At 41.3% G+C, this 57,671-nt stretch carries 52 protein-coding genes and 1 pseudogene (2 of these 53 cut by a window edge); 31 read left to right on the top strand and 22 right to left on the bottom strand.

The window, feature by feature from the left end; all coding sequences use genetic code 11:
* The 11 genes from tssK to LG003_RS02110 all read left to right on the top strand — a co-directional run.
* Positions 1 to 1,029 carry the 3' portion of a type VI secretion system baseplate subunit TssK gene (gene tssK, locus LG003_RS02060; protein ID WP_112875925.1) on the top strand. Its footprint begins 369 nt before the window's first position, so 1,029 of the gene's 1,398 nt are visible here — the last part of the coding sequence; its start codon lies beyond the left edge, outside the window; the stop codon is at positions 1,027 to 1,029.
* Positions 1,026 to 1,649 carry a DotU family type IV/VI secretion system protein gene (locus LG003_RS02065; RefSeq protein WP_240000667.1) on the top strand — a complete coding sequence of 208 codons (624 nt, stop codon included), beginning with the start codon at positions 1,026 to 1,028 and terminating at the stop codon, positions 1,647 to 1,649. Before tssK ends, LG003_RS02065 begins: the two co-directional genes overlap by 4 nt.
* A gap of 15 nt (positions 1,650 to 1,664) precedes the next feature.
* Positions 1,665 to 5,159: a type VI secretion protein IcmF/TssM N-terminal domain-containing protein gene (locus LG003_RS02070; RefSeq protein WP_262980057.1), complete on the top strand. Its 3,495-nt coding sequence runs from the start codon at positions 1,665 to 1,667 to the stop codon at positions 5,157 to 5,159.
* A complete protein-coding gene (tssH, locus tag LG003_RS02075; protein ID WP_262980058.1) occupies positions 5,152 to 7,713 on the top strand; it encodes a type VI secretion system ATPase TssH in 2,562 nt (853 codons plus the stop codon). The genes LG003_RS02070 and tssH overlap by 8 nt, the downstream gene beginning before the upstream one ends.
* A gap of 91 nt (positions 7,714 to 7,804) precedes the next feature.
* Complete coding sequence (locus tag LG003_RS02080) at positions 7,805 to 9,043, top strand: hypothetical protein (protein WP_240000668.1); 1,239 nt, start codon at positions 7,805 to 7,807, stop codon at positions 9,041 to 9,043.
* 30 nt (positions 9,044 to 9,073) lie between these two features.
* The gene (locus tag LG003_RS02085; protein WP_112875929.1) at positions 9,074 to 9,700 is read left to right on the top strand and encodes a response regulator transcription factor; all 627 of its coding nucleotides are present in this window, start codon (positions 9,074 to 9,076) and stop codon (positions 9,698 to 9,700) included.
* A 3-nt stretch (positions 9,701 to 9,703) separates the two neighbouring features.
* Entirely contained in the window at positions 9,704 to 13,318 is a 3,615-nt protein-coding gene (locus tag LG003_RS02090; RefSeq protein ID WP_262980059.1) for a transporter substrate-binding domain-containing protein, read from the top strand.
* Positions 13,319 to 13,449: 131 nt separating this feature from the next.
* Positions 13,450 to 13,650, top strand: coding sequence for a type II toxin-antitoxin system TacA family antitoxin (locus tag LG003_RS02095; protein WP_112875931.1), 201 nt, complete (start codon positions 13,450 to 13,452; stop codon positions 13,648 to 13,650).
* Between the two features lie 50 nt (positions 13,651 to 13,700).
* Positions 13,701 to 14,114 carry an Exc2 family lipoprotein gene (locus tag LG003_RS02100; RefSeq protein ID WP_112875932.1) on the top strand — a complete coding sequence of 138 codons (414 nt, stop codon included), beginning with the start codon at positions 13,701 to 13,703 and terminating at the stop codon, positions 14,112 to 14,114.
* 360 nt (positions 14,115 to 14,474) lie between these two features.
* On the top strand, positions 14,475 to 15,305 hold the full coding sequence (locus LG003_RS02105; RefSeq protein WP_262980060.1) for a KilA-N domain-containing protein: 831 nt from the start codon (positions 14,475 to 14,477) through the stop codon (positions 15,303 to 15,305).
* A 7-nt stretch (positions 15,306 to 15,312) separates the two neighbouring features.
* The gene (locus LG003_RS02110; RefSeq protein ID WP_152962125.1) at positions 15,313 to 15,924 is read left to right on the top strand and encodes a recombinase family protein; all 612 of its coding nucleotides are present in this window, start codon (positions 15,313 to 15,315) and stop codon (positions 15,922 to 15,924) included.
* A 135-nt stretch (positions 15,925 to 16,059) separates the two neighbouring features.
* Here the strand turns inward: LG003_RS02110 and LG003_RS02115 are convergent, their stop codons facing one another.
* Together LG003_RS02115 and xylA are read right to left on the bottom strand one after the other, a co-directional pair.
* Positions 16,060 to 16,629: a hypothetical protein gene (locus tag LG003_RS02115; protein ID WP_262980061.1), complete on the bottom strand. Its 570-nt coding sequence runs from the start codon at positions 16,627 to 16,629 to the stop codon at positions 16,060 to 16,062.
* A gap of 155 nt (positions 16,630 to 16,784) precedes the next feature.
* Positions 16,785 to 18,104, bottom strand: coding sequence for a xylose isomerase (gene xylA / locus LG003_RS02120; RefSeq protein WP_262980062.1), 1,320 nt, complete (start codon positions 18,102 to 18,104; stop codon positions 16,785 to 16,787).
* Between the two features lie 194 nt (positions 18,105 to 18,298).
* Here xylA and LG003_RS02125 point away from each other — a divergent pair, with 194 nt between their 5' ends.
* On the top strand, positions 18,299 to 19,483 hold the full coding sequence (locus tag LG003_RS02125) for a XylR family transcriptional regulator (protein WP_112875936.1): 1,185 nt from the start codon (positions 18,299 to 18,301) through the stop codon (positions 19,481 to 19,483).
* Between the two features lie 39 nt (positions 19,484 to 19,522).
* Here the strand turns inward: LG003_RS02125 and LG003_RS02130 are convergent, their stop codons facing one another.
* Together LG003_RS02130 and LG003_RS02135 are read right to left on the bottom strand one after the other, a co-directional pair.
* Positions 19,523 to 20,965 carry a 6-phospho-beta-glucosidase gene (locus LG003_RS02130; protein ID WP_262980063.1) on the bottom strand — a complete coding sequence of 481 codons (1,443 nt, stop codon included), beginning with the start codon at positions 20,963 to 20,965 and terminating at the stop codon, positions 19,523 to 19,525.
* A gap of 41 nt (positions 20,966 to 21,006) precedes the next feature.
* Complete coding sequence (locus LG003_RS02135; RefSeq protein ID WP_262980064.1) at positions 21,007 to 22,320, bottom strand: glycoside hydrolase family 30 protein; 1,314 nt, start codon at positions 22,318 to 22,320, stop codon at positions 21,007 to 21,009.
* A gap of 346 nt (positions 22,321 to 22,666) precedes the next feature.
* On the opposite strand from LG003_RS02135, the gene LG003_RS02140 reads away from it, so the two are divergent.
* Positions 22,667 to 23,545: a PhzF family phenazine biosynthesis protein gene (locus LG003_RS02140; RefSeq protein ID WP_262980065.1), complete on the top strand. Its 879-nt coding sequence runs from the start codon at positions 22,667 to 22,669 to the stop codon at positions 23,543 to 23,545.
* Between the two features lie 66 nt (positions 23,546 to 23,611).
* On the opposite strand, the gene LG003_RS02145 is transcribed toward LG003_RS02140, so the two are convergent.
* On the bottom strand, positions 23,612 to 23,929 hold the full coding sequence (locus LG003_RS02145) for a helix-turn-helix domain-containing protein (RefSeq protein WP_262980066.1): 318 nt from the start codon (positions 23,927 to 23,929) through the stop codon (positions 23,612 to 23,614).
* A gap of 116 nt (positions 23,930 to 24,045) precedes the next feature.
* Between LG003_RS02145 and LG003_RS02150 the strand changes: the two genes are divergently transcribed.
* A complete protein-coding gene (locus tag LG003_RS02150) occupies positions 24,046 to 24,954 on the top strand; it encodes a LysR family transcriptional regulator (protein WP_262980067.1) in 909 nt (302 codons plus the stop codon).
* A gap of 57 nt (positions 24,955 to 25,011) precedes the next feature.
* Here LG003_RS02150 and nemA read toward each other — a convergent pair whose 3' ends face one another.
* The gene (nemA, locus tag LG003_RS02155; RefSeq protein ID WP_262980068.1) at positions 25,012 to 26,124 is read right to left on the bottom strand and encodes an alkene reductase; all 1,113 of its coding nucleotides are present in this window, start codon (positions 26,122 to 26,124) and stop codon (positions 25,012 to 25,014) included.
* A 356-nt stretch (positions 26,125 to 26,480) separates the two neighbouring features.
* Between nemA and LG003_RS02160 the strand changes: the two are divergent.
* The 3 genes and pseudogenes from LG003_RS02160 to LG003_RS02170 form a co-directional block, all read left to right on the top strand.
* Positions 26,481 to 26,618 (top strand): annotated as a pseudogene (locus LG003_RS02160) (type II toxin-antitoxin system RelE family toxin); the annotation flags it as partial.
* 270 nt (positions 26,619 to 26,888) lie between these two features.
* Positions 26,889 to 28,220: an aspartate aminotransferase family protein gene (locus LG003_RS02165; protein WP_262980069.1), complete on the top strand. Its 1,332-nt coding sequence runs from the start codon at positions 26,889 to 26,891 to the stop codon at positions 28,218 to 28,220.
* A 432-nt stretch (positions 28,221 to 28,652) separates the two neighbouring features.
* On the top strand, positions 28,653 to 29,834 hold the full coding sequence (locus LG003_RS02170; RefSeq protein ID WP_112875944.1) for a DmpA family aminopeptidase: 1,182 nt from the start codon (positions 28,653 to 28,655) through the stop codon (positions 29,832 to 29,834).
* Positions 29,835 to 30,085: 251 nt separating this feature from the next.
* On the opposite strand, the gene LG003_RS02175 is transcribed toward LG003_RS02170, so the two are convergent.
* The 6 genes from LG003_RS02175 to LG003_RS02200 form a co-directional block, all read right to left on the bottom strand.
* Complete coding sequence (locus LG003_RS02175; RefSeq protein WP_262980070.1) at positions 30,086 to 30,367, bottom strand: hypothetical protein; 282 nt, start codon at positions 30,365 to 30,367, stop codon at positions 30,086 to 30,088.
* Between the two features lie 664 nt (positions 30,368 to 31,031).
* Complete coding sequence (locus tag LG003_RS02180) at positions 31,032 to 31,298, bottom strand: LCI fold-containing protein (RefSeq protein ID WP_112875945.1); 267 nt, start codon at positions 31,296 to 31,298, stop codon at positions 31,032 to 31,034.
* Between the two features lie 507 nt (positions 31,299 to 31,805).
* A complete protein-coding gene (locus LG003_RS02185) occupies positions 31,806 to 32,195 on the bottom strand; it encodes a type II toxin-antitoxin system death-on-curing family toxin (RefSeq protein ID WP_112875946.1) in 390 nt (129 codons plus the stop codon).
* Positions 32,192 to 32,413 (bottom strand): type II toxin-antitoxin system Phd/YefM family antitoxin, encoded by a 222-nt coding sequence (locus tag LG003_RS02190; protein WP_112875947.1) that lies wholly within the window; start codon positions 32,411 to 32,413, stop codon positions 32,192 to 32,194. The genes LG003_RS02185 and LG003_RS02190 overlap by 4 nt, the downstream gene beginning before the upstream one ends.
* A 274-nt stretch (positions 32,414 to 32,687) precedes the next feature.
* Positions 32,688 to 32,981, bottom strand: coding sequence for a type II toxin-antitoxin system RelE/ParE family toxin (locus tag LG003_RS02195; protein WP_162119924.1), 294 nt, complete (start codon positions 32,979 to 32,981; stop codon positions 32,688 to 32,690).
* A complete protein-coding gene (locus LG003_RS02200; protein ID WP_262980071.1) occupies positions 32,974 to 33,216 on the bottom strand; it encodes a type II toxin-antitoxin system ParD family antitoxin in 243 nt (80 codons plus the stop codon). Before LG003_RS02200 ends, LG003_RS02195 begins: the two co-directional genes overlap by 8 nt.
* A gap of 99 nt (positions 33,217 to 33,315) precedes the next feature.
* Here LG003_RS02200 and LG003_RS02205 point away from each other — a divergent pair, with 99 nt between their 5' ends.
* Positions 33,316 to 33,480, top strand: coding sequence for a hypothetical protein (locus tag LG003_RS02205; RefSeq protein WP_262980072.1), 165 nt, complete (start codon positions 33,316 to 33,318; stop codon positions 33,478 to 33,480).
* Between the two features lie 3 nt (positions 33,481 to 33,483).
* On the opposite strand, the gene LG003_RS02210 is transcribed toward LG003_RS02205, so the two are convergent.
* Positions 33,484 to 33,924 carry a cupin domain-containing protein gene (locus LG003_RS02210; protein WP_262980073.1) on the bottom strand — a complete coding sequence of 147 codons (441 nt, stop codon included), beginning with the start codon at positions 33,922 to 33,924 and terminating at the stop codon, positions 33,484 to 33,486.
* 212 nt (positions 33,925 to 34,136) lie between these two features.
* On the opposite strand from LG003_RS02210, the gene LG003_RS02215 reads away from it, so the two are divergent.
* Positions 34,137 to 34,718, top strand: a complete 582-nt coding sequence (locus tag LG003_RS02215) for a beta-class carbonic anhydrase (protein WP_112875951.1) — start codon at positions 34,137 to 34,139, stop codon at positions 34,716 to 34,718.
* A gap of 151 nt (positions 34,719 to 34,869) precedes the next feature.
* Here the strand turns inward: LG003_RS02215 and LG003_RS02220 are convergent, their stop codons facing one another.
* The 5 genes from LG003_RS02220 to LG003_RS02240 all read right to left on the bottom strand — a co-directional run bounded on the left by LG003_RS02220 (position 34,870) and on the right by LG003_RS02240 (position 41,591).
* Positions 34,870 to 36,471: an APC family permease gene (locus tag LG003_RS02220; RefSeq protein WP_262980074.1), complete on the bottom strand. Its 1,602-nt coding sequence runs from the start codon at positions 36,469 to 36,471 to the stop codon at positions 34,870 to 34,872.
* Positions 36,472 to 36,531: 60 nt separating this feature from the next.
* Positions 36,532 to 38,112, bottom strand: a complete 1,581-nt coding sequence (locus tag LG003_RS02225; RefSeq protein ID WP_112875953.1) for an aldehyde dehydrogenase (NADP(+)) — start codon at positions 38,110 to 38,112, stop codon at positions 36,532 to 36,534.
* Positions 38,113 to 38,154: 42 nt separating this feature from the next.
* The gene (locus LG003_RS02230) at positions 38,155 to 39,075 is read right to left on the bottom strand and encodes a dihydrodipicolinate synthase family protein (protein ID WP_112875954.1); all 921 of its coding nucleotides are present in this window, start codon (positions 39,073 to 39,075) and stop codon (positions 38,155 to 38,157) included.
* Positions 39,076 to 39,491: 416 nt separating this feature from the next.
* On the bottom strand, positions 39,492 to 40,382 hold the full coding sequence (locus tag LG003_RS02235) for a tail fiber protein (RefSeq protein ID WP_262980075.1): 891 nt from the start codon (positions 40,380 to 40,382) through the stop codon (positions 39,492 to 39,494).
* 357 nt (positions 40,383 to 40,739) lie between these two features.
* Positions 40,740 to 41,591, bottom strand: a complete 852-nt coding sequence (locus tag LG003_RS02240) for an AraC family transcriptional regulator (RefSeq protein ID WP_262980076.1) — start codon at positions 41,589 to 41,591, stop codon at positions 40,740 to 40,742.
* A gap of 169 nt (positions 41,592 to 41,760) precedes the next feature.
* Between LG003_RS02240 and LG003_RS02245 the strand changes: the two genes are divergently transcribed.
* The 6 genes from LG003_RS02245 to attM all read left to right on the top strand — a co-directional run bounded on the left by LG003_RS02245 (position 41,761) and on the right by attM (position 47,308).
* The gene (locus LG003_RS02245) at positions 41,761 to 42,723 is read left to right on the top strand and encodes a 4-hydroxyproline epimerase (protein ID WP_262980077.1); all 963 of its coding nucleotides are present in this window, start codon (positions 41,761 to 41,763) and stop codon (positions 42,721 to 42,723) included.
* Complete coding sequence (locus LG003_RS02250; RefSeq protein WP_262980078.1) at positions 42,720 to 43,847, top strand: NAD(P)/FAD-dependent oxidoreductase; 1,128 nt, start codon at positions 42,720 to 42,722, stop codon at positions 43,845 to 43,847. Before LG003_RS02245 ends, LG003_RS02250 begins: the two co-directional genes overlap by 4 nt.
* On the top strand, positions 43,844 to 44,098 hold the full coding sequence (locus tag LG003_RS02255; protein ID WP_262980079.1) for a (2Fe-2S)-binding protein: 255 nt from the start codon (positions 43,844 to 43,846) through the stop codon (positions 44,096 to 44,098). The genes LG003_RS02250 and LG003_RS02255 overlap by 4 nt, the downstream gene beginning before the upstream one ends.
* Positions 44,099 to 44,100: 2 nt before the next feature.
* Positions 44,101 to 45,384, top strand: a complete 1,284-nt coding sequence (locus LG003_RS02260; protein ID WP_262980080.1) for an FAD-dependent oxidoreductase — start codon at positions 44,101 to 44,103, stop codon at positions 45,382 to 45,384.
* A gap of 80 nt (positions 45,385 to 45,464) precedes the next feature.
* Positions 45,465 to 46,442, top strand: a complete 978-nt coding sequence (locus LG003_RS02265) for a P1 family peptidase (RefSeq protein WP_112875960.1) — start codon at positions 45,465 to 45,467, stop codon at positions 46,440 to 46,442.
* Positions 46,443 to 46,516: 74 nt separating this feature from the next.
* The gene (gene attM / locus LG003_RS02270) at positions 46,517 to 47,308 is read left to right on the top strand and encodes an AttM family quorum-quenching N-acyl homoserine lactonase (RefSeq protein WP_262980081.1); all 792 of its coding nucleotides are present in this window, start codon (positions 46,517 to 46,519) and stop codon (positions 47,306 to 47,308) included.
* A gap of 102 nt (positions 47,309 to 47,410) precedes the next feature.
* Here attM and LG003_RS02275 read toward each other — a convergent pair whose 3' ends face one another.
* Both LG003_RS02275 and LG003_RS02280 read right to left on the bottom strand, forming a co-directional pair.
* Positions 47,411 to 48,394, bottom strand: a complete 984-nt coding sequence (locus LG003_RS02275) for a class I SAM-dependent methyltransferase (RefSeq protein ID WP_262980082.1) — start codon at positions 48,392 to 48,394, stop codon at positions 47,411 to 47,413.
* A gap of 503 nt (positions 48,395 to 48,897) precedes the next feature.
* Positions 48,898 to 50,592, bottom strand: coding sequence for a glycosyl hydrolase family 18 protein (locus LG003_RS02280; RefSeq protein WP_262980083.1), 1,695 nt, complete (start codon positions 50,590 to 50,592; stop codon positions 48,898 to 48,900).
* A 400-nt stretch (positions 50,593 to 50,992) separates the two neighbouring features.
* On the opposite strand from LG003_RS02280, the gene stlA reads away from it, so the two are divergent.
* The 6 genes from stlA to LG003_RS02310 all read left to right on the top strand — a co-directional run bounded on the left by stlA (position 50,993) and on the right by LG003_RS02310 (position 56,073).
* Positions 50,993 to 52,591, top strand: a complete 1,599-nt coding sequence (gene stlA, locus LG003_RS02285; RefSeq protein WP_112875963.1) for a phenylalanine ammonia-lyase StlA — start codon at positions 50,993 to 50,995, stop codon at positions 52,589 to 52,591.
* A gap of 99 nt (positions 52,592 to 52,690) precedes the next feature.
* The gene (ydfG, locus tag LG003_RS02290) at positions 52,691 to 53,440 is read left to right on the top strand and encodes a bifunctional NADP-dependent 3-hydroxy acid dehydrogenase/3-hydroxypropionate dehydrogenase YdfG (protein ID WP_112875964.1); all 750 of its coding nucleotides are present in this window, start codon (positions 52,691 to 52,693) and stop codon (positions 53,438 to 53,440) included.
* 131 nt (positions 53,441 to 53,571) lie between these two features.
* Entirely contained in the window at positions 53,572 to 53,934 is a 363-nt protein-coding gene (locus LG003_RS02295) for a DUF1283 family protein (RefSeq protein ID WP_112875965.1), read from the top strand.
* A 21-nt stretch (positions 53,935 to 53,955) separates the two neighbouring features.
* On the top strand, positions 53,956 to 54,228 hold the full coding sequence (locus LG003_RS02300; protein ID WP_162119937.1) for a DUF1161 domain-containing protein: 273 nt from the start codon (positions 53,956 to 53,958) through the stop codon (positions 54,226 to 54,228).
* Positions 54,229 to 54,310: 82 nt separating this feature from the next.
* Positions 54,311 to 54,466 (top strand): hypothetical protein, encoded by a 156-nt coding sequence (locus tag LG003_RS02305; protein ID WP_262980084.1) that lies wholly within the window; start codon positions 54,311 to 54,313, stop codon positions 54,464 to 54,466.
* Between the two features lie 209 nt (positions 54,467 to 54,675).
* Entirely contained in the window at positions 54,676 to 56,073 is a 1,398-nt protein-coding gene (locus LG003_RS02310; protein WP_262980085.1) for a metallophosphoesterase, read from the top strand.
* 69 nt (positions 56,074 to 56,142) lie between these two features.
* On the opposite strand, the gene bioD is transcribed toward LG003_RS02310, so the two are convergent.
* Both bioD and mlc read right to left on the bottom strand, forming a co-directional pair.
* Entirely contained in the window at positions 56,143 to 56,820 is a 678-nt protein-coding gene (gene bioD, locus LG003_RS02315) for a dethiobiotin synthase (RefSeq protein ID WP_112875968.1), read from the bottom strand.
* Between the two features lie 424 nt (positions 56,821 to 57,244).
* Positions 57,245 to 57,671, bottom strand: partial view of a sugar metabolism global transcriptional regulator Mlc gene (gene mlc / locus LG003_RS02320; protein ID WP_262980086.1) — the final stretch only. The gene runs 785 nt beyond the window's last position; the window shows 427 of its 1,212 coding nt (coding positions 786-1,212); its start codon lies beyond the right edge, outside the window; it ends in the stop codon at positions 57,245 to 57,247.

The raw sequence follows: 57,671 nt of genomic DNA on the forward strand, positions 1-57,671 counted from the left end.
GTCGGTAATATCACCAGCCGTTGGGTAACATGGCCGCAAGAACAGCGTATGCGGGATGCTTTTGGCGAGGGGCCGGAAGCAGAAGTGCAACAACTGACCTATAACTTACGTTTTTTCCTACACGATGAGATTGCTCAGGCAACAGGTTATACATTATTACCGGTTGGCCAACTGCATTGCACCAGTGATGGTATTGCGCTGGATAATCGCTATCTACCGCCATGTTTGACGCTCTATGCTGTGCCACCACTGGGCCAGCGCATTGATCAACTGTGTCAGGAGTTAACCGGGCGCGTCCATCAATTGGAAGAGTTGAAACGCCCGCAAACACTGGAAGGGGAAATTTATACCCAAGAAAAAAGCACATTATTGCTGACATTACGAACTCTGGCACGCTATGTCGTACAGTTGCACCATTTTCAGGAAGCGAAAGATGTTCATCCCTTACAGATTTTTGGGCTATTGCGCCAACTGATCAGCGAGCTTTCCTGTTTTACCGATCGTTGCTCCTTTTTAGGTCAATGGAACGGGCAGGAAGAAGTACTGGAGAAATATCAACATCTGGATCTGGCGCTAACTCTTGATAGTTGTGAACGGACAATTGCCGATTTGCTTAATGCACTGGTGCTGGAACCCAATACCGTGATCCCTCTGCAACAGGAAAGCCGTGGTTATTATCATGCAACATTCAATACAACGGGGAGCAACGAACAGCAACGGCTCTATTTGGTGCTGCGTTCTGACAGCTTTACCCATCGCGAGCGTGAAATTCCTGATGATCGCTTAATTAAACTGGCGGCGGCAGAACAGATCGACAACATTATTAACCGCGCTTTGCCCGGTGTACGTCTGTACTACCAGGAAATAGCGCCACATGGTTTACCTAACCGAGCAAATACCTGCTATTTCCGGGTAGAAAACCGCGGTGCATTGTGGCGGCAGGTAGAAGAGAGCAAACGTGTGGCAGTGCACTGGGCAGATGCGCCAGACGATTTACAAACAGAAATCGTTATAGTGAGAGCATCATGATGCAGTTATTGGATTGTTATATTCCAGTATTCACTTGCGTATTGCGCATGATCCAGCAGCAGGTGAATCAAGCGGAAACACTGCGGCAAACCGTATTAGCTGAATTGACACAAGCGCAGAATAGGGCGCGTTTGCAGGGTTATGGGGCGCAAGATATCGAAGAAGCAAATTTCGCCGTGGTGGTTTGGGCAGACGAAGCCATTCTGTGCGCAGGTCAGAAAGAATTGAGTGTTTGGCGCCAATCATCATTGCAGGCTGAGCTTTATGATGCCGAACTGGGCGGAAATACGTTTTTTGATCGTCTTGCTGCATTAGTACCGGATAATTATCCGGTTCGATTGGTCTATGTTTTTTGCCTGCTTGCCGGATTTTATGGTCGTTATGGCAAACGCGATAATTTGGAATTACACAATATTATCCAGCAAGAATTAGATAATCTTCCTGATACGTTGCGTGGTTATCTCTCTTTAGAAAATCACCGATTAATGAATAGATACGATAATAAGTTGAAAAATAAGCGTTCCAATAATAAATGGCGCAGAAAATTAATATTATTCATATCATCTATTATATTAATTTATATTTTCATCACTGTCTATTTATTAAGTATTGGCCGATAAACTCGGAAATTAAACATGAAAAAATTACTTTATGCCATTGGCTGGCTTAGCGTGATGGTTATCCTTTTATTACTCAGTTTAACTATTGCGGTGGCATTCTCATGGCCGACAATAGGTGGCTTGTTATTATTTATTTGCCTACTCCTGCTGTTATTATTGCTGCGTGGGGCAATTACATTCATGCCGCAAATAATGAATAAACTGCTCTGGATAAATAAATTCTGGCGGAAAGGAAATAACCGTCTGGAATATTTACTCTATCAGCACTGGTGGCAGGGAGGATATTTACAAAGTTGGCGTCGATTCCGTTCATTATTACACCGTAACGGCCCTGTTCCACCGTGGTTTCTGGTGGTAGGCGAACGGGGCAATGGTAAACAGAAGTTGTTAACACGCTGCAATGTGGCGCCCATGACGGGGAAAAATCTACCGTCTCTGACAGAAAACACCTTTACCTGTCGCTGGTGGTTCTTCCGCCGGGCAATGTACATGGTCGTTTCCGGCCGTTATACCGAAGGTCAATCCCTGTACCGGCAAGCCTGGTTGTGTCTAATAAGCTGGATCGCCCAGGTCCGAAAACCTGCTGGCGTACTCGTTTGCTTGTCAGTGGAACAGTTGCTCAACAGCGACAATCGAGCGCTCTATATCGCTGCACGTCAGGTACGTGCGCAGTTGGAACCATTACAGATACGTCTGGAACGCCGTTTGCCAATCTGGTTGATCCTTACTCATAGTGAAACATTGCCGGGGTTTGACCATTGGTGCGCCCAACTGTCAGTAGAACAACGTACTGAATTGCTTGGCGATTTTATCGAGCATCATACAGTGGGTAATGTTACCAACGTGCTGGATAAGAGTATGAGCACCATTGTCAACACGTTGAAAATGATGCGCTTTAAGTTGCTCAATCAACAACGGCAGCAACCCAATGCGGAAATCTTAGCGTTACCAGAAACGGTAGCTCAACTGCAACCTGCACTGGATTGTTACTTGAATGCACTGTTTGACCGAGACCATTATCTGGAGCATGGTCTGTTGCGTGGCATGTTTTTTACTGCCGAGCATCAAACCGCTGGCGTTTTCAGCCACCGTTTGCTGGGAGAATCTCTGCCTGATCAAGTTAAACGTAATAATAGCGTACTGCTGACCGGCTGGCGGACATTAACCAAACGCGTATTGGTTAGCCTATTGATTTTGATGCTGGTGTGTGGCGCAGGCAACGCATTGATGACGACCTGGCGTGGTGTTAAGCAACTTGAAAATATCCATGAAGTAGACCCCCTTGAACGGAGTTACTTGCGCTATCAACAAGTTGAGTATTGGTCACAGGAAACTCTGTCACCTCTGCTTTTTTATCCAGTCAGCCATACGCTGGAACAACGGATGGCGCGGCAGTACCAACAACAAGCACCTGTTGACGCATTCAACCCGGAATCGGTAGCGACACACTTGCTAGCACGCTTCCGTAACGCGGGAGCACCACAAAAACAACAGTTGGCTTTACACTGGGCACGCTTTATTAACACTGAACAGGCAATGGTGCATGGCGCTACGCTGGAAACGTTACAGCATATGCCTGCTTATTCAGCCTCACTATTAAGTGGTGGAAATGATCCTTTATCAGCAGAACAACGCGTCGCACTCCGTCTGGCGCAATATCGTCAAGGCAACGCACAGCAAGAATTTGATCAGTGGCGAAATGTCTTGCAGACACTACTGCAAGATAACAATAACTGGCAATGGCTGTTAGCTGACGAACAACCGGCAGGAACACGTTCGCTGACACTGGCTGATTTCTGGCCGCTCGCCAACGATGATACGGCCACAATTAACGCACGTATCCGTGGTGTTTATACCCAAACCGGCGAGCAAGATATTCAGGCAACTTTGGGGGAACTAGCACAAGCTCTTAACAACTCGGAATTTTTTGCTCCTTTACAGCGCTCATTCTATCAACAGTATCAAAATCAGCGCCAATCAGAGTGGTTAGCATTTGCTCAGGCTATGCCTCAAGGAGAAACATTAGTACGAGGCAAGAAAAACTGGCAAGCGTTGGTATTAGCAGCAGGTCAATATGGCAGTCCCTATATCGCCTTTCTGACCCAGTTAGAACATGATTTATCCACGGTAGAAAAGGCGGATCAGCAGTCCTGGTTGCAGGCACAGCAGCGCTTATGGCAACTGCATGGTTATGTGCAAAAAAGTAGTGTGATGCAACGAGTTTCGCTAGGTAACCTCTCTTTACGCCAGCGCATCATGTCATGGCTTGGTATTTCACCGCAGATCTCGGTACGACTGGATGACACTGCGCTGACGCGCTATCGCGCCTACCGGCAAGCAGTGCAGTTAAATAGCCAACGCGAGTTGCTTAGTGATATGGAAACCGAGGTATTGGTTAAAAATGCGCTAAGTAATGAGAAAGGAGAGTTGAATGATAACGGTTTACGCGCATTGTTTAACCGTTTCACCTTGTGGCGCCATGAGACCGAAAGCAAGCAAGACGCAGGAGTAAATGAAACCTTATGGCGGCTCTATCAGGGCGATGCTCATCTGGTACTACGTTACGCCTTCTTAAGTGCCGCCAGCCGCTTGCAAACCCAGTGGGAAAGCAAAGTGATTTGGCCGATGGAAAAATTGAGCAGACAAGAACTGTTTGATGGTCGGGAATTGAACGCGCGTTTGTATGAATACAGTAACGCATTTGTACGGGATACCGCAGAGTATGCGCTGGATATTCGTCCCGAAGGGATTAAGCGTCAGGAAATGGAAGATGTGCTCTTTCCGTTTAGCGATGATTTCATTTTCTATATTAATAACCTTATTCAACCGAATGACCTACTTTCAGCGACATCGGATATTCGCCGTCGCCTGCAAGAGAAACTCGCCTTACTGGAAAGCGGGCAACAACTGGCGACGGCACAACAGGAACCGGAACAAGAACAGAAACCATCGGCGGAAGTGACGATTGTCAGTCAACCGGCGACTGCTAACCAAGGGGCAAAGGTATTGCCAATAGGAAGTTCAGTGACGTTGAGTTGTGATGATGGCGTACAGCAGCTTAAAAGTATGAATTTCAATGACAGCATGACGCTGCATTGGAGCCCAGGAACATGCGGTAAAGTCCAAATTGATGTCTATTTTCCTCGCTTTACATTAAGCAAAAGTTACGTTGGCCCCGATGGTTTGCTGCAATTTATGCACGTTTTTTCCCGCGGTGAACTGACACTGGCAGCACAAGCGTTCCAACAGCGACGCGATGAATTAAGCGCTCTGGGTATCAATAACATCACTGTGCGCTATCAAGTCAGCGGAAGCAAAGCTGTTTCAACACTGTATCAGCAATGGCAGCAACATCAGCAACAACAAACGGCGTTGTTGGAACAACGCAACCGACTGGATAGCCAGTTGTTAAATTTAAGTGAACCAACAGTGGCAAAAGGGACCCTTTCTACTTTGCCATCACAGATCACCACCCATTGGAACGAATTAAGGAAACCTAAAAGTGAGTAATTATCTTAAACAGATCGTGAGTAAATTAACGATAGAAGCGCGTCAGTGCCTTGATGAGGCCGCTAATCTGGCAGTACGGCGCACCCATCATGAAGTGGAAATTGAACACCTGCTATTGGCTTTGTTTGAAAAACAGCTTCCGACGATGGAACAAGTGTGTCGCCACGGCGGGATTGATGCCATGACGTTGCTGAATGCCTGCCAGAGATCACTGACACTATTGCGCAGTGGTAATCATCGCTCGCCAGTACTGGCGACCAGCCTAACTGAATGGATGGAACAGACTTGGATGTACGCCAGTACTCATTGGGGCGCATCACAGATTACCGCTCAGGCGTTGATTGTGGCACTGATCATGAATCCGTCACTGCACCATTCGCTGACCTCAGAACTACAACAAGCGTTACAGGGTAACACTGATGGGATAGAACAATGGTTGCGTACACAAGCACATCCGAAACCGCAACAAACTACAACGCCTGTCGGAGATAATACTCAATCTGCGCTGGCACAATACACGCATCACCTGACACAGGCAGCACGTGATAACAAACTCGATCCGGTTTTAGGGCGTGAGCGGGAGATTCGCCAGTTGATTGACGTGCTGTTACGCCGTCGCCAAAACAACCCGTTGTTAACCGGTGAAGCGGGTGTCGGCAAAACCGCGCTGATCGAGGGGCTTGCTCAGCGGATTGTTGATGGCCGTGTACCGAAAGTTTTGGCACAGGCTGAACTATTTACGCTGGATATGGGGTTGCTACAAGCGAGTGCTAGCGTAAAAGGTGAGTTTGAAAGCCGTCTGCAAAAATTATTGGATGAAGTGAAAGGATATCCTACACCCGTGATTCTGTTTATCGATGAAGCGCATACGCTGATTGGCGCAGGCGGCCAAGCCGGGCAAAATGATGCAGCTAATCTGTTGAAGCCCGCGCTGTCACGGGGTGAGTTACGGGCGATTGCGGCAACTACCTGGTCTGAATATAAGAAGTACTTTGAAAAAGACGCAGCGTTAGCACGTCGTTTCCAGTTGATCAAAGTCGAAGAACCTTCGCTAGAACTGGCAATCGCCATGTTGCGCGCCATGACACCTGCAATGGAAAAACATCATGGCGTCAAAGTACTTGCAGAGGCGGTCACGGCAGCCGTTACGTTAGCCAACCGTTATATCACTGGACGTCAGTTGCCGGATAAATCGGTTAGCCTGTTAGATAGCGCCTGTGCCCGCGTTGCCGTTTCACAGACTGACGAACCAGCGCCGATTGAAGATCTGCGTGCCATGCTGACAAACATTGCTAGCGAACAGGAAGCATTGTTACGTGAAGGCGGCCATGAAACTCAGCTACAGAAATTGGCGCAGCGTCAGGCTGAATTGCAGGCATCACTAGAAGCAATTTTGCCGGAATATCATGCTCAACGTCAGTTGGTTAATGACATCCTCGCCTGTAAAGAACACGACGCGCGGCTACCTGTGTTACGTGCAGAACTGCATCAGCGCCATCATCAGCACGCTTATGTCTTTGATTGTGTTGATGCCGCCTGTGTAGCGGACATTGTTTCCGGTTGGACAGGGATACCCCTTGGTCGAATGGTCGAAAATGAGCGTGATGTGTTGCGTCAGTTAGAAACCCGCCTCGGCCAACGGGTTATCGGGCAAGATCATGCGCTCAGCCAGATAACCCGTCAAATTCGGATTGCTAAAGCACAACTGGCCGATCCGGTCAAACCTACCGGAGTATTTATGCTCGCAGGCCCCTCCGGTGTAGGGAAAACCGAGACCGCCTTAGCGCTAGCTCATGAGTTGTATGGCGGTGAGCATCATCTGATCACGATTAACATGTCGGAATATCAGGAAGCCCATTCGGTTTCTGGCCTGAAAGGTTCTCCTCCAGGCTACGTCGGTTATGGACAAGGGGGTGTATTGACCGAAGCGGTTCGGCGTCAACCTTACAGCGTGGTGCTACTTGATGAAGTGGAGAAAGCTCACCCCGATGTACTGGAGCTGTTCTTTCAAGTGTTCGATAAAGGCATGATGGAAGATGCCGAAGGACAACAGATTAACTTTCGCAATACGTTGATTATACTGACCACGAATGCGGCATCAGATTTGGTAATGCGGGCCGCAATGCACGGAGTAAAAGAGCAGGGGGAAAACCGCACGGCCACCCTGGAAGATATTCAGGAGATTATCCGGCCAGAGCTGCAACGCATATTTACGCCAGCATTTTTAGGCCGTTTGCAGGTTATTCCTTATCTGCCGGTACATGGCGAAGTTCTGCACGCCATTGTCCGCCATAAGCTGAATAAAATTGTCACACGCTATCGTCAATCAACCCAATGTGAATTGCACTATAGCGACACGCTGGTGGATTTTATCGCTGAAGGGTGTCGAATCGCGGAAAGTGGGGCACGTGAAATTGACAACCTGTTAACACAGTTTGTCCTGCCGTTGTTATCAGATCAATTGCTATTAGGTGATGTGCCAGTCAATCAGGATGTCTGGATAGATGTTATAGACGGCCAAATACAGTTACGATCAGACCAAAAGAAATTATAACTATATAATATTATCAACTAAGGGTAGTAAACGCTTATCTCTGCTATTATTATCTTACAATGTAACATCAGTGTTACGAAATGAGATCCCGATGAAAATGAAAAAGATAGTGATCTTCTGGTTTATCTTTACATTGGTCAATTTCGCGCTGGCACTGTTAAACCTACAGGTACGGGATGTGTGGAGTCTGTCATCACTAGTGTGGTTTCCGGCAGGCTTGTTACAAGGCATTTTTTGCGCCAGGGCGCCACGGTACTGGCCTGTCTGGTTAATCACGGGTACCTTGATTTCGCTGACTGCCAGTCAGTGGTATGGAAGGCCAGTAAATGTATCGCTGACCTTTTCCAGCATCAATATGATGATGCTGGTAACAACAGCGCTGATCTGGCAGTTTTTTTACGGTGTCATGTGGGCGCCGAAACGGACAAGGGACATCATTAACCTGACCGTACTCTGTTCGTTAAGTGGAATCATTGAGCGATTTATCGCGAAATGGATACTTCATCTATTTGGTTATCCTACCGACATATCAGTTTCATTACCGATTGTCGTAGGCTCAGTGTTGAGTTATCTACCACTGACATTGTTTGTTATCTACTACATCACCCACGAGAAAAATGGGGTTGGGAACTGGAAAATCCATGGCTTATGGCTGGTGGCCCTATTTGCCATGACAGCATTGTTCATCAGTCCACCACCGGAAGCCGGGAAAATACACTGGCAAGGTATCGCACTGCTGTTTTCCTTTAGTTTGCCGATGCTGCTGGCACTCAGCGGTAATCTGCTGGTATTAAGCAGCTTTTTATCCCTATGTACGGTGGGGATCGTGAGTGCCACCATTTTTGGTCTTGGCCCATTCTCATCCCCGTTAACCAATCTCCAACAAAATGTGCAGATAGCGGCTTGGTACAGTACAGCGTTCACTTTACCCGCGTTGTTATGCTGTAGCTATTTATCTAACATAATCAATGCATTACATCGGCATAAAGCGCGTTTTCTGTTAATGAGAGCCATGCTGGATCAAGAACAGATTAATTGCTTTCGGTTAAGTGCCAACGGACATTTGTACTGGCATCATAATGGTGCTGCCTGGATGCGGTGCGGAAAAGCGCCCGTCTCTTGGTCGCAGTTGATGGCTTGGGTACATCAGGAAGATCGGCATAAAATCGAACAGCTTAAAAATTCAGTCTCGCAAATACCACAGACATTAAAAGTTCGGATTGCCGATGGTAAAGGCGAATTTAACCCCGTCCTTATCGCCTTAATCATCCATGTAGGAGAAGATGCCGGTTTTATTGAAGGAACGATACGTGAAATAAATAGTAAATAAAAAATAGTCAATAATCTGGAGAAATAACCTATGCCCAGACGAGTCATTATTGCCGACGATCATCCGGTATTTTTATTAGGACTACGTACGATACTGGCAACATTGCCGGAGAATTACCAGATTGTGGGGGAAGCCCATGATGTTACTTCACTTTTTTCTCTGCTGGAGGAAAAAGAAGCGGATATGCTGATTACGGATTTCATTATGCCGGGTAATAACCAGATCGACGGTCTGAGGATGATTAGCCGAATACGGGAACAGTATCCGAATTTGCCGATTGTGGTGATTACGATGATCAGCGACCGAAAAATAATAGCTTCATTGATTGACTACAAAGTGAAAGCGATTTTGAACAAAAACAGTTTATCCCATGAACTGGTAAAAGGGTTGTACAGTACAACCGGACGTTATGAACCCTATCTAAGTGAGCAATTTCTCGAATCACCGGACGAAGAAGTTGTAAAAACGCTAACCAGCAAAGAGTTGGAAGTGATTAAACTGTTGGGACAAGGGTTGAGTGTGAATGATATTGCTGCGCGTTTATACCGTACTAAGCAGACGATCAGCGCCCAAAAAATTAGCGCAATGAAAAAGCTCGGGTTAGATAGCGAAGCCGCGCTTTATAATTATTTGCATCAGATTGGATTGGGGCTGTAAACCATGAAGTGCCGGTGCAAAACATGGCGATGGTTTGCCATATTGGTATTGCTGTTACCGCTATCTGGCTGGAGCCTCAACCTGTTTGAATACCGCAATGCGCAAAAGCTACCTGCAAATGGGCTACCGGTGGAGTTTTATTCAAACATCACTCAAGAATCACAAGAATTTCTGCCTTTTCCCGTTAAAGAATACGGGGGGGGGCTTCCCCCGCGTTTTCCGGCATTAAAAGTTGGTATTCTCTGCTGTATCGGCGCGCCATTGGTGATCCATCGTTGGGACGGCAAGTTGGAAGGGATTTATGCTGATTATCTGCGCTTGATCGAAACTGTGCTGAAAAGACCGGTAGAGGTACGGCTGTTTGGCAACTGGGAATCAGCTTATAAAGCTCTGCAACATGGAGATATCCAACTGTTATCAAATTCCGCTTCATCACAATCAGGAAATGAAGCAAATGACACTTACCCGATTCTGGTACAACCCCTCGCACTAATTATGCGCAAAGAACAAGTGAATATGCCATTTGCCAAAATGAATATTATGGCAGCACCAAGCAGTGATCCAAATGTCATTAAGCAATTACGTAAACATTACCATAGCATTTTGGTGGCGAAGGATCAGCAGGAGGGGATACAGGCAGTCGTGGATGGCGAAATGGATGCCTATCTGGACGGGCAAAGTCAGATTGCCTATTTGCTGGCTTTTCGTCCATTTACCGGGTTGACCTACCGCCGGGATATCTCGTTGGGGGAACGGTATGACTTTCTCGGTCACAACGGTGATGGCATGGTTGAAGCAGTAAATCTGATTCTGACATCCATTCCTCATGCTATCAGAAATAAAGTTTACGAACGTTGGATTTCTGGGCTGGCATTGGGCAGTAATAATGACGCTACAATCTTTTCAGCTCAGGAAAAAGCTTGGATTAAAAAAAATCCTGTCGTCAATGTGGCACTGACTCGTACTGCGCCACCTTATTCCTTTCTGGATAAAAACGGTCAAATCACTGGGCTGGATGTGGACATTTTGCGTCTACTGGGAGAAAAAAGTGGCATCACCTTTAATTTTATGCCAACAGATGGCGCAATCGGCATTAAAAAGTTGTTAGAAAATGGCGAAGCGCAAATGACCTCTATGATCAACACACCCGAACGTAGCCGTTGGCTCTCTTTCAGCCATCCCTATGGTACCGTGGAATGGGTGATGATCACCCGCAATGAGCGCAATACCCCCAATGAGTTTGAACAACTTAAACACCATCGGGTGGCGATTCAGCGTGGTCATGCACTTTCGTCGCTATTGAAGCAGTATCCAGATATTTTCGTCGTGGAAGTTGACAGCGTGACACAAGGTATCGATATGGTGCTGGCCGGGGCGGCAGATGCCACTTTTGATAGCCTGATCAGTGCGGATTATCTACAAGCAAGCCGTTATGGCGCCAATATTTCTATTCAGTCCTTTAAGGGCTCATTGCAACCAGAACAATACGCCATCATACCGGCCTATCCTCAACTGGTGGACATATTAAATAAAAGCATTGATGCACTGCCACCAAATGAACTGCGGGTATTACGGTTGAAGTGGTTATCGATGGGGAATGTCGCTTCCTATGACGATAATAACATTTCGCCTTGGGTAAAGTTGTGGGGAGGGGCGTTATTTGTGATTGCGCTAAGTTCAATTTTTTGGGGCAGTTATCTTGCTCATCAGATCAAACGACGTAAAACCGCGGAAAGCAACTTACAGAATTTGTTAGCGTACTGGGAAACACTCTTTAATAACATGCCTACGCCCATGTTTGTCTGCGATCCCACCATGTGTATCACGGCGGCTAACCTCTATTTCCAGCATGAAATGGGTTCTGTTGGATCTGAGGTGATTGGCCGTAGTCTTTTTTCCCTATGCTTTTTAAAACCGGTCGATGAGCAAGAGATCAGTCTAATTTTTCTACGCTGTTTGGAAGGTGCTCCTGTCCATTTTTCTGATCGCAACATTGTTATTCAAGGACAGGATAAAGACGTTTATTTGTGGCTCGAAAGTTATAGCAATACTGAAGGCGTTGTTCAGGGAATCATTGGTGGCTGGTTTGATGTGACCGAACGTAAATTGTTGGCGCAAGAACTACGCCAGGAACGTGATAAGGCGGAACTCGCCAGCCTGGAGAAATCAGATTTTCTGGCCCACATGAGCCATGAGATCCGCACTCCGCTACAAGCCATTATCGGTATTCTTGATCTGGAGGTAAAAAAGCAAACTCATCCATCCACGCCATTACATATCGCCTGGCAGGCAGCCATATCTTTGCAAGGAATCATCGGTGATGTGCTGGATTTCTCCAAAATAGAATCTGGGCGGATGGTGCTGAATCTCAAACCGGAATCATTGCAGGCGATTCTGGAAAGTTGTGTGGCGACTTTTAGCCATCGAGCAAAGGAAAAAGAATTACTTTTCACCTATCAATTTGATTTACCGTCTGAATATTATCATCTACTGGACGCGACACGCGTAACCCAAGTCATCAATAACTTGTTGGGTAATGCCATTAAATTTACCGAACAGGGTAGTGTACAGATCAGCGCCAGTTATCAGCCTATTCCAGAAAGCCAACAAGATGAAATTACGCTGGTGGTTGCTGATACTGGTTGTGGCATCCCGGAAACTATGTATGAAGCAGTTTTGCTGCCCTATGTACAGGTAACGCAAAATAATGGCGGTAAAACCGGTACGGGATTGGGATTACCTATTTCTGTACAGTTAGTTGAATTAATGGGCGGCAGCTTGAAAGTCACGGGTGCGCCCAGTGGCGGCGCACAGGTTACCGTGGTGTTACCGCTTACGCGTACTGTTATTGAAAAGCAGGCGATAAGTGAAAAAACCGAAAGCATTGAGACGCAAATTCATGAATCATTGAATATCTTAGTGGTTGATGATCTACCTGCCAATTTACAGGTATTGTCATTACAATTAGCGCCATCGGGCCATCGTATTGAGCTAGCTGAAAGCGGCGAACAGGCCATGAATCTGGTGGAAGAGGGCTATTTCGATATCGTGCTGACAGATTGCCAGATGCCGATAATGAACGGTTACGAACTGGCTCAGTTGCTGAGAAAATATGAGCGATTACGGCAACTACCGCCATTTATTATTCTGGGATGTACCGCGAACGCATTTTCTACCGAACAAACTCGTTGTTTGGAAGCCGGAATGAATGGTGTATTAACCAAACCACTGGTGCAAAGCAAATTGCTGACAGCAATTACCCGTTACTACCGGCAAGTCAATGACAAAACAACGTTAAAATTCGATGAGATTCAAGCGCTGGCACAACAAGATGTAGCGGTAGAACGCCAATTACTCAGCGCAATACAGCAAGGGATGTCGGAAGATATTGCAGAATTGCAACAGCAGGAAAACCAGCAACACCATGAAAAAGTTGTACATCACGCTCACCGTATGAAAGGCGCTTTTGCGCTGATGCAATATCAGCAAGGAATACGTGTCTGCCTGCGGATTGAAAAAAGCGAACATTGTGATGTGAAAATAATAGCCGTCTTATTAACTCGTGCGGAATATTTTCAACAGCAGATTGAGCAGAAATTGGGGGAATTGCAGGGTTAGAAATCAGATGAAACGACACAAGAAAACCTTGGCTTGAAAAGATAAATGCAATTTTTGTCATCTTAAAAATTGGAAAATACACCATTTTGACGTACATTGCTCTCACATTACACCTAAGGAAGGTATTTTCTATGAATACAGCTACAGTTAGTAACTTTATCCTGACCAGTACATTAACACATGCTGAAAAAACCATTCATGAATACGAAGTTATGAGTTTGAATAACCGAGACTCAGAAGTTTTCTTCAATGCATTGGCCAAACCGGTTCGCTTCAATAAAAAGCTGGCAGATGCCTTCGAAGAACATAATCAACGCATGATCAATAAATGACCGATAATTATTTAAATCTATTATTAGGACAAAATCACTGAGGATTTTGTATGCGCACTTTATATTTTTTCTCTATTTTCTTATTTTTATCTTCTTGTTCAATAAATCTCCCACCTTATGAACGGGAAGCCCGACATTATGTTTATCGCTCTAATGATGATTTTGACCCTAATTTTGGAACACATGTAAATAATTCTATTAAGCTTATGACGCCATTCTTTGAACAATTTTATCGAGAAGGAGTTAAGGATAGAATGAATAACATCAGTTCACATGAATTTGAGCAAAAAATTAATTATTTTAAGAGTGATAATTTAATTCAAGAAATCGGCATGTCTGAAATATTCATTTCACCAAAAGTACACACAAAAGAAATCAACAATAGTCAGATTTCAAATAAGAAGAAAAAAGCATTAATTAACGGAATCATCAATTCTTACGAGGCGGGTTACTATGGCAAGTAAGAAAATTAACTCATGTAGGACTTCACAATCGAAGTCCTTTAGTTGCTATTTAAAGATATGGGTAAGCAAAATTTCTAGTATTGCGATAAACAACATACTGCATCTCAGAACACCCTATGCTATTCTTTCATGTGAAATCATAACGTCCCCAAAATGACACATTAAAACTATTATTAGCTATAATGGATAATTATTAGAACATTATCAACTGAGTTGATATGAATTGCGTTGCTAATTCACTTAATAGACATAGATTTATATACAGTTTATATTATATCTTTCCATCCGTATTTAGGCTAAAACAAGACTGTCATTTAAACCTTCGTTTAACTGACACATCAAAAGTGAGAAAAAAGGTTTATGGCGCAAAAAATTGATGTCCGGGGTATAAAAGTCTCTGTCTTTTCCGACAAACAAGATGACTATATATCGCTATCTGACATCGCTAAGTACAAAGATGGCGACCGCAGTGATTACATTCTGCAAAACTGGATGAGAAACCGCAGTACCATTGAGTTTATCGGTTTGTGGGAACAGCTCCATAATCCCGATTTTAATTCCATCGAATTCGATGGATTTAAACATGAAGCGGGCGCAAACAGTTTCTCTCTCACGCCAAAACGCTGGATCACAACCACCAATGCAATCGGGATCATATCGAAAGCGGGCAGATATGGCGGAACCTATGCGCATCGGGATATTGCTTTTGAGTTTGCTTCCTGGATCAGCGCGGAGTTTAAGCTCTATCTATTAAAAGAATTCCAGCGGCTCAAACAAGCAGAAAATGAACAGAAAAATCTGGAATGGAATGTTTCGCGCACTCTGGCCAAAGTCAACTATCATATTCATACAGAGTCAATAAAAACGAACATTATTCCCGCCCTGGAGCTTAACCCAAAAGCAAGAAACTTTGCTTACGCTAATGAGGCCGATATATTGAATCTGGCTTTGTTTGGCAAGACAGCCAGTGACTGGCGTAAAGAGAACCCGGAACTAAAAGGCAATATACGGGATTATGCCACACTGGAACAGCTTGTCGTGTTATCTAATTTAGAAAGCTTCAATGCTGAACTTATCGAGCAAGGCCTCTCTGCAAACGACAGGTTCCAAAAGCTGAATCGCGTTGCGGTCAGTCAAATGAAGATACTGATAGAAAACAAATCCATTGAAAAACTTAAACAATTAAAATAGGTCGTTCATGCGAATTGGGTATACCCGTGTCTCCAAATCTGATGGAAGTCAGGTGCAGGATCTCCAACTGGATGCTTTACTTGCTGCCGGTGTTAATAAAGAAAACATCTATCAGGATGAAATATCCGGGAAGTCAGACAAACGTCCTGGATTGGATGCCTGTTTGAAAGCCCTCAGGCCTGGCGATGTGTTAATGGTATGGAAGCTTGACAGACTTGGCCGAAGCTTAAAACACCTGGTGAATACTATCCATGATCTTGCGGATCGAAAAATAGGATTTAAGGTACTGACCGGGCAAGGTGCGGAAATTGATACGACGACGGCCAGTGGCAAATTGGTCTTTGGGATTTTTGCCGCGCTGGCCGAATTTGAACGGGAGTTGATCAGTGAACGAACAAAAGCAGGGCTGGCAGCGGCCAGAGCAAGAGGACGTGAAGGTGGACGTTCTTTTAAACTCACAAAATCTCAGGTTCGCCTGGCACAAGCTTCCATGAAAAGTAGGGATTGTAGCGTATCTGAATTATGTGAAGAGCTTGGGATTAGCAGGCAGGCTATCTATAAGTATGTAGGGCCAGATGGGGAACTCAGAGAACACGGCAAAAGAGTATTAAAATCTTAGCGCTAACTGAGTACCCATTTTTTTCCTCATCAGCTTTGAACCCTATCGGGGGATGGGCAAAAATAGCCCATATCAAAACGGGTAACTCTCAACCTTTCAAGGTGTTTTGTCAAATTTGGTTGTGACTAATACAAGTCAATTACCAAAAAGATCTTCCATCCTATGTTTGGTATGTTCAATCAATCCTTCAATTTCTGGGGGAGGTGTTGAACCACAATGAATATCACAGAACAATATCGGATCTGAGCCTCTTGACAAATAAAAACCTTGAGGATCTTTTAATTTTGATTCCCTGGCTGCACATAAAGCTCGTAAAATTCTTTTTAACCTTTCTTTATCACTCTCCATATTAATAAAGTTCCTAAGATTCGCCTCCCCACCATGAGAAATTTGAAAGAAACGATTATTACTATTACTCGTATCAATTCGTTTCATCTTAATAAAAGTGGCTTCCTCACTACGAGTCATACCATTGGCAGCTTGAAATGAAAATGTAGCATTAAAAACATCTAAGTATACGTTTGGCAATCCATAATTAATATCAGCATTTCTAAAACAATGTTCAACAGAACTGCCTAGATTCATTGGTTTATAAACTATATTATTAAGCATATACAAATATCCGCCCTTCGCCTCACGAGAATTTACTTTCTCTGCTTCATCAAGAGCAATAATTTTACCATTCTTTAATTTTATTTCAGCCATCTTATAATACCTATTTAATTGTTGGGAAATATGTATTCATATATCAACAATAAAACAGATTGTTATTTATACAGAGATAAAATATTAATTTTCTGACAAATCATAAAATGTAAAGATTTACAAAAAGTGGTCTAGAGAATTAGCCAATAATTAATTTAATCATAAATATAGCGATTAATAAGATTTTCGAGTAATTCCTGTTGTCCACTTCGATGTTTAGGTTCCTGAACTAATGTTTCTGCATAATGAGCCACTTCATCAAGTGTCATTTTTCCTTCAAGAATATTTCTACCTAGTTCACTATTCCAACCAGAATAACGCTGAGCGACATACTCATCTAATTTACCGTCTACTAATATTTTCACCGCACTCTTTAATGATAAAGCCATAGTATCGATGGCGCCGATATGCCCATAAAACAGATCATCAATATCAATACTTTGACGGCGAACTTTTGCATCGAAATTTAAACCACCTGTCGTAAAACCACCGGCTTTTAAGATTTCATACATTACCAGAGAATTCTCCTCGACACTATTCGGAAATTGATCGGTATCCCAGCCAAGTTGAGCATCCCCGCGATTGGCATCAATAGAACCAAATATTCCCAATGCAATCGCTGTGGCGACTTCATGCTGAAAGGAGTGTCCAGCTAATGTGGCGTGGTTAGCTTCAATATTCACCTTAATTTCATTTTCTAAGCCAAACTGTTTTAGGAAACCATAAACGGTAGCCACATCATAATCATATTGGTGTTTAGTCGGCTCCTGAGGTTTAGGTTCAACTAATAATGTTCCCTGAAAACCAATTTTATATTTGTAATCCACAACCATTTGCATAAAACGGCCGATTTGTTCTCTTTCTTGACGTAAATCTGTATTGAGCAAACTTTCATAACCTTCACGTCCGCCCCACAGTACATAATTTTCACCACCCAGTTTTTTAGTCATTTGCATAACTTGACAGACTTGTGCTGATGCATAAGCGAAAATATTAAGATCTGGATTAGTTGCCGCACCGGCAGCATAACGAGGATGTGTAAAACAGTTTGCCGTTCCCCATAACAATTTAACGCCAGTCTCTGCTTGTTTATCTGCAAGAATATCGGACATGACGTCCAAATTATAAATATATTCTTTTAAACAACAACCTTCAGGGGCAACATCAATATCATGGAAACAATAAAAAGGAATATTGAGCTTGTAGAAAAATTCAAAAGCGACATCAGCTTTAAGCTTAGCCAGTTCTAAAGCGTCACCTCCTGTTTGCCAAAAACGCTCAAATGCCCCAGAACCAAACATATCCGTACCATTCCAACAGAAACTGTGCCAATAGCAGACGGCAAAACGCAGATGATCTTTCATCTTTTTGCCTAAAATAATCTCTTCTGGGTTGTAATGACGAAAAGCTAATGGATTATTACTTTGCCTACCTTCGTAACTAATTCTATTTATTCCCTCAAAATACGGCTGCATATCTGCCTCTATCTAATAGGTATATGTGTGTATAAAATTTTGTTCATCAATGTCGCTATTTTCAATTGCGTTATTTTATTTCTTCATTAAGATTATTGTTAATTGTGTGATTTATCTCATAATTTATCATTAATTTAACCCTGAAAATAGAAAAATAATTATGATTAAGATTGTATAAATCAATAAGGAAATAAATGATGAATAGACGATACCATATAACACTATTATTTAACGCCAATAAAGCTTATGATCGTCAAGTGATAGAAGGGATAGGTGAATATTTACAGGCATTTCAATGTAATTGGGATATCTTCATTGAAGAAGATTTCACCACGAAATTAAATAGTTTGAAAACTTTGCAGAGTGATGGAATTATTGCTGATTTTGATGATATAGAAATCCAGCGTACTTTCAGTCAGTTAGACATTCCTGTTATTGGTGTCGGCGGCTCTTATCACCAAGAAAATCACTATCCTGCGGCTCATTATATTGCGACAAATAACTTCGCTTTAATAGAAAGTGCATTTAATCATTTAAAAGATAAAGGTATTAAACGTTTTGCATTTTATGGTTTACCTCAGACAAGTGGTAAACGATGGGCAATAGAGCGTGAATACGCTTTCCGACAATTAGTCGAAAAAGAAAAATATCAAGGTGTGGTGTATCAAGGAATGGAGACGACACCAGAAAATTGGTTTTACGCACAAAATAGATTAAAAAATTGGATTCAAACTTTACCCCCAAATACAGGCGTTATCGCAGTAACGGATGCCAGAGCTAGACATATTTTAGCCGCATGTGAACATTTAAATATTCCTATTCCTGATAAACTCTGTGTTATAGGCATAGATAATGAAGAAATAGCCCGTTTTCTTTCACGTACTGAGCTCTCTTCCGTTGTGCAAGGTACACAACAAATGGGTTACCAAGCAGCAAAATTGCTTCATCAGCTTTTTAAAGGTTACATTCCTAAAAAATATCATCGCCAATTAATTCCACCTTTAAAGGTTATTGCAAGGCAATCGACAGATTTTCGGGCATTAAATGATCCCGCAGTTATTCAAGCAATGCATTATATTCGTCATAACGCGTGTAAAGGGATAAGAGTTGAACAAGTTATTGATGCTATTGGTATGTCTCGTTCTAATCTTGAAAACCGTTTTAAAAGTGAATTTGGTCAAACAATTCATACTATCATTCATAATGAGAAATTAGGTAAAGTAAAAAATCTTTTAATCCACACCTCTATTTCAATCAGTGAAATTGTTACCGTTTGCGGCTACTCTTCTTTACATTATTTTTACTCCATGTTCAAACGAAATTATAATATGACACCTAAAGAGTATCGAGATAAATATAAAATTACCAAAAAGAATTAAATAAGCCATCCTCAAAAAATAGGATAGCTTTTAATTTAATTAGATATCTTCGCCGTTCATTGCTATGACTTTTTTATACCAATAAAAACTCTTTTTCTTATAACGTACAAAATCCCCATTTCCATTATCATCAACATTGACATAAATAAATCCATATCGTTTACGATATTCACCGGTCGAAAAAGAGACACAATCGATACATCCCCATGCAGTATAACCGAGGATATCAACACCATCGAATAAAATAGATTTTTTAATTTCAGATAGGTGTGATGCTAAATATTCAATACGATAATCATCATTGATAACACTATCTTGAGGTAATTTATCAACGGAACCCAACCCATTTTCAACGATAAAAATAGGTTTCTGATAACGTTCATATAATTCAGATAAACTGTATCGAATACCTATAGGATCAATTTGCCACTCCCATTCAGAGGATTTTAAATAGGGATTGAGTTTTCCTTTTTCAAAGAAGGATAGGGATTGGCTATTTTTTTCTAACATCTCTGTAGATGAAGCGACGATATTACTCATATAATAGCTTATCGCTAAATAATCAGCGCAACCTCCCCGTAACCAATTTAAATCGCCATCTTCAATATGAAGTTCTATCTTTTTTCTTTCCCATTCTTTAATAAGATAAGATGGATAATATCCACGAAGTTGAACATCACTAAAAAGATATTTCTGACGCATAGCTTGTTGTGCATATAAAACATCTTCTGGCTTACAGCTCGCTGGATATAATGGCGACATATGGATCATGCAGCCAATTTTAAAATTAGGATTTATTTCATGGCCTAATTTGACAACTTTTGCACTAGCAACAAATTGATGATGAATAGTCTGATACATAACCTGTTCTGGATTGTCGTAATCCTGATAAATCACACCTGAATTACAATAACCAAATAGTGGATATTGCCAATTTATTTGGTTATTAATTTCATTAAATGTAATCCAATATTTGACTTTATTTTTATATCTTTCCATAACCACCAGGCTAAAATTCATGAAAAAGTCTATTAATTTTCGGTTATACCAACCACCATATTCCTTAACCAAATAATAAGGCATTTCAAAGTGAGATAAGGTAATAATGGGTTCAATATTATATTTCAATAATTCATCAATAAGGCCATCGTAAAACTTTAAGCCGGCTTCGTTAGGTTGTAATTCATCACCATGAGGAAAAATTCTTGACCAAGCAATTGATGTCCTAAAACATTTGAATCCCATTTCTGCAAATAGTGCAATATCATCTTTATAATGGGAATAAAATTTCACACCTTGATGATTAGGATAGATTTTATTTTCCTCAATACCATTAGTTATGACACGATCAACACCGTGCTCTCCTTTTGTCATAACATCAGCAATGCTCATTCCTTTACCATCCTGATTCCAATGACCTTCAACTTGGTTAGCGGCAACCGCGCCGCCCCATAAAAAACCGGTAGGGAATTTATTCTTCATAGGTAACTCCTGATTATTATCTTCATCAAAAATCTATTTTCTTAATTAAATATAATAGAATTAATTGAGTTATTCTCCAAATAAACAGACCAAATATCATTATTATAACTAATATTTATTTTTTTCTTTTCTTTATAAGAGTTATTTATATTCACCACTAGGGAACCCGATTTGTTCTCGAAAGCAACGGCATTTCCTGACATATTACCTTCTAACTCAACATGTTGCGCATCAGGTAAAATTAAACCCGAAAAATGGCGCATGACATAATACTCTGGATTATATATCACTTTATTTATTCCTTTTGGAATACTTATCATACTATTCTGTTTCCAACCCCAACTACTTTCTTCCCCTGAATGTAGCACCATATTCCAGTAAAAATAACCATTAGCACCATTAGTTAAATAATGTCTGAAAAGTGTAAATACATAATGAGCATATTCCCAACTATTATGACCATCACCACATTCATTTTCAGTTTGATAATATCTTAATTCCGGGTAGCTTTGTACCGTTCTTTGGATAGCATTTTTTCCTTGCCATTGATAACCAACGCCTTTTATATATTTATAGGCGTCTATGTCACGCAATACACAATTTGCATAATCATCATAATCCTGTCCAATTTCTTTAGAGAACTCAGGGGCATTAATAGTACCTAGCCAAATCTCAGTTTTTACATTATTTTGTTCGAATTTCGGTCCGAGATGGTTTTTTATAAAATCTCTTAATTGCTCACCGTTCCATACACAAGAAGGGAACTTTTGATCCGCAGCAACCTCATTCTGAATATGAATTTGATCAATTGAAATGCCTTCTTTCTGATACTCTTCAACAAATTTTACAAAATATAAAGCATATGCATCCTGACTTTGAGCATCACTCTTTAATCTACCAAAATTATAAACTTGATGGGTTTTAAGCCATACCGGAGGGCTCCACGGTGAAGCAGATATTTTTAAATTTGGTTGCCTTTCTAAAGCCTCTTTTATATAGGGAACAAGTAAACGTTTATCTCTTTTAATGGAGAAATTATCCATACTATAATCATCTTCAATATCGTTTAAACTATACCAAGAAACTGCATAATCACTGGCACCAATAGGCATCCTGGCTAATGTTAATTTACACTCTCCATCCGGTGAAAATAATTTATCTAGCACTACTTTTCTATTTTCTTTATCCAGACTTAATAAAGCTTTCATCCCAAGCTCATTGAAACAACCACCAAAGCCATCTAGTTTTCGACCTCGTTTATTAGTAATAACTAAATTGGCTTTTTCATCTGTTTTTATGATCGATAATCCTTCTTTCCATTGTTCTTTATCATTTGTATAGATAAGTCTAATCATGATTTATTATTTCCCATAAAAGTATCAATTCATTACAATAAATTAAACACAATTATTTTAACATTAGTATTATGTTATTTCACAAAGGGTTTAATTTAATTGTTTTATTTGAGTTTCATCACATATACTCTACCGAAATTATTTTTTTATTATAAACCACCCTGTTAATAATATATACCCTATGGATTTCAAGATGCATCGCGACGGCAAGGGGGGTATAGATGCTTAAATTAAAGGGTAGGATATAAACTACTTTTGAGAAAATAAGAGTAACGTTATGATAGTCTTGATATATTTTCACTGATATATTGCTAAACCACCTTCAACATCATAAAAAGGAAATTTTATGTCTCTCGTACCATTTAAGCAGGTTGATGTATTCACTCACCGGCCTTTTAAAGGAAATCCCGTTGCCGTTGTCATGGATGCCAAGGGACTCACACCAATACAGATGCAGGCCATTGCTAACTGGACCAATCTTTCCGAGACTACTTTTGTTCTTCCCGTAGAAAACCCTCTAGCAGATTACCGTGTACGGATTTTCACTCCCGGCAGTGAACTTCCTTTTGCCGGTCATCCTACGATCGGTACCGCACATGCTCTGCTTGAAGCCGGTTTAATTCAGGCGAGAGAAGGGCGTATTGTGCAGGAATGTGGGGCGGGGCTGATTACATTGAACATTACTGAAATGGAAAGTGGTCATAAATCAATCACCTTCGAACTGCCGGAACCCGCCATCACATTGCTTAGTGCCGAACAGATAGATCGCCTCGAAAGTATTCTGGGTTGCCCGTTAGATCGCGCGTTAACACCGGCACTTATTGATGTCGGAGCTCGCTGGATTGTCGCTCATACTACGGGAGCAGAAGCCGTGCTAGCAGCAGAACCTGATTATGCCAAATTGTGCGAGCATGACACGCAAATGAACATCACCGGGGTTTGTCTGTATGGTGCCTACCGTGAGGGGACAGAAACTGATATTGAAGTACGATCTTTCGCCCCATCATGCGGTGTCAATGAAGACCCTGTTTGCGGTAGTGGAAATGGTAGTGTTGCCGCATTTATGCGCCACCACAAGGTAGCAATGATTGACGATAAAATCGTTCATTCATCACAAGGCAAAAAACTTGGCCGTCAGGGAAGCATATGGCTCAGCCATTCTGACGGTAAGATTTTTGTCGGCGGTGGTGCTGTGACTTGTATCAATGGCACCATTACGATATAAATTCCGAAAGAGCACTTGCAACGTCGGAAAACATCTGTTTTCCGACAGGGTACGGGGAATGAATCATTAGTAGATCCCTAATTCTTGAGCCTGATTAGCTAGTTCCCTCATAGCCTCCATACTTTCAGCGTTACGCTGCTTTTTATATTCCATCAGATCAGCAAAACGAATACGCCGGTGTCGACCTGTTTTATGGAAAGGAAGACAACCATCTTCCAGAAGTTTAACCATATGAGGTCGCGATACATTCAATATGTTTGCAGCTTCTTGAGTTGTTTCAAGTTTTGTTGAAAGGAACGCAGCAAATTCACGCAACCCCTTTTCGGCTATTTCACTTTCGTGTTTAGCTGGAAGATTTACATCAGAGAAAGTAGAAGTAATCATGTTTAGCACCTGTTAGTCATTTCACTTTAAAAAACTAAACGAAAAACACAACAAACGAAATAAACGCAACGTGACTGTTTTAAGCAGCCTATCCTCAGAATATTTTAGGAGCATAAATGGAATTAAATCGAATCGGTGATATTGCAGCCTTCGTTGCTGCGGTACGGGCCGGAAGTTATACGCAAGCTGCGGGTTCTATGGGACTTACCCGCTCCGCTATTGGTAAGAGCATTGTGCGCCTGGAGACCCGCTTAGGCGTAAGATTGCTAAACCGAACAACGCGGCGGCTTAGCCTGACAGATGAAGGACGCATTATGTTCGAACGCTGTCGTCAAATTCTTGAAGACCTCGAAGAGGTAGATAACACGATGGCGATGCGCAGGGTAAACCCGACCGGGACGCTGAAATTAACCGCACCGATCTCCTTAGGGAAGCGCCATATTCTTTCCTTGCTAGAAACTTTCCTGAAACGCTGGCCTGAACTACAGGCGGATATTGCCTTTACTGATCGTTATATTGACTTGATCGAGGAAGGATTCGATATTGCCATCCGCATTGGTGAACCGAAAGATGATTCTCGTATCCTTACACGTACCATCGCTACTCAGCGGATGATTACCTGTGCGTCACCGGATTATTTGGCCCGGCGAGGTGTACCTCAAACGCCACAAGCGCTGCATGAGCATGACACCATTTTCTTCCAGAGTGCGGATAGACGCCGCACCTGGCGTTTTGGGACTGCGGAAGAAACCTACGTTTTCGACGGGCCGGGACGTCTAAACATAGATAGCGCGGAAACCATGCTCGAATCAGCGCTGGCAGGGTTCGGTATCATTCATCTACCTAGCTATGTTGTTGGTCGGGATCTTAGTAACGGTAAGCTTATCCCCGTATTGGAAAATTATCATGTTGAACCTGAACCTATCCGAATCATTTATCCAAGTAAAAAGCATCTTTCCCCTCGCATTCGAGGATTTATTGACCTATTGGTAGAGAGCTGGGAAGACGGAGTGCCTTGGGAGTAGCAGGTGAAAGCGCTTTAATGGCAGTGATTATCACCGCCATTAAAGCGCACTGTATGATTACGCGCTTAACTGCTCTAAGGTAGGATAATCGATGTACCCTTCCGGGCCATTAGCATAGAAGAATTCTGGACGCGGCTCATTCAGGGGCGCATCAATTCTCAGGCGCTCAACTAAGTCAGGATTAGCGATAAAGTTTCGTCCGAATGCCACAGCATCAATTAATCCTTTTTCAATCAGTCTCTCCGCTTTCTCGGCAGTATAGGCGCCTGCCGCAACAATCACACCAGGATAAACCTCGCGAATAGTTTGACGAAATGCTTCACTGAAAGGTTCTCCTCCAGTCCAATCAAGCTCGGAAATGTGTAGATAAGCCAGATTACGTTTTGCTAACTCGCGGATCAGGTAAAGTGCTGCTTTCTCCTTATCTTCATAATGACTTAGACCATCATATGGCCCTAACGGATAGATACGGATGCCAATCCGATCAGAACTCCAACTTTCAATAGCAGCATCCACCACTTCCAAAGCGAATCGCGCACGGTTCTCAATACTGCCACCATATTCATCATCACGCTGATTAGCAGAAGGAGATAAGAACTGATGAATAAGGTAACCATGTGCAGCATGGATTTCCATCATGTCAAAGTTAGCTTCTTGTGCATTGATGGCTGCCTGACGGAAGTCATTGACAATCTGATGAATTTCATCTCTCTCCAGAGCACGTGGCTTAGAGGTGTTGATTCGAATCACATTGCCTTTAGCGTCTCGCACCGAAGTCCGCGCGTTAGCCGATATCGCAGAAGGTGCCACAGGGGCTAGTTGCTCCGGCTGGAGAGAAGAGTGAGACATTCGCCCCGTATGCCATAGTTGCACGTTGCTAAGACCGCCAGCCTGATGAATTCCTTCATTAATTTTTTTCCAGGCACTTATCTGTTCAGGAGTATGCAGCCCCGGTGCGCCTGAATAACCTTTTGCCTGAAATGAAACCTGCGTCGCCTCAGTGATGATCAACCCAGCACTGGCACGTTGACGATAATATTCAGCCATCATTGGCGTGGGAATATCGCCGGGTTCAGTATTTCGTAAGCGAGTGAGCGGCGCCATAAAAATACGATTGGGCGTAGTAATAGCACCTACTTTTAATGGATTAAACAGATGGGGAAACTTCATAAATCCTCCTTTATATGAGACTGCGAAATATCCAGACAAGAAAACGTAATTGCATTATTTTTTGGTGAGAAGAAGGGTAATTGGTAGGAAAGTTAGGTTCAATAGTTTTAATTTGACGCACAAATCCAGGTTATTCATAATGCATTGTTTTAATTGACTTTAATTTCAATTAGGGAGAGTGCGTACCTTAATATGGGAGCGATATTCCCCAAGTTACTAATAATCAAACCTCAGCATTGACTCAATGGCATTAAGTAACATCGGAAGAATTTAATATGAAATTCATCTGATTTCACTGAATAATGAAGGGAAGGGGAATTAAGAGTAGATATATTGAAATAAAGTCAAAGGCTGGCTACAAAATAAAATTACGCGCTTCTGGTTTTCGCTTGGTTTATGAGGTCATGGATAATGTGTTGATTATCACCGTGGTAGCAGTTGGTAAGCGCGAACGGAGTGAAGCGTATGAACTGGCAAGTAAGAGACTAAGATAGGTAAGGAAATGTCAGATACACTGTCGTTAGTTATGATGCAAAATTCAAATGAAGGAGATAAAGATTGTTGAATCTAGTATTAAATTCACAGTTGGCTGCACTCGCTCACCCCGGTCACATCGTTATCTATGCTCCCGGGGATTCACTCCCTTGCCGTCGCGATGCATCTTGAAATCCATAGGGTATATATGTAATTTAGTTATTTATCGTTGGCGAAAATAGGAGTGTTGAACTAAACTCAAATTTTACTTTTGTGAGAGGAAGTTAGCTATGTCTGAAACTCGTTTTTCTGAATCGTTAAACCTGCAATCTCACTGGATGCCATTCAGTGCCAACCGAAATTTCCAACGCGATCCACGCCTTATCGTTGCTGCCGAAGGGCAATGGCTAAAGGACGATAAAGGGCGCCAAATTTATGACAGTCTCTCCGGTCTTTGGACCTGTGGAGCGGGCCATACCCGGACAGAAATTCAGCAAGCTGTCGCTACCCAATTGAGCACCCTCGATTACTCACCAGGCTTTCAGTTCGGTCATCCCTTATCGTTTCAACTGGCAGAAAAAATTGCCAATTTAACACCCGGTGATCTCAACCACGTCTTTTTCACCAGCTCAGGTTCTGAATCTGTAGATACCGTGGTCAAAATGGCACGAGCTTACTGGCGAGTAAAAGGCCAACCCGAGAAAACTAAACTGATTGGCCGTGCACGTGGTTATCACGGTGTCAATATTGCGGGTACCAGTTTGGGGGGGATTGGTAACAACCGCAAAATGTTCGGACAGTTAATGGATGTAGATCACTTACCCCATACATTGCAGAGCGGTATGGCGTTTACACCGGGTATGGCGGAAACCGGCGGCGTGGAATTGGCCAACGAGATGCTCAAGTTGATCGAACTGCATGATGCCTCCAATATTGCGGCAGTTATTGTCGAGCCTGTGTCCAGTTCCGCCGGTGCGATTATTCCGCCCAAAGGGTATCTACAGCGTCTGCGTGAAATTTGTGATCAACATAATATTTTGTTGATTTTTGATGAAGTTATTACTGGTTTTGGTCGCATGGGACGCTGGACTGGCGCTGAATATTTTGGTGTGACGCCAGATCTGCTTAACTTTGCCAAACAAATTACCAATGGCGCCATTCCTCTGGGAGGCGTAGTGGCAAGCAGTGAAATTTATGAGGCCTTTATGTCCCAGCCTCTACCGGAACACTCCGTGGAGTTTAGTCATGGTTATACCTATTCTGCACATCCCGTAGCCTGTGCTGCCGGGTTAGTAACTTTAGATCTGTTGGATAAAGAACATCTTATCCAACGCTCTGCTGAACTTGCTCCTCATTTCGAAATGGCACTTCACTCTCTCACAAACTGCCCAAATGTGACCGACATCCGCAATTGTGGCTTAGTGGGAGCAATTGAATTGGCTGCCCGTGACGGTGATGCCGCTATACGTCCTTTTGATGCCAGCATGGCGCTTTGGAAAGCAGGTTTTTACGTACGCTTTAGCGGTGATACGCTGCAATTCGGGCCTATGTTCAATGCTGAACGAGCCGATTTGGATCGGCTTTTTGACGCCGTTGGGGAAGTATTGCATCACATTGGCTGAGGTGAGGGACGAATAGAAGGGTGACAATGTGCCGTTATAGAAATTTATAACTGACGTAAAATTTAACGCTCACTTGATAGGTGAGCGTTTAGAGATAATGCGAGAAATAATAATGATTCCGAACAACGAATTGGCATGTTGTGGGTGCCGTACTACGTCTGCGCTCTGGCGAAATTGTAACACTTGAGGCAAATGTTGGCCGTATTGCAGTTTGTGCAGAAGCCCATGTGGTATGTGCCGAGAACTGATTTCTGACTATACTTCCTGCTAAATATCAGCGGAATATCACAATAAATTGTAAACTTAAATAATATAATTACGTAATAGTGCAAAAGGGTATATCGACTGGTCAAAAACCAATCCCTTTCGTATTGGATCTTCATGTTCTGAATCTTAAGCCTTCGAGTTAATTTGGTATAACAAGGAGTAGTTATGAAAATATTAAATATTATAATTTTATCTCTATCGTCAGTGATAGCTTCTAATTCTTTAGCCGATGAGATTAGAGCAAGGGATTTAGGCATTCCTTTCTCTGGAGTAACTGGGAAATATAATGCGATTACAGATGTTAGTGGTGTAGAAGTTGGCTATTCAACCATAATAGAAGGCGATGGAAAGCTAGAGGTTGGAAAAGGCCCAATAAGAACAGGCGTGACAGCTATATTGCCAAGAGGAAAGAAATTTAGCCCGGTATTTTCCAGTACATTCTCTTTAAATGGAAATGGAGATATGACAGGCAATCAATGGGTCAAAGAAAGTGGTTTTCTGGAAACGCCAATATTAATAACCAACACTCATAGTGTTGGTGTTGTTAGAGACTCAACAATTAGCTGGATGTTTGATAATAATTTAACATCACCACTAAAAGATGATTTATTTTGGTTATTACCTGTGGTAGCAGAAACGTGGGATGGAATATTAAATGATATAAACGGTATGCATGTAAAAAAAGAACATGTATATCATGCGTTAAATAGTGCTAAATCAGGGCCGATAGAAGAGGGTAATGTTGGCGGCGGAACTGGAATGAACCTTTTTAAGTTTAAGGGAGGCACAGGTACTTCATCAAGAATTCTGGATAAGAAAGATGGCGGATATACTGTTGGCGTTCTCGTTCAAGGCAACTTTGGCGATAGAGATGACTTGATTATTTCTGGAATTCCGGTTGGTAAAGAAATAAAGGATCTCAACCCGATATATCATGGAGACAAGAAAAAAATAAAGGATGCCGGCTCTATAATAGCAGTGGTAGCCACAGATGCACCATTAGCTCCTCACCAATTAGAAAAAATAGCTAAAAGAGTATCTCTTGGGCTTGCAAAAGTAGGTGGGGTAGCCAGGAATACGAGCGGTGAGATATTTATTGCATTTTCAACCGCAAATAATGATGTTTTCTCTAGAAAGGATATAAGAACAATAAAAATGCTGTCAAATGACAAACTAGATCCTTTGTATGAGGCCACAATAAATGCAACAGAAGAAGCAATAATTAATGCTATGATCACCGCAAAAAAAATGGTTGGGAGAAATGGCAATACTTCGTTTTCTATTCCTAAAGATAGAGTTAAAGAGATATTGAAAAAATATAATGTCTTAGTATCACCTGAAATGTAATTTTTTAAACCTCGACTGACCATTTTATGTATATTTAACATGTGTTGGTTGAGGTTAACATGAACAAGGAAGGGTACACAAACTCCAACAAAGTCATCGGTGCCTTCATCGAGAAATGAATATTATGTTTAAAGTCAATCAACACTTTTAATACATAGCCAATAAAGGAAAAATAGGAAATATAATTATTCATGATAAAAGAAAAAACCCCGCTATTTTAAACAGGGTTTATCTGTATTCTTAAAAAGCCTTTAATTTAATCTACCTGTATAGAGAGCTTGGAAAGCCTTACCTCCAGTGTGGAGTTCACAAGATCCAACAAGATAGTAAAGATTCCATGTCATCCATCCAAATTTAGTATTCTCCGAAAATGAAATAGGCAAATTATCATCAGGATTAACAACATATCTAACATATATACCGTTAACAAGATATTCTGGTTCCTGAGAATTACAAGGTGCTGCCGATGCAGTCCCAATTCCTCCAATTAATACTGTTACTAATGCCCCAACTGTTAATAATTTCTTGAACATAAAACTTCTCCTCAAATAGTTTCAGAATTTATATATTTAATTTAAACGTATTACTTACCAAAATCATATGTGATAATGCATGCAAAATATAAATCACCACATCGATGATGTTACAATTTTAAAATTCAAAAACTGCTTATATTTTTCATCCTAGATTGGATTAGGTTGGAAACCTAACTTCCATTTATCATAATAGTACCAGAAATCAAAAAAGCAAATCTAACTTATAAGGATAATTTATTTTTCTATAGTTTTCCATGAAATCATCTTGAATATCAATATATTTAACTTCTCTGTAATTAACGGTAATACTTCATATTCTATTCCTAAAGATAGAGTTAAAGAGATATTAAAAAAACATAATGTCTTAGTATCACCTGAAATGTAATTTTTTAAACCTCGACTGACCATTTTATGTATATTTAACATGTGTTTGTTGAGGTTAACATGAACAAGAAAGGGTACACAAACTCCAACAAAGTCATCGGTGCCTTCATCGAGAAATGAATATTATGTTTAAAGTCAATCAACACTTTTAATACATAGCCAATAAAGGAAAAATAGGAAATATAATTATTCATGATAAAAGAAAAAACCCCGCTATTTTAAACGGGGCTTGTCAATGTGTTGGAAACATCTAACAAGATCTGTAAGATATTATCTTTTACCTAGGACGCTCATAGTAACCAGCCCATTTATCGCCGTCACACGCTGTAACGTGTCCTTTAAAATACCATGTACTTCCACTATATTTAAATACATTTGCAAAATTATTATAAGGATTAACAACCCACATGGAATTACCCACAATAAGCCTATCAGTAATATACCGATCTCCACACTTGTATGTCGCTCCAGCTGCCGATGCAGTCCCAACTCCTCCAATTAATGCTGTTGCTAATGCCCCAACTGTTAATAATTTCTTGAACATAAAATTCTCCTTAAATAGTTTCAGAATTTACATATTTAGACGTATTTTTTACCAAAATCATATGTGATAATGCATGCAAAATCTAAATCATCACATCGATGATGTTACAATTTTAAAATTCAAAAACTGCTTATATTTTTCATCCTAGATTGGATTAGGTTGGAAACCTAACTTCCATTTATCATAATAGTACCAGAAATCAAAAAAGCAAATCTAATCTATAATGATAATTTATTTTCCTATAGTTTTATATGAAAATATCTTTAATGCCAGTATATTTAATTTGTTTTGTATACAATTAGTTTCACGAAAAACTTTTTTATACTTAATTGTTTTCTTATTATTAATGGCATAGGAAAAATCTTCTATTGGAATATTTTAGAACAACCCATAATCCTACAGAATTAGGGCATGTTATAATGAGTTTAATTTGTGAGTAGTAGAGAAGGGTGATACTTCAGGATATTCAGAAAATAATAATCAAATTGCTTAAATACCAAAACATAGTTAAAGTGAATCCGAATTGTCCACTAATTCTCGCAAATATTGAGCCAACTGACTGACAGTTTTCTCACCGGTAGCAGCTTCTACAGTTAAGTTTTCCAGAGTATTGTTGTTATCACGAATGCGAATACCATTACGCCAAAGAAAGCTCATGGTCACGAGAAATGCGGTCCGCTTATTACCGTCATTAAAGATATGACCACGAGCAATCGCTACCCAGTAAGTTGCGGCGAGTTCAAAAAGGTCAGTAACGCCTTCATAGTGAACTCGGTTTTGCACACGATAAATCAATGCCTGCGCTCTACCAGGATCTGCTATCCCGGCAATGCCGGGAAAACGTCGCAGTATGCGATCATGGAAGGCAATAACTTCTTGAGCACTTACCCAAATCATCGGTCAGTCAACGCCGCTATTGTGTGACCATGACGTTGCATCATGGCATCAAACTCGGCATCCAGCTTTGCATTCTGATACACCTCGAATTCCGCTTTACTGATCACTACGGCAGCGCTGCCATCCCGACGGGTGATTTCAACGGGCTCACCATTGACTGCGATATCCAGCACCACAGAAATATTGGCTCTGGCCTGAGTTGAAGTATAGGTTTGCATGGTTATCTCCTTAGGTAGAAGTAGGTGTACACATGCAATGTACATATAAAACGTACATCATTCAACTCACCGTAACACTGGAAAAGGGAGGGATGTCAAAAATCACCTAGTCTATGCGAAGTTGTTTATTGTCTAAGGTTATTTAACATAATATACATTAGGCGCACCATGATAGCCAAATAAGAAATAAGTGATGAAGGCGCTTAACAACTAGATAAGCAGCAAACTAATATTGAAGACTTTTAAACTTAGAGTAACAATCATCACCATGGACTTATTCTGGAAAATCGAATATATCAACGTCCATCGACTGGTGAATGACGCGTGAAATGAAGATATCGTCATCCTGCAACATGTAATAGATGGAATGCTTCTTGAACTCGAAGCGGCGCATTCCTGCGCATATCCAATCACATTCCCTGCCAATCCAGGGAGATGTGGCTAATAGCTCGAAAGTTCTTTTCAGTTCATCGTGATAACGCCTCGCCTGATTTTGACCAAACTGCTGTATCGTATAACGGGCAATATGAAATATGTCTTCATCAGCCAACTCGGAGAACTTATACATTTAAGTCCTTCGCTGCCATTACAAAAATATCATCCATGCTGTTTTTGCTGACAGAGGAATTCAGACCAGCCAGCACCATTTCACGAACATTCTGAATACGCTGCTCGCGAGCCTCCATCAGGCGCAAAGCATCGCGGACAACTTCGGATGTGTTGCCATAACGACCAGATTGGATCATCTCACCAACGAACCCGTTGAAGTGCTCACCAAGGGTAACACTAGTTACTCGTGCCATAAAATTCGTCTCTTCATGTATTACTGAGTAATACAATTATAGCAAGGCATAATAATGATCGCCAGCGGACTATGTTTGTACACTGCCCGCTAACCATGCGTGAATACATCGAAAAAAATGGAAAACCTGCCTCGTTCCTACAGCGACAAACACGCCGGACCGGCACGACGCAGTTTGGACGGGTTTAACACCGAGTTTATCTGTACTAACAGCTCTCAGGTTGTTAAAGGTCGTCTCCGAGTATACCTTGTCGTACCTGAGTGATTTTTACTCAACAGGTTTAGAAAGAGGGATCCCTTTTTGTCCCGCGTAGAAGACCACGAGAGTAGCACCCTCTTTACCTGTGTAACCGCGATGAATGCTGTCAACCATCTCCGGTACCACCTCTCCCGCCTTTATAAGGCGTTTTTCGCCACTGGATTTTTTCTCTGCCGTTAACACCCCGTCCAGCACGTAAGCTGCATTGGGTATCGGGTGCTCATGCCAGGCAAGGCTGGTATTTGGCGCAATAGTAATTTTGAGAACTGAAAGCTGAGGAGTGCTTTTAGGGTATCCCTGATAAGGCACGCCATCCCAAGATTTTTCAGTCTCAAGCAATTTTTCAACGTTAATACCAGCAGTATTGCTGCTATGTGCTTGAGTGAAAAACGGAGCAATGAGGAAAGCAAAAGATGTAAAGGCTGATAAAGTTCGAATAGATAGCCGCATATGGGATCCTTGTGCATACAGACGATTTACTTGACCAGTACAAAGGATACGAGTATATATTTTTTCATAATTTTTTTTTATGTATTTGTATTTTCAGCCTCATATTCATTTATCTAGATGGATACCCTAGCTTTATTAAGAAGTTGATTTTTGTTCTATATCTTTGTTTTATATCATAATTTATTAAACCAGAAAATATGAATGGAGGAAAAATGAGCAACGTTATCAGAGAAATAAGTGACGCTAATATTGCATATGCAGCAACTTTTGGTGATAAAAAAACCCTTGGTTTACCTGCTGTCAGACGATTTGCCATATTGACGTGTATGGATGCTAGGTTAGATCCAGCAAAATTTGCAGGTTTATCTGAAGGTGACGCTCATATTATTCGTAATGCAGGCGGAAGGGCCAGCGATGATGCTATTCGCTCACTTATCATTTCCTATAAACTTTTTGGAACAAAAGAGTGGTTTGTAATTCACCATACTAATTGTGGGATGGAGCTTTTTACAGACAATATCATGGGCGATCTACTAGAAAGCAGCCTGGAAAGCGCGATAATGACGGAAGAGGGATTTAAAGATGTCGGCAACGGTACAGGATCATCTGAGGGAAAATATATCAAATGGCTTACCATTAACAATCAAGTTGATAGCGTAGTTGAAGATATTCATCGTATTCGTACCCACCCTCTTGTCCCCGCAAATATCTCCATATATGGGTACATATATGATGTGAGGTCAGGAAAATTAATTGAGGTCCCTGAAGCAACAAGCATTGCAGAAAGTGATTGATTTTTCAGAAAATGAGGACGTTCTGGCTAGAATGAATCTATGCTCATCTCCGTTTTTGTAACTATTGATCTGAATTTATGATGAGCTTATTTAAATCTATCGGCATCAATGTGGACAAGGATGTCCATGCCTCAATGAGTTTCCATCAGCACTAATCCTCATCCTCCGTGGGTAAAATAGCATTGGGTAAAGCACTAAAAGTTCCCCAATAGAAGGCGATTAGAGAGATCACTGCTACTGCAACAATATCCCAAGGCGCAGGAATAATGCCTTTACCGCCAAACGTTCCTAAATAGGATAGAATGATCATGGCACTGTAAAAACTAATCAACCACAGGGCCGAGGTTATTTGTTGGCGCAAACTCACTTTGCCTATAGGAACTTTATTTTTGAATAACAAGTAGATAAAGAACAAGACAATTTGTAATCCGAGCAACCAGGAAACGGTTTTCCAACCAGACCAGTAAACAATAAAAGCGGAAATAATAAAAGAAAGCGGGCCAACGAGCGCAAACCATTTAACATAAAAAGGACGTTTTATCTCCCTGGCATTACGGCGTAAGGCAGAAGCGGTTACTGGCGCTAATGCGTAGCTCAAAATTAACGCGGCAGAAACAACACTGATGAGTTTTTCCCATGAAGGAAAAGGCAATGTCCAGAAAACAGAAAGAATAAACGTCAACCAAAGTGCAGGACGTGGTATCCCCGATTTTTCATCAACATGGGTAAACACACTAAATAACGTCCCACTTTTTGCCCAACCATAAACTACACGGGGAGTGGCATTCATATAAATATTCCCGGTACCGCTTGGAGAGATCACCGCATCACATACCACCAAAAAAGCGAGCCACCCCACACCGAGGATTAAGGCTATGTCACGAAACGGCAATGAAAAATATTGCCCAATGTTATTCCAGCCACCGAAGAGTAAATCAGAGGGTATCCCGCCAAGGAAAGCTAACTGTAATAAAACATAAATAACCGTAGACAGTGAAATAGAGAGAATAAGAGCAATAGGAATTGTCTTTTGGGGTTTTTCCACTTCACCAGCGACAGAAATAATGGGCGTTAGACCAAGATAAGCAAAGATAATACCCCCCGTTGAAACCGCCGCTTCAACACCCGATACCCCAAAAGGAGAAAATCCGTGAACTTGCAGATTACTCGGATTGAAATAATTAAACAGGACAATAATGACGAGCAGCGGAACGATAAACTTGAAAATACTAATAATATTGTTGGATTTCGCAAAGGTTTTCACGCTGTTGTAATTAAGATAAAAGAAAAATGCTAATAAAATAAATTGAACCAGCCAGCCTGTCAGTGTCGGATCACCAGAACCAGGTTGACTCAGAAATGGAAACCACGCCGCCGCATATTGTCGAGCGGCGACGACTTCGATGGCTATTAAGCTGGAAAACGCAATTAAGGTGATGGAACCCATTAAATACCCCATGAGTTCACCGTGAGAAAACACCGGATAACGGATAATGCCACCTGATTTCGGCAGTGCTGCCCCCAGTTCGCAATAAACAATACCAAGTAAGAGCACGGCGATACCGCCAATTACCCAAGAAAAAATCCCTGCCGGTCCCGCAATAACAGACACATGACTGGCCGCAAATAACCAGCCAGAGCCAAAAATAGCCCCTAATCCAATGAAGGTTAAATCCGTGAGTGTTAACTGTTTCTTAAATTTACCCTGCCCTGAACCGGATTTTGGCCGTGAAGAGGCTTCGTATAGCGCCATAATTATTCGCCCTTTTCTGTTTCTTATTTGATATACGTCAACGTGGAGTAACTGCGCGTTTTACAATACTTTCCTACTCATCACCCCATTGATTAATCGAGAAATATTTAACGGATTATGGTCTTGAAGTGCGAGTGGAAGTAAGGATTTGGGATAGTTTTGGAAACAGACCGGGCGCAGAAAACGCCAGATTGCCAGTGTGCCAACTGAAGTCCCTCTTGCATCTGAAGTCGCCGGGTAAGGCCCGCCATGAACCACGGCATCACAGACTTCAACGCCTGTTGGGTAACCATTGACAACCACCCTGCCCGCAATGTTTTGTAATCGTTGACTGAGCTCGTGTGCATTCGCTAATTCATCGTGCTCACCAATCAAGGTAGCGGTAAGCTGCCCCTGCAAACAGTCAATTGCGTGTAAAAGCTGATATTGGCTTTCGACTTCGACCACAATAGCAACAGGACCAAAAACCTCCTCTTGTAACAGGGCATTTTTATTCAACAACAAAGCAATATCTGCGTGATACAACATCGCACTTGCCTGATTTTCATGATGTTCGCCAATGGCTAACTGGGTCATTAAAGGTTCATCATCCAATTGATGAATACCTTTTTGGTAGTTGAGTAATGTGCCTTGGTTCAGCATGGACTGTGCCGGTCGAAACGTGATCTCCTGCGTCAAGTGAGTAATAAATTGATCAAATTCTGGTGAACGAATACCCAAGATTATTCCTGGCTTGGTACAAAACTGCCCGCTACCTAATGTGAATGAATTTGCCAATTCTTGGGCGATCTGTTTTCCTCGCTGTGCTAAGGCGTTTGGCAGCACAATGACCGGGTTGATACTCGACATTTCAGCAAAAACCGGAATAGGTTGTGGTCGCTGCATCACCATATCGAACAGTGCACGCCCACCAGCGAGCGAGCCGGTAAAACCAACGGCTTGAATAATGGGGTGTTTGACGAGATCTGCCCCCACGCTATTGCCATAAATCATATTGAATACACCTGCGGGCATTTGTGTGGCGATAATAGCTCGTTCTATCGCTTCTGCTATGACTTCAGCGGTAGCCATATGGCCACTATGTGCTTTAAAAACAACGGTACAGCCCGCAGCTAATGCTGACGCCGTGTCACCACCAGCAGTTGAAAAAGCCAAAGGGAAATTACTGGCGCCAAAAACCGCAATAGGACCTAGAGGAATATGGCACTGGCGAATATCAACTCTGGGAAGCGGTTTTCTCTCAGGTTGCGCAGTATCAATACGGGCAGCATGAATATCACCACGGCGTAACAGCGTGGCAAACAGCCTCATTTGCCCGCTCGTTCTCGACCGTTCACCTTGCAGTCGAGCTGGGGGCAGAGCCGTTTCTTCTGATACAAGGGTAATGAAGTCATCACTGAGAGCATCAATTTCATCGGCAATTTTATCTAAAAAAACAGCACGTTCTTCCAACGATGTTTGGCTATAACGGGTAAATGCATTGGCGGCTGCTTGGGCGGCGAGATCGACCTCATGTCGTGTAGCCTGATAAAACGCATAACCTATTGGTGAGTTATCCACCGCTCGCCGGCTGTGCAAACAGCGTTCTCCCTCTGCTTGCCTGCGACCCCCAATAAACTGCATACCTGTATGTACCAACATAACGATTCCTCCCAAGGTATCAGAAACAAGTTACAGCCCAATTCAGAGACCTACATCAGGCAATGAAGGACGATTAGCGAGAGCTTTTTCTACAATGGCGCGGACTTCTGCCAATGTTTCCCCTTCGAGTGGTAAACGCGGTGGGCGGGTAATGGCACTACCACGGCCAACCATTTCTTCACACAGTTTGATGCATTGCACCAAATCAGGGCGGAAATCCAAATGCAACAGAGGCATAAACCAGCGATACAATTCCCGAGCTTCTTCATAACGTTTCTGTTTAGCCAGACGGAATAAAGTCTCTCCTTCCCGTGGAAAGGCATTCGACATACCTGAAATCCAACCTTCTGCGCCCACTGCGACTGACTCTAAAACGACGTCATCCAAACCGGCAAAAAGAATGAAGCGATCACCTGCTTCGTTGGGAATATCACTAAAAGGACGGGTATTGCCTGATGAATCTTTAAATGCAACGATATTTTCGCAATCGGCCAGAGACGTCAGAATTTTCGGCGTAATATCATTTTTATACAGCAGAGGGTTGTTATATAGCATGACGGGTAAATCGGTAGAGGTTGCAATTGTACGGAAATACGCCCTATTTTCTTTCGGTGTTGGGGTATAAATCAGAGGTGGCATGACCATTACCCCATTAGCGCCTGCCTGACGGCATTCAGAGACCATTTTACACGCATTATCAGTTGTCAATTCTGCGATACCCGAAAGAACGGGAACTTTTCCACCAGCAACATCTACTGCGAGGTCAACGATAGCACGCTTCTCCTTCATAGACAGAGATGTGTTTTCTCCCACAGAGCCATTGACGACTAAACCGGAAACCCCATCTTTAATCAAGTTCGTCATTACCTTCTGTGTGGCGTCCAAATTAATGGAAAAATCGGGGTTAAATTGTGTCGTCACTGCCGGGAAAACACCCTGCCAGCTAACCTTTCTCTTGCTCATAGCCCTATCCTTTAATCGTCATTAATTTACTTGATATTTAAAAGGCAAATTGTTTTTATTTTGTTAACAAAGTGTGACTCATTGGTTTTAGTGGAATGATGGCTATTTCACTACAGAGAAGCTTGTCATTTTTCACAGTGAACAATGACGAAATTAGCATAATAGGAATGGCAAACTTAAAGCTGAGGAGCTTTTACTGAACCAGATAATTCCTGAAAACATCATGTATACACATATGTACAAACTTATCCAAGCATTACGACCGCCATGACTACCGGAAAGCATTGAAGCCGGACTAACCGGCTTACTTATTACCTCAGCACCTTCGGCTACCCAATAATAGGAGTCTGTGAAGAGTCTTGCCCATTTTTACCTAATACTGCCACTGCAGGTTCTAAAGAATATTTTTGTTCTTATTATGCTGCTCTCACTATGTAGTTAAATGCGACGTTGCGGGGACGGTTCTCTGAGGCTACAGGAACAACCCTTGACGCATCGAATCCGAAGCCGTATGGATTATCCGGGTTACGAATATTCTTTGACTTGGTAGTACCATCTGTTGCTATTCCAAGATTAATTTTACCGTAGAAAGCTTCTTTTGTTGCAAGATGATAATTATCTGCGATAGCCCCAGGGAACGAACCTGTAATGTTCCTAATCGCGTCACCTTGCCACGTACTGCAAACCCGACCCGGATCAACACCACGGCCATTATCCCAACCACGAATGAACTCACCTCTTAAATCGGGTAAATAACCACTAGGATAAGCCTTTGCTAATTCCGGAAATTTCGACTTATCAAAGGACTCACCGTTACATTGCAACCACCCAACTGGCGGTATAGCAGTAGGCCAGGGAATAGGAGTACCCACGGGTATATCATTGGTTTTACTACTATTAATATCTTCACGCAATGAATTTATTATTTCCTGAACAAGCTTTTGTGTAACCGCCAATGTGTCGCTATTACCAATTACATTTGTAAGCTGAACAACACCTTTTTGTGTTAATGAGGCATCGGGAACTTTTATTGTGTTTTTTTGTTCTAAAGCTCTATTTAATTGTGCGGTGAGTTTAGCTATATCCCCATCATCCAAAACATCATCACCAGATTGTGTCGCAATAAAATTAGCCACGACAGCTGATATGGTTGACGATTGACGCAATGCCTTATTTAACATATGAGTGGAAACATCATTTGGTGGAAACCCAGTCAGTAAATCCTTACTTTCTTCATATAATCTCTGACTCACTACATTAGCATTATAACTAATAGAAAAAGCTTTAAAATCATTTTTCTGACTCATATATACTCCTTAAATTAAATAATATTATAGATTTATAGATGACTTATCACAATTCAGTGTATTTCAATAAAATAATAATAAAACACTCTTATAACTCAGAAGTCTTATTATTTTTATATAATCCCAAGAGTAAAAATCTAATATTTTTAACCAAAGATATACTAAATCCATTTATATTTAACATCTAAAATTCATTAAAAAATATGATTTAAAAATCAATTAATTAAATTTATTCTCATGATTAGAAATGACCATTAATATCTAAAGATGATTATAAAATCGAATTTATTTAATAAATGAATTAACCCAATGTCGTGGCGGTAAAACGACAAATTGGATCACAAAAGGACGGATATATCAGGAAAGTGGCAAATGACTCCTGCCCATTGACTGACGAAAATCACTGGGCGTGATTCCAGTTAACGCCTTAAATTGCCGGGTAAATGCGCTGTGATCCGTATAACCACATTGCAAGGCAACATCTGTAATAGGTAATTTCGTAGCCAGCAATTCCGAAGCTTTTTCAATTCTGATTTTGTGGATCATCTGCCGAGGTGTCAGGTGAAAGATGCGTTTACAGTAACGTTCCAATTGAGCAACCGAGAGACGTGTTAAATGAGTTAGCTCTTCGAGACGAATTGTCCGATCAAAATTTTCACGAATATAATCATCAACGATAGCTAACTTTTGGTACACAGGGTGATTTTCCTTAACTTCCATTAAATCATGAGAAATTCCTGCCATACCAATAACTTGATTATGTTGATTATACAATGGCAATTTATATGTCATGCACCAACCTGCCTTGCGTCCATGATAAAAATGGAGCTCCAGTTGGTTTTGGATAATTACCCCTTGATGCAGCACACGTAAATCCTGTTCGGTGTAACAACTGCCCATCTGAGCAGGAAAGATTTCGGAAGAGGTTTTACCGAGTAGCGAAGAGATCGACTTAAATCCGCAGCGTGTGGCCAGCGTAAAGTTTGCAATTAGATAACGTGCTTTGATATCTTTGATAAAGAAAACCACGCTGGGAATCGCATTTAACAATGGTGTAATTAAAGCAACCGCATTGAGAATATCTTGCAGGTTACTGGGTTTGTGATTAACTAATCCACTACAAAGCGCCGATAAAAACTCAACATTGCAAACATCATAACCATTTGTGCCAATGCTGTTTTTTTCATTGTTCTGGTATATATTCATCATCGATATCTCCAATCTATTACCATTAAAATGGGATTTTTGACTCGTGTTTAGTTATTTACCTTGATTCTTTCATTGTGCTGATTTCAGCATATTGCGGTATGAAATTCATCAAGCGACAAACGAAATACTACGCCACCATTTATTAAAAATACGTTAATTGGGTGGCTTTATGGCAGATAAGCATGATTATCAGATGGTTCGCGTCATTGATTCACATACAGGTGGAGAACCCACCCGTACAGTAATCGAGGGATTTCCATCTCTTGGCAAAGGAACCGTTGCCAAACAGCGTCAACGCTTTGAAGCCAAATTTGATCACTGGCGTAAGGCTCTCATTCTTGAACCAAAAGGGAATGATATGTTGGTCGGTGCACTTTTATGTCCGTCTACTGTACCTGACGCCGATATGGGGGTGATCTTCTTTAATAACGCGGGATATTTAGGCATGTGCGGCCACGGCACTATGGGCCTTATTGCTTCGCTCTATCATCTGGGTTGGTTGAACCCTAGCAAGTATAAAATTGAGACCCCTGTTGGGATTGTAGAGGCAGTGCTCCATAAGGATGAAACAGTGTCTGTTTATAATGTTCCCTCTTATCGTTATCAGCAAAATGTCACCGTGAACGTGCCTGGTGTGGGTGATGTTAATGGAGATATTGCTTGGGGAGGAAATTGGTTTTTTCTGATCGGTCAACATAACCTGTTTCTAACCCCTAACCATATCGATGAACTTACGCAATACAGTTGGGCAGTTAGGCAAGCGCTGGAACAAGCGGGGATAACCGGTGAAAACGGTGAGTGTATCGACCATATTGAATTGTTCGCTCCTGATAACGATACAGATAACGATACAGATAGTCGTAATTTTGTGTTATGTCCGGGGAAAGCCTATGACCGTTCACCGTGTGGCACTGGAACAAGTGCTAAATTAGCCTGCCTGGCGGCGGATGGAAAATTGCAGCCGGGTGAAATTTGGCGCCAATCCAGCATTATTGGAAGTGTTTTTGAAGCCCAATATCAGTGGGTTGGTCAAAAAGTTGCCCCAGTGATCCGGGGAACAGCGCATGTTTACGGTGATAACAAGTTAATCATTGCCAAGAACGATCCTTTTGTCTGGGGAATCAATGTATGACCCCCTCCCAAATATCGGATGTCATTATCGTTGGTGCTGGCATCATTGGAGCAGCATGTGCTTATCAGTTGGTACAAGATGGTTTGAGAGTTGCTGTAATTGATGATGGTGGTAAAGGGGCAACACAGGCAGGGATGGGGCATCTCGTGTGTATGGACGATAATCCTGCTGAATTGGCACTGAGTAGTTACTCATTAGATATATGGCGAACATTCACCCCCCATATGCCAAAAAATTGTGCATGGCGTAGATGCGGCACACTTTGGCTGGCAGATGCAGAGGACGAAATGGAACTGGCTGAGGAAAAAAGCGCACGTCTTACCTCCTATGAAATCGAAAATATTCCGATGACAGCAACACAGATTCACCAAATGGAACCGATGGTGAGGAGTGGGATTGCCGGCGGTTTGTCTGTTCCTGCGGATGGGATTGTCTATGCACCAAATGTCGTACACTGGTTTTTTGCTAGCTGTAATCAAAAGATTCAGTTTATTACAGGACAAGTGCACGCCTTAGAGCCTCAGACTGTTGTGCTGCGTGATGGAAAGAAATATTGCGCGCCGAGAATATTGCTAGCAAATGGGCTATGGAGCACACATCTGTTACCTGAATTACCGATTGTCCCTAAAAAAGGGCAACTGGCGATTACCGATCGTTACCCTACCTGTATCACACATCAACTGGTGGAATTAGGGTATAGCGCCAGTACACATACCTTGGATGGTACGTCAATCGCTTTCAATGTTCAGGCCCGCCCTACCGGTCAGCTTGTAATTGGCTCTTCACGCCAGTTCCATAACGAACAACACACTATTGATCTCTCCCTACTCCGCTCTATGCTCCAGCGCGCACTTTATTTTTTACCTCAACTTGGTCAGATGAATATTTTACGTTGTTGGTCTGGCTTTCGTGCTGCGACTCCAGATGGCTTGCCGCTATTGGGGCAACATCCTGATTACGAATGGCTATGGCTGGCTGTGGGCCATGAAGGATTAGGTGTGACGACCGCACCGGGCAGTGCCAAAATCATCTCTGCATTGATGCTGAACAGAAAAACAGAGATTGATCCATTGCCTTACCAACCTGCACGTTTTACTGCTATGGCCTGTCAGAGGTTGCTATGACACTCAACAAACCACCATTTATTGCTCTGTTTATTGATGGCGAACTGATCATAGTTCCTACGGGGATTACTGTAGCGGCGGCGCTAGCTTATACCGGTGATGAGCATTGCCGTATATCTGTATCACATCAATTGAGAGTGCCTTTTTGTGGTATGGGGATCTGTCAGGAATGCCGTTTGATGATCAATGGTCGCCGCTGTGTAGCGTGCCAGACAGTTTGTGAAATGGGTATGAAAGTCGAGAGGATCTGAACATGGCAACATCATCTTCTTCTACAGTATTACGCTGTAATGTGCTGGTTGTTGGCGCAGGACCGGCAGGATTGGCTACCGCACAGGCTGCGATACAAGGGCAACAATCCGTTATCCTGATTGATGACAATCCCAAAGCAGGCGGACAAATTTGGCGTCAAGGGCCATTTCATACACTGCCACCGATGACGAAACGTTATTTATCGGTACTATCAGAAGATGCATTAATCTACTTACCGGGTTGTAAAGTCATTGCAGTAGACAGCCAATGTGTGATTGTTGAAACGGCAAGTCGGCACCGAATAGTTCACTACCAACGCATCATTCTTTGTACTGGAGCTAAAGAAAAATTACTTCCCTTTCCTGGATGGACATTACCGGGTGTCACGGGCGCAGGCGGATTACAGGCGTTGATAAAAAGTGGTCTCCCCATGATTGGTGAGCGTGTTGTTATTGCAGGTAGCGGTCCCCTTTTGCTCGCGGTTGCCGAAACGGTAAAAAAAGCAGGAGGGAACGTGGTCGGTATCATTGAACAGGCGCCTTTGTACCGCTTATTTTCGTTTGGCTTGCGACTGCTCCGCTGGCCAGACAAGTTGCATCAAGCCATCATGCTCATGCCACTTAAAAATTATTACAAAAACAGTATGGTGTTAGGCGTGGAAACCTCGGTAGAAGGCAGGTTAACTGGAGTGTATATCAGTAATAAAGGGCAGAAGCAGAAATTATCCTGTACGCGTTTAGCTTGTGGTTTTGGTTTAAGACCCAATACGGAATTGGCACAATTGCTTGGTTGCTTGCTGGACGAACAAGGAAATATCCAAGTAGATGCGTGGCAACAGACTACTATACCTGGTGTATATGCAGCAGGAGAATGCACAGGTATTGGCGGCAGTGAGCTTGCACTTTGTGAAGGATTTATTGCCGGGTTTGCAGCGAGTGGTAAATACGCACTAGCTGAAAAATGGCAACAGAAACGAAGAAAATGGCGGTGTTTTGCCACCGCAATAGCACAAACGTTTAAATTAAATAGAGAGATCACACAGGCACTTCCCCCAGATACCTTGATCTGTCGTTGTGAAGACGTAAGTTTAAACGAACTTGAACTATTTCAAGATTGGAATAGCGCAAAAATGGCAACACGGTGTGGCATGGGAGCTTGTCAGGGAAAAATCTGTTCTGCCATTCTCCACGATATCAAACATTGGGCAATACCATCCCCTCGCATTCCACTATCACCTACCCGTCTTGAAACGCTGGCAGCAGGAGACACGGAAAAGTTTGTTTAGTCACCCTTTGCTATGATTCATCTCGATAAACATTAAAACTTGTAATGTATTACTTTAAAAATCAAGGTGTGGACATATTTATGTATAAGACAAATGGAACCATTTTGGATGTACCGGGTGTTAAGGTTGGGCATGCTGAAGATAAATTGGAGCAAACCGGTTGTAGCATCATTATCTTCGACGACGGAGCTGTTTGTGGCGTTGATGTCAGAGGTTCTGCACCGGGGACAAGGGAAACTGAGCTTTTAGATCCCATTAACACTGTTCAGAAAGTCAATGCAGTGGTGCTAAGTGGAGGGAGTGCTTTTGGATTAGATTCCGCCTCTGGCGTAATGCGCTATCTTGAAGAAAGAAAAAAAGGTTTTGATACCGGTGTCGCTATCGTACCTATCGTTCCTGCCGCAATAATTTTTGATCTAAATTTTGGTGATCCTGCTGTTCGTCCTGACGCTGAAATGGGCTACCTTGCGGCACAAAACGCTTCTGTAAACCCTTTTCCATCGGGAAATATTGGTGCCGGCGCTGGGGCAACTATAGGTAAGATGGCTGGTTTTGACAAAGCTATGAAAGGTGGACTTGGAACAGCATCGGTTAAATTACCTGGCGGGCTGACAATTGGCGCAATGGTTGTTGTAAATGCTGTTGGGGAAATCAGAGACCCTAAAAATGGTAAAACCATTGCAGGTGCATGTGATAAAAATGGTCATCTTATCGATCTCCCTTCCTACGTTTTAAAAAATTATAAAGATAATAATTTCACTCAGGGGATAAATACGACCATTGGCATAATCTGTTGTAACGCCAATATGAATAAAAGTCAGATGAAAAAAGTTTCCCAGATGGCTCATGATGGTCTTGCGAGAACGATATATCCCGTTCATACCATGAGTGACGGGGATACTATTTTTGCGGCGACAACGGGTGGTGTAGATTCATCGGTGAATATTGTTGGTATGCTTGCGGCGGAGGTCATGGCTGTTGCAGTTTTAGATGCGGTGAAATCAGCTAAATCAAAATTTGGTGTTAGAGGTTATGCCGATTTATCACTGTTAAGGTGATGCTGGTAGCCGCCATACATCAGTAGCCTTCCGAACCTGAACTACCCTACAAACCCAATAAAAAGGTTAACATTATGTCAGACATTCGCCTGTATATGCTGCAAACCGGAACCATCAAATGTAAGGTTCACTACATCAAGATGAATCAAGGCAACGGCGCCGATTATGAAATTCCAATTCCATTTTTCTTACTCACTCATCCTAACGGTCATACGCTAATTGACGGCGGCAATGCAGTTGAAGCCGCAACTGACCCCAAAGGCTACTGGGGAACTATCACCAAAGCTTACTGGCCGGTGATGCGTGAAGATGAAGGTTGTGTCGCTCAAGTGAAAAAGTTGGGTATTGATCCCGCAGATATCCGCTATGTGGTGCAATCCCATCTTCATCTCGATCATACTGGCGCAATAGGACGTTTCCCTAACGCGACACATATCGTACAGCGACGTGAGTATGAATACGCCTACACACCAGATTGGTTTTCCGCTGGCGGTTATATCCGCAAGGATTTTGATCGTCCTGGTTTGAAATGGGAGTTTCTCGATGGGGAACGCAATGACATGTTTGATGTTTACGGAGATGGCACATTAAAAACGGTATTTACTCCGGGACATTCACCAGGACACCAATCACTACTGGTGACCCTGCCGAACAGTGGTAGCCTGCTGTTAACGATTGATGCCGCTTATACCCTCGACCACTGGGAAGAACGGGCATTGCCAGGGTTTCTCACCTCTACCACTGAAACCGTTCGTTCGGTGCAAAAACTGCGGCATCTAGCCAAACGTACAAATGCAATCGTGGTAACGGGGCACGATCCAGATGCCTGGCCAACATTCCGTAAGGCACCGGAATATTACGATTAACTCTAATTTGTCAATGCAAAATATAGCCAGAAACTAGAAAGTGGATGTTTCTGGCTTGGTACTCATTTTACGAAAGTTTAATCTACCGTCCGAGAATAACCGTTATTCCTCCCCTCCCCCTCTTAACCAATCATTGACAAAAGACTGGGCATTTTCAGATTTAAACCCAATTGAAGATATGCCGGTTGGCTTCCATAAGAGCTCGATAACACGCACTTTATGGTTATAATCAAGGGCATCAAACAGTTGACTTAACTGTTCATCTAAAAGCAAATCTCGATATTGAAGAAAATATTCATCATTGAATTGATCGCAACATCCAGCAAAAAGCTTATTGCCGTTTTCACGATTGAACCCACAACATCTCACACGCTTAAAACCAGCTTTATAATAAAAATCGCATATTTCATTATATCTGTATGCGTTGACGATAGGATTCAAAAATGCATCCACATTAACAGCAACCTGATCAACACTATCATCTAAATGATTAGCTGTACTATCGCCATATTGGTTTTGGCTTAAGTTTTCGCACAGCTTATTCATTAAATCAGTATTTAAAAAATATTCTTCTGCATGATTTTGTTTTACAAAAATCTGCAAAAGTTCTCGCTGCCTCAATCGTTCATATTCTCCTATAGCGTTGTATAGCCAAATGAGCGCTATACCCTCTTCATTTAATGAACGTGAAGCTGCTAAAAAACCCTCTTGTGGACATTCCATATGATGGATAACACCGGTAGAAACAACAACATCAAATTGATTATCTCGTGTTAGCTGCTCAATCGTATTATTTTCTAGCGTGACGTTATCCAACTGATGATAAGATATCAGCTTATCTGCCACCTCTAACGCTTTATCCGTCATATCAATACCCACAAATTGGGTATCGGGATACATACTTGCCAGCCCTAGCAAACGATGTCCCGTTCCACACCCTAAATCGAGCACATATTTTCCCGTTAAATAATCCGGCTTAAATATAAGCCCTATCACCGTGGCCATATCATAAATAAGATTGTCTCCAATGGCGGAACTAGGATATGGATATCGGTTATACATCGCTTTGACGTCCTGATTACTCATATTTATTTCTCCGAACAAAATGACAAATCAGTAGTAATAGCCCATGATCACGAATAATAGATTACAAATAATAGTATAGAAGTCACCCTCATAAAATTCATGACAAAGAGTAATAAAATATTTCATAATTGGGAGAAAAACATATTAAATTCAATTAGAATGGAAATAATTTCATATTAATAAATATCTTAAATAGTTGAAGATCGAAAAAGTACGTAAGCAGTACCTTCCTTCTATCGAAAGATTCGATGTTGTATTAGTATAATCATTGGTCGTGCGCGTCTTACCCCAGCTCTCACAGCTTTGCTACCCCAAAATTTGAGTATAAGAAAAAATACATCTCAAAGTTATCAATACCGACATTAATATTCCGAGTAAATTGTCATACCTGAGCTAATTCCATACCATTACTCTAGATATACTGGTTACAACGATAAGAATGAGGTGAAGATAAAAAAGATCCGCCACCAGTATATATCATACTGGTGGCTTGGCTTAATTAATTATGCAATTTTTACCCAAGGATAAGCATCAGATGTTCCTGCACCGTCTGGCTCGGTGCCTCTATTCCACCATTTAGCTTCCCAATTTTGATTGTTCCAACTCACTCTATCGCCGGCCTTATATGCCCTATTTGCATCCCAGACAGGGTAATCACTCCCTGTATCTGGATTAACCGGCTCAACATTAACACCCTTGAAGTAAAATGGTGTCATATCTATTTTTTCCGTGATTAACTCACAACCAAGCCCTTCCCTAGCTGCATTGACCAATAAACCACGATCTTGATCTGCAGTCCATGTAAATATTCCTCCCAGATTCTTTTCTAGTACATATTGCGCTTTAGATTTAACCGAACGAGGGGTATCAAGAGAAATAAACAACTGACTATCCTTATTATAGAGATAATCCGCTTCTGCTATTTCATCGGTATATAAGTCAAAATTATTTCTTCCCCTCTTTTCTTCCAAATCCAGATAATTATATATCGTGTCGTACCATTCTGTGGTTCCTGATTCAAACGAACCGGTTGTTGTAATCTTCGGTTCTTTTTTCGGGACATAACCAGGATCATAACTGCCGGATAATGGAGAATAACTATCAATAACCGTATTTCTGGAATTGCGTGAATAGCCGGTGTAACCAATATTGATGGCAGATGCAGGTACACCAAGACTCAATAAATATTCAACCGCCTTTTCTACACTATTCTCACCACCAAGATAATTACGGAGATTCGTGTGATGTAACAACTTTTCAGCCCACGGAGTACCAAAGAAATCATAGGTCATAACGTTAATACCATATAGTCCAATTTGCAGTAATTCAGGTATTTTTGATTTTTCCATTTTCTCTGGTACCGCCGAACAAGCGATACTTATTTTTATATCTGAACGCCCTGCTTCTTTAAAAGCAGCAGTTAAATCTTTAATTAAACTAACATAATAATCGCCATCGTCTGGCGCATACATGTTACCTTCATTTCCAGCAACGCCCGGATACTCCCAATCAATATCAATTTCGGTAAACATAGGGAAACGTTGGAATATATCAACTAAACTCGAACAGAAATAGGATTTTAGTGTTTCGTCTCTGACCATATTATAAAAGCCATTACTCATGGTCCAACCACCAACACTAAATGACATAATAAGATCGTGGCCTTGAGCTTTTGCTGCTTGTTGAACTTTAGCCAATCCACCTAATACGCCCATACTTTTAGATTGATCAAAATCCCTTGGCATTTGGATATCTTGCCAACCAGAATAAGTACAATTCTGATAAGATTGGCAATCTCCCCAAGCATCTGTGAATGTCACTTCTCCATTATTGGTGCGGGCAAATAATGGCGCTTGCTCTTTAATTTGCTGCTTTTTTTCGCCCTCATCACCTAATATTCCACAGAAACCAATAACTAATTTATCATAAGCAAAAGGATTATCTAAAAGGTGCTGTAAATCTATTCCTCTACCTCGACGAATGGGATCTTGATTTCCTTGTAATCTACCGTCATATTGCGACCAATCTGTATAATAACCAAAAACTTTAGGTTTATTTCGGGTATCATACTTATTATAGACTGGTAATGCGGCTCTTCCAGATGTGTAACTAAAATTTATCGTTTCAGTTGATGGATTGAAATTATCTATCTGATAAGACTGTTCACTAAGAAAATCTGTCTGGATTATTTTTGACATAAATCACCTCGACTAGATATCAATTTATTTTTCGATGAACACTCCAATTGCTTTACTTGCGTGGTAACATAATTACATTCTAGTTTGTATTCTTAGGAAAACAAATAATTGTTATTTGTTTGATTGTTAATGGTCAACTCAAATTTATGTCAACGTAATTTATATTACCAACCATTTATTATCAAACGGTAAAAACAAATTATTGCAAATTGCAAATATATTAATTGTCATTATTACAATTGCCTTCTCAATTAAACTTGTAAATTAATTTTTACGAACCATTTATTTTAATTTTATTTCAAGCTGACTATTTTTTATATTTTATATCTATACTGATTTGTATCCTTAGGGTGTTCGTTTCTTCAAAATATTATTACCATCCTTATATATGGAGATTAAAATGAAAGCTAAAGATGTTCAGCCAACCATTATTATTAATAAAAATGGCCTTATCTCTTTGGAAGATATCTATGACATTGCGATAAAACAAAAAAAAGTAGGAATATCAACGGAGATCACTGAGCTTTTGACGCATGGTCGTGAAAAATTAGAGGAAAAATTAAATTCAGGAGAGGTTATATATGGAATCAATACAGGATTTGGAGGGAATGCCAATTTAGTTGTGCCATTTGAGAAGATCTCAGAGCATCAGAAAAATCTGTTAACTTTTCTTTCTGCTGGCACTGGCGACTATATGTCCAAACCTTGTATTAAAGCGTCACAATTTACTATGTTACTTTCTGTTTGCAAAGGTTGGTCTGCAACCAGACCAATTGTCGCTCAAACAATTGTTGATCATATTAATCATGACATTGTTCCTCTGGTTCCTCGCTATGGCTCAGTGGGTGCAAGCGGTGATTTAATCCCTTTATCTTATATTGCACGCGCATTATGTGGTATCGGCAAAGTTTATTATATGGGCGCAGAAATTGACGCTGCTGAAGCAATTAAACGCGCAGGATTGACACCATTATCGTTAAAAGCAAAAGAAGGTCTTGCTCTAATTAACGGCACACGGGTAATGTCCGGTATCAGTGCAATTACCGTCATTAAACTGGAAAAACTATTTAAAGCCTCAATCTCTGCGATTGCCCTTGCTGTTGAAGCATTACTTGCATCTCATGAACATTATGATGCCCGAATTCAACAAGTAAAAAATCATCCTGGTCAAAAAGCGGTGGCAAGTGCATTGCGTGATTTATTGGCAGGTTCAACTCAAGTTAATTTATTATCCGGGATTAAAGAACAAGCCAATAAAGCTTGTCGTCATCAAGAAGTTACCCAACTAAATGATACCTTACAGGAAGTTTATTCAATTCGTTGTGCACCACAAATATTAGGTATAGTGCCAGAATCTTTAGCTACCGCTCGGGAAATATTGGAACGGGAAGTTATCTCAGCTAATGATAATCCATTGATAGATCCAGAAAATGGCGATGTTCTACACGGTGGGAATTTTATGGGGCAATATGTCGCCCGAACAATGGATGCATTAAAACTGGATATTGCTTTAATTGCCAATCATCTTCACGCCATTGTGGCTCTTATGATGGATAACCGTTTCTCTCGTGGATTACCCAATTCACTTAGTCCGACACCCGGCATGTATCAAGGTTTTAAAGGCGTCCAACTTTCTCAAACCGCTTTAGTTGCTGCAATTCGCCATGATTGTTCTGCATCAGGTATTCATACCCTCGCCACAGAACAATACAATCAAGATATTGTCAGTTTAGGACTGCATGCTGCTCAAGATGTTTTAGAGATGGAGCAGAAATTACGTAATATTGTTTCAATGACAATTCTGGTAGTTTGTCAGGCCATTCATCTTCGCGGCAATATTAGTGAAATTGCGCCTGAAACCGCTAAATTTTACCATGCAGTACGCGAAATCAGTCCTCCTTTGATCACTGATCGTGCATTGGACGAAGATATAATCCGCATTGCAGATGCAATTATTAATGATCAACTTCCTCTGCCAGAAATCATTCTTGAAGAATAAAAAGAAAATCACTGAAAGTTTTTCAATCATCTCTTGACTAAAAATACAGAACCCCATTTACTGATGACAGAAACAGTACGAGTAAACAAGGGGTTTTGTATGATCGTTTTTGTGACAGGAGCAACTTCAGGTTTTGGTGAATCAATTGCCAGAAAATTCATACAAAACGGTTCTAAAGTTATTGCGACTGGACGCCGTAAAGAGCGGTTAGAAAAATTAAAAGCTGAACTGGGTGATAACTTTTACTTTGTTCAACTTGATGTCACTGATCGGGCCGCTATCAATCAGGTTGTAGAACAATTACCAGAATCACTCCGCCATATCGATATTTTAGTCAATAATGCCGGTTTAGCGCTTGGATTAGAACCCGCTCATCTGGCTAATCTGGATGATTGGGAAATAATGATTGATACCAATGTCAAAGGGCTCGTCAATATGACCCGTGCTCTACTGCCTGAAATGGTAGAAAGAAATCATGGGCATATTATTAATATCGGTTCTACCGCTGCAAGTTGGCCATATTCCGGTGGAAATGTTTATGGCGCAACTAAAGCCTTCGTCAAACAGTTTAGTTTGGGCTTACGAGCAGATTTGCAGGGAAAAAATATCCGAGTCACTGATATAGAACCCGGTTTAGTTAGTGGAACTGAATTTTCTTTAGTACGTTTTAAAGGCGACAATGATAAAGTGAATAAAACCTACGATGGCACGCAGGCATTAACCGCCGAAGATGTCACTGAAGCTGTTTTTTGGGTCGCTAATTTACCTGCTCATGTCAACATTAATACATTAGAAATGATGCCAGTTTGCCAGTCATTTGCCGGGCTTAGTGTACACAGAAATGAATAATGACACTCTTCTTGATAATTTGTTGAACATCTTAATGCTATCTTATAATTTATCTATCTGATAGTTTCTTATTGTGCTATCTAAATTGGCCCCACTTACTCTACTCTCAAGAGGATTCAAGAGGATAAAAGATGAATATTTGTAATTCTTTGATATTAAAAGCAATGCCAGCTATCGCTCTGGCAATACCATTGTTATGGCAAACGCCGGCATTGGCGGCAACTTGTACTGCCGGAAGTACCTGCGTCACAGTGAATGGCAGCGGAGATTCTGTGCTCGATAAAGAAGCCGCCCGCCAAAGTAAAGAACAATGGGATGAAACAAAGAATCTTCGCACTAAAGTTAATAAACGTGCTGAGAAAGAGTTCGACAAGTTCGATAAAGCCATTGATGCTCGTGATGCATGTATGAAAAGTACCAATATCAATGCTTATTGGGAACCCAATACCGAACGTTGTTTAGACAGCAATACAGGTATGCCCATCAGACCGTAATATAAGGTGATGACAATGAAGATGAAGAAAGCGCTTTTATTTAGCGCATTGATCTTTACCCTATCCCCATTCGCACTTGCTGCACAAGCTTCATGCGAAAGCGTGAAAGAGCAAATTGCGCAGAAAATTATCAATAATGGTGTGCCGGAATCTGGCTTTACATTGGAAATTGTTGCTAATGACCACATTGAACAAGCCGGTGGTAAAATCGTTGGGCATTGTGAAAATAATGCCAAAAAGATTGTGTATACCCGGCAAGGAAGCCAATCTCAAGCTCATCTGACCTCCAAATAAACCCGCATTATCTTTCTGAAGGAAGATACACAAAGTTCAGAGAAAATATTACGCCAATATTTTACCGTTGATGAATGATGAGATGAATAGAGGTCGAGGCTATACGCCTTCGGCCCCTTTTCACGTTATACCCGTTATCTTTCAAGTTACCTCTTTGTTGGCTGCATTCGCTCACCCCGGTCACATAGTTATCTATGCTCCCAGGGATTCGCTCCCTTGCCGTCGTGATGCATCTTGAAATCCATTGGGTATATCTCTATGTGAACAACACACGAATAATGCCCCTTGACAAACTGACCTGAATGATAGCCTTAATATAGTTTCCTATATAAACCATTAGCTTTTTTAAAACTGACAATTTAAATAATTAAATCTAACATTATAACGTTTTGGAATATAAATATTTTCTGAATATCATCATATTGAAAATTTAAAATAGGAAACGTTATGGGTGATCTTATCACTAAGAAAATTCGCTTTGTCGTGGTGTTTTTTATAGCATTAGCCATATCAGGATGTAGCGCTGTCCCAGGAAATCAAACAGAAGCCCAGAATTTTAATGGCAACAGCAATGCGCAATATGTAAAAATTTATTTGCATAATAATACATCACATTCATTAGTAGCTGAAAAAACAGACTTACTTTGGGGGAGTTGGATTGAAAGACCGTCGTCATCAATATCCGCATATAGTCACGATTCATTTACCTCAAAAGGTAAGATTTTTAGTGGCACCGAGGGCAAAATTATTTATCGTTTACCCAATGGTGAAGATAAGCTAAATGTTCACTGGAACCTTTCATATTGGGGTGTTCAGAACCACAATATCCATCTCTCCGAGGCATCAACTAATTATAAACTTGAGAAAACAGTTAAAAGCTCATCTTCTTTAGGCATACAGATTGATATTTATCTCACTGAAAAAAGCATAGACAGCAATTATAAAATTGCCGTGATGTCAGATCCTCAGCCGTGGCGTTTAGATCCTGAACAAGGCGATCCTAATGCCGACAAAAAACCGTGGGAAGAATTAAATAGAAAAGTAGCAAACAGTATCAATAATATTTATGAACGCAATCATCTTGCTTTTGGCATCGTTAATGGTGATCTTACCGAATTTGGACGCGCTAGCACCAGAAGAAGCCTTGAGGAGATATATACATCAAAAATCAAATTCCCGCTATTTATGGGATTAGGAAATCATGATTATGCAAATAATGTTAATGATTGTACTTACCCCGAAGGCTTTGATTTCAGTCGTAATGCCTGCGCCAGATCCGCTGTATTTGATATGGCAGAGAGAATAAGTGGTTATAGTAAAAAATTGAATAATTTCTCCTATGACTATGACAATAAAGCATGGAAAGGCAGTTTATCTTATTCATGGGATTTCGGTGATATTCATTATGTTCAATTGCAAAACTATCCTACCTATAGTGTCAATTTGGACCACTATATCAGCCCAACCGTTTATATTACAAAATCCCTTGATTGGTTGGAAAGCGATCTCAAATCTGCTCAAACAAGAGGAAAAGCAGTAGTTTTAAACTTTCACGATGGGTATGACCATTTTATCGATAACAGCAGTTCCGCTGAAAAAGAGCGATTTAGATCATTGATTGAACAGTACAATGTTATGGCCGCTTTTGTTGGGCATTCACATTACCTTAGAGAATACACCTCCTATGTATTTGGAAGCGCAAGAGTCTATGACAGTGGCGCACTATTTCAAGGTGATTTCTTTATCATTAATGTTAACAAAAAATGCATGGAAATATCTGCATATAATGGAATAGACGGTATTCCCAAGTTTGTTAAAAAAATGACGAGTGTTTGTGGTAAATAGAGAGCAAATCTATTTATTAATGTAATGATAAACCTCACTTTTTCGCCAGTGAGGTTTTTTGTTAATCGACTACAGTTCGCAATTAGGATATTTATATGTATTAGCAATATCCAGATAGCAGGATAAATCTTTCTCTTCAGGACGTAAAATATACGGAATTTCACCTAACTGTGGCGCATTAATATGACGGCGTAACCTATCCATCACTTTCGTATAGTGCGATAAACCAGGATTAATTCTGTTAGCTACCCATCCTACTAATTGCAATCCATCATTTATTATTGCCTGCGCGGTTAAAATTGAGTGATTTACACAGCCAGGCTGAATACCAACAACTAAAATGACAGGGATTTTTTCCCGAATCACCCAATCAAAATAAAAAGTTTCATCATCCAGTAATACACGCCAGCCACCGTTACCTTCAATAATAACGCGATCTGCTTTATTACTAAGATTATTTAATCCTTTTTTCATCTGTTCGAAATCAACCTGATTACCTTCATAATACCTGTTTTTCCAGATAACTGGATTAATTTCTTCATATTTAAGCGGAACGGGAGAAGATTTTTGTAGAATCACACCATCTCGATTACGCATACCTTCTTCTGTTTCATACCCTTCTGTGGCTATAGGTTTATACCCTACTGCCGTTGCTCCATCACGATTAAAAGCTTGTAATAATGCACGGGTAACAATTGTTTTACCTATGTTGGTATCTGTCCCCGTAACAAATAGGCGCGTTAACATAAATTCTGTTTTCCATAATGACAGATAGAACCCGGTTAATGAGCGCTTAAGTCTAGAGGATGCGACTATAAGGGAGATTGCGTTAGCTCAATGTTTTGTTTAATTGCTACGCCAATTTAGTGAAAAAATTTATACCTAATAGATTTCGAGTTGCAGCGAGGCGGCAAGTGAACGAATCCCCAGGAGCATAGATAACTATGTGACTGGGGTGAGTGAAAGCAGCCAACAAAGCAGCAGCTTGAAAGATGAAGGGTATATATATATTCTATGGATTTCAATATGCATCGCGACGGCAAGGGAGCGAATCCCCGAGAGCATAGCGAACTATGTGACCGGGGTGAGTGAATGCAGCCAACAAAGAGGCAACTTGAAAGATGACGGGTATAAAGTTAATATTACAACCAGAGAACTTCTATCAAGTATATTATCCTTTCATTAAACTGATCAATAATGAACCATCATATAAAGCTTTTTTAACTGATACTACCGTGGATAATGTACCTGAATTATTGAATTTTGTTGCAACCAATTCAATCTGTTTACTATAGGCAGGCAAAGCGTGTTGTTGAATACATTCACTAATCACCGGATACAAAACTTGTTGTGAAGCATTAAGAGGAGAACCCATCAAAATTTTTTCTGGGTTAAATAAATTGACCATCATTGCGATAATATGCCCAATTTTTACTCCGATATCACGAATAATATCTACTGCCAAAGTATCACCGTTATTAACCGCCTGACAGAATGACTCAACGGTCAGTGGTTCACCATTTAGTAAAGAATCGGGTACCATTGCCAACTGCCGTTTTGCTCTGGATAAAATATGACTGATACCTACAACCGTTTCC

This window comes from Photorhabdus kleinii (assembly GCF_025384885.1).
In the GTDB taxonomy this organism is placed as follows: domain Bacteria; phylum Pseudomonadota; class Gammaproteobacteria; order Enterobacterales; family Enterobacteriaceae; genus Photorhabdus; species Photorhabdus kayaii.

Coding starts and splice junctions, on each gene's coding strand:
- LG003_RS02065 (WP_240000667.1), top strand. CDS start 1,026: ATGATGCAGTTATTGGATTGTTATATTCCAGTATTCACTTGCGTATTG.
- LG003_RS02070 (WP_262980057.1), top strand. CDS start 1,665: ATGAAAAAATTACTTTATGCCATTGGCTGGCTTAGCGTGATGGTTATC.
- LG003_RS02080 (WP_240000668.1), top strand. CDS start 7,805: ATGAAAATGAAAAAGATAGTGATCTTCTGGTTTATCTTTACATTGGTC.
- LG003_RS02085 (WP_112875929.1), top strand. CDS start 9,074: ATGCCCAGACGAGTCATTATTGCCGACGATCATCCGGTATTTTTATTA.
- LG003_RS02090 (WP_262980059.1), top strand. CDS start 9,704: ATGAAGTGCCGGTGCAAAACATGGCGATGGTTTGCCATATTGGTATTG.
- LG003_RS02095 (WP_112875931.1), top strand. CDS start 13,450: ATGAATACAGCTACAGTTAGTAACTTTATCCTGACCAGTACATTAACA.
- LG003_RS02100 (WP_112875932.1), top strand. CDS start 13,701: ATGCGCACTTTATATTTTTTCTCTATTTTCTTATTTTTATCTTCTTGT.
- LG003_RS02105 (WP_262980060.1), top strand. CDS start 14,475: ATGGCGCAAAAAATTGATGTCCGGGGTATAAAAGTCTCTGTCTTTTCC.
- LG003_RS02110 (WP_152962125.1), top strand. CDS start 15,313: ATGCGAATTGGGTATACCCGTGTCTCCAAATCTGATGGAAGTCAGGTG.
- LG003_RS02115 (WP_262980061.1), bottom strand. CDS start 16,629: ATGGCTGAAATAAAATTAAAGAATGGTAAAATTATTGCTCTTGATGAA.
- xylA (WP_262980062.1), bottom strand. CDS start 18,104: ATGCAGCCGTATTTTGAGGGAATAAATAGAATTAGTTACGAAGGTAGG.
- LG003_RS02125 (WP_112875936.1), top strand. CDS start 18,299: ATGATGAATAGACGATACCATATAACACTATTATTTAACGCCAATAAA.
- LG003_RS02130 (WP_262980063.1), bottom strand. CDS start 20,965: ATGAAGAATAAATTCCCTACCGGTTTTTTATGGGGCGGCGCGGTTGCC.
- LG003_RS02135 (WP_262980064.1), bottom strand. CDS start 22,320: ATGATTAGACTTATCTATACAAATGATAAAGAACAATGGAAAGAAGGA.
- LG003_RS02140 (WP_262980065.1), top strand. CDS start 22,667: ATGTCTCTCGTACCATTTAAGCAGGTTGATGTATTCACTCACCGGCCT.
- LG003_RS02145 (WP_262980066.1), bottom strand. CDS start 23,929: ATGATTACTTCTACTTTCTCTGATGTAAATCTTCCAGCTAAACACGAA.
- LG003_RS02150 (WP_262980067.1), top strand. CDS start 24,046: ATGGAATTAAATCGAATCGGTGATATTGCAGCCTTCGTTGCTGCGGTA.
- nemA (WP_262980068.1), bottom strand. CDS start 26,124: ATGAAGTTTCCCCATCTGTTTAATCCATTAAAAGTAGGTGCTATTACT.
- LG003_RS02165 (WP_262980069.1), top strand. CDS start 26,889: ATGTCTGAAACTCGTTTTTCTGAATCGTTAAACCTGCAATCTCACTGG.
- LG003_RS02170 (WP_112875944.1), top strand. CDS start 28,653: ATGAAAATATTAAATATTATAATTTTATCTCTATCGTCAGTGATAGCT.
- LG003_RS02175 (WP_262980070.1), bottom strand. CDS start 30,367: ATGTTCAAGAAATTATTAACAGTTGGGGCATTAGTAACAGTATTAATT.
- LG003_RS02180 (WP_112875945.1), bottom strand. CDS start 31,298: ATGTTCAAGAAATTATTAACAGTTGGGGCATTAGCAACAGCATTAATT.
- LG003_RS02185 (WP_112875946.1), bottom strand. CDS start 32,195: ATGATTTGGGTAAGTGCTCAAGAAGTTATTGCCTTCCATGATCGCATA.
- LG003_RS02190 (WP_112875947.1), bottom strand. CDS start 32,413: ATGCAAACCTATACTTCAACTCAGGCCAGAGCCAATATTTCTGTGGTG.
- LG003_RS02195 (WP_162119924.1), bottom strand. CDS start 32,981: ATGTATAAGTTCTCCGAGTTGGCTGATGAAGACATATTTCATATTGCC.
- LG003_RS02200 (WP_262980071.1), bottom strand. CDS start 33,216: ATGGCACGAGTAACTAGTGTTACCCTTGGTGAGCACTTCAACGGGTTC.
- LG003_RS02210 (WP_262980073.1), bottom strand. CDS start 33,924: ATGCGGCTATCTATTCGAACTTTATCAGCCTTTACATCTTTTGCTTTC.
- LG003_RS02215 (WP_112875951.1), top strand. CDS start 34,137: ATGAGCAACGTTATCAGAGAAATAAGTGACGCTAATATTGCATATGCA.
- LG003_RS02220 (WP_262980074.1), bottom strand. CDS start 36,471: ATGGCGCTATACGAAGCCTCTTCACGGCCAAAATCCGGTTCAGGGCAG.
- LG003_RS02225 (WP_112875953.1), bottom strand. CDS start 38,112: ATGTTGGTACATACAGGTATGCAGTTTATTGGGGGTCGCAGGCAAGCA.
- LG003_RS02230 (WP_112875954.1), bottom strand. CDS start 39,075: ATGAGCAAGAGAAAGGTTAGCTGGCAGGGTGTTTTCCCGGCAGTGACG.
- LG003_RS02235 (WP_262980075.1), bottom strand. CDS start 40,382: ATGAGTCAGAAAAATGATTTTAAAGCTTTTTCTATTAGTTATAATGCT.
- LG003_RS02240 (WP_262980076.1), bottom strand. CDS start 41,591: ATGATGAATATATACCAGAACAATGAAAAAAACAGCATTGGCACAAAT.
- LG003_RS02245 (WP_262980077.1), top strand. CDS start 41,761: ATGGCAGATAAGCATGATTATCAGATGGTTCGCGTCATTGATTCACAT.
- LG003_RS02250 (WP_262980078.1), top strand. CDS start 42,720: ATGACCCCCTCCCAAATATCGGATGTCATTATCGTTGGTGCTGGCATC.
- LG003_RS02255 (WP_262980079.1), top strand. CDS start 43,844: ATGACACTCAACAAACCACCATTTATTGCTCTGTTTATTGATGGCGAA.
- LG003_RS02260 (WP_262980080.1), top strand. CDS start 44,101: ATGGCAACATCATCTTCTTCTACAGTATTACGCTGTAATGTGCTGGTT.
- LG003_RS02265 (WP_112875960.1), top strand. CDS start 45,465: ATGTATAAGACAAATGGAACCATTTTGGATGTACCGGGTGTTAAGGTT.
- attM (WP_262980081.1), top strand. CDS start 46,517: ATGTCAGACATTCGCCTGTATATGCTGCAAACCGGAACCATCAAATGT.
- LG003_RS02275 (WP_262980082.1), bottom strand. CDS start 48,394: ATGAGTAATCAGGACGTCAAAGCGATGTATAACCGATATCCATATCCT.
- LG003_RS02280 (WP_262980083.1), bottom strand. CDS start 50,592: ATGTCAAAAATAATCCAGACAGATTTTCTTAGTGAACAGTCTTATCAG.
- stlA (WP_112875963.1), top strand. CDS start 50,993: ATGAAAGCTAAAGATGTTCAGCCAACCATTATTATTAATAAAAATGGC.
- ydfG (WP_112875964.1), top strand. CDS start 52,691: ATGATCGTTTTTGTGACAGGAGCAACTTCAGGTTTTGGTGAATCAATT.
- LG003_RS02295 (WP_112875965.1), top strand. CDS start 53,572: ATGAATATTTGTAATTCTTTGATATTAAAAGCAATGCCAGCTATCGCT.
- LG003_RS02300 (WP_162119937.1), top strand. CDS start 53,956: ATGAAGAAAGCGCTTTTATTTAGCGCATTGATCTTTACCCTATCCCCA.
- LG003_RS02305 (WP_262980084.1), top strand. CDS start 54,311: ATGAATAGAGGTCGAGGCTATACGCCTTCGGCCCCTTTTCACGTTATA.
- LG003_RS02310 (WP_262980085.1), top strand. CDS start 54,676: ATGGGTGATCTTATCACTAAGAAAATTCGCTTTGTCGTGGTGTTTTTT.
- bioD (WP_112875968.1), bottom strand. CDS start 56,820: ATGTTAACGCGCCTATTTGTTACGGGGACAGATACCAACATAGGTAAA.